This window comes from Bradyrhizobium sp. UFLA03-84 (assembly GCF_002289535.1).
Classification (GTDB): Bacteria; Pseudomonadota; Alphaproteobacteria; order Rhizobiales; family Xanthobacteraceae; genus Bradyrhizobium; species Bradyrhizobium viridifuturi.
This window is the reverse complement of record NZ_NSJY01000018.1, coordinates 110,450-167,062: the sequence shown is the minus strand read 5'-3', so window position 1 is coordinate 167,062 and position 56,613 is coordinate 110,450. Positions and strand designations below refer to the sequence as shown.

50 protein-coding genes (1 of these 50 running past the window's edge) are annotated in these 56,613 nt (G+C 65.6%); 27 read left to right on the top strand and 23 right to left on the bottom strand.

Going from position 1 to position 56,613, the window contains the following annotated elements; genetic code table 11:
* From ftsZ to ligA, 5 genes are all read left to right on the top strand, one after another.
* On the top strand, nucleotides 1-494 hold the final stretch of the coding sequence (ftsZ, locus tag CK489_RS37485; protein WP_095735854.1) for a cell division protein FtsZ. Its footprint begins 1,297 nt before the window's first position; only the last 494 of its 1,791 coding nucleotides appear in the window; the start codon falls outside the window, past its left edge; the stop codon is at nucleotides 492-494.
* 349 nt (nucleotides 495-843) lie between these two features.
* Nucleotides 844-1,806, top strand: coding sequence for a UDP-3-O-acyl-N-acetylglucosamine deacetylase (lpxC, locus tag CK489_RS37480; RefSeq protein ID WP_095735853.1), 963 nt, complete (start codon nucleotides 844-846; stop codon nucleotides 1,804-1,806).
* A 245-nt stretch (nucleotides 1,807-2,051) separates the two neighbouring features.
* Nucleotides 2,052-2,960 (top strand): outer membrane protein assembly factor BamD, encoded by a 909-nt coding sequence (locus CK489_RS37475; protein WP_050628362.1) that lies wholly within the window; start codon nucleotides 2,052-2,054, stop codon nucleotides 2,958-2,960.
* A 13-nt stretch (nucleotides 2,961-2,973) separates the two neighbouring features.
* The gene (gene recN / locus CK489_RS37470) at nucleotides 2,974-4,644 is read left to right on the top strand and encodes a DNA repair protein RecN (protein WP_095735852.1); all 1,671 of its coding nucleotides are present in this window, start codon (nucleotides 2,974-2,976) and stop codon (nucleotides 4,642-4,644) included.
* Between the two features lie 7 nt (nucleotides 4,645-4,651).
* Nucleotides 4,652-6,799 (top strand): NAD-dependent DNA ligase LigA, encoded by a 2,148-nt coding sequence (ligA, locus tag CK489_RS37465; RefSeq protein ID WP_095735851.1) that lies wholly within the window; start codon nucleotides 4,652-4,654, stop codon nucleotides 6,797-6,799.
* 16 nt (nucleotides 6,800-6,815) lie between these two features.
* Here ligA and CK489_RS37460 read toward each other — a convergent pair whose 3' ends face one another.
* Both CK489_RS37460 and CK489_RS37455 read right to left on the bottom strand, forming a co-directional pair.
* Entirely contained in the window at nucleotides 6,816-8,108 is a 1,293-nt protein-coding gene (locus tag CK489_RS37460) for a multidrug effflux MFS transporter (protein ID WP_050628365.1), read from the bottom strand.
* 277 nt (nucleotides 8,109-8,385) lie between these two features.
* On the bottom strand, nucleotides 8,386-10,215 hold the full coding sequence (locus CK489_RS37455; RefSeq protein ID WP_095735850.1) for an aminopeptidase P family protein: 1,830 nt from the start codon (nucleotides 10,213-10,215) through the stop codon (nucleotides 8,386-8,388).
* A 191-nt stretch (nucleotides 10,216-10,406) separates the two neighbouring features.
* Between CK489_RS37455 and CK489_RS37450 the strand changes: the two genes are divergently transcribed.
* Nucleotides 10,407-10,592 (top strand): hypothetical protein, encoded by a 186-nt coding sequence (locus tag CK489_RS37450; protein WP_050628366.1) that lies wholly within the window; start codon nucleotides 10,407-10,409, stop codon nucleotides 10,590-10,592.
* 18 nt (nucleotides 10,593-10,610) lie between these two features.
* On the opposite strand, the gene CK489_RS37445 is transcribed toward CK489_RS37450, so the two are convergent.
* Nucleotides 10,611-11,117 carry a hypothetical protein gene (locus CK489_RS37445; RefSeq protein ID WP_095735849.1) on the bottom strand — a complete coding sequence of 169 codons (507 nt, stop codon included), beginning with the start codon at nucleotides 11,115-11,117 and terminating at the stop codon, nucleotides 10,611-10,613.
* Complete coding sequence (locus tag CK489_RS37440) at nucleotides 11,114-11,998, bottom strand: 50S ribosomal protein L11 methyltransferase (protein ID WP_095735848.1); 885 nt, start codon at nucleotides 11,996-11,998, stop codon at nucleotides 11,114-11,116. Before CK489_RS37440 ends, CK489_RS37445 begins: the two co-directional genes overlap by 4 nt.
* 171 nt (nucleotides 11,999-12,169) lie before the next feature.
* Here CK489_RS37440 and CK489_RS37435 point away from each other — a divergent pair, with 171 nt between their 5' ends.
* On the top strand, nucleotides 12,170-12,334 hold the full coding sequence (locus tag CK489_RS37435; RefSeq protein ID WP_050628369.1) for a Flp family type IVb pilin: 165 nt from the start codon (nucleotides 12,170-12,172) through the stop codon (nucleotides 12,332-12,334).
* Nucleotides 12,335-12,611: 277 nt separating this feature from the next.
* Here CK489_RS37435 and CK489_RS37430 read toward each other — a convergent pair whose 3' ends face one another.
* Nucleotides 12,612-14,219, bottom strand: a complete 1,608-nt coding sequence (locus CK489_RS37430) for a phytoene desaturase family protein (RefSeq protein WP_095735847.1) — start codon at nucleotides 14,217-14,219, stop codon at nucleotides 12,612-12,614.
* Nucleotides 14,220-14,388: 169 nt separating this feature from the next.
* Between CK489_RS37430 and CK489_RS37425 the strand changes: the two genes are divergently transcribed.
* From CK489_RS37425 to CK489_RS37415, 3 genes are all read left to right on the top strand, one after another.
* Nucleotides 14,389-15,102 (top strand): hypothetical protein, encoded by a 714-nt coding sequence (locus CK489_RS37425; RefSeq protein ID WP_095735846.1) that lies wholly within the window; start codon nucleotides 14,389-14,391, stop codon nucleotides 15,100-15,102.
* A 7-nt stretch (nucleotides 15,103-15,109) separates the two neighbouring features.
* Nucleotides 15,110-15,505: a DUF6915 family protein gene (locus tag CK489_RS37420; RefSeq protein ID WP_245350699.1), complete on the top strand. Its 396-nt coding sequence runs from the start codon at nucleotides 15,110-15,112 to the stop codon at nucleotides 15,503-15,505.
* Between the two features lie 105 nt (nucleotides 15,506-15,610).
* The gene (locus CK489_RS37415; protein WP_095735845.1) at nucleotides 15,611-17,875 is read left to right on the top strand and encodes a spermidine synthase; all 2,265 of its coding nucleotides are present in this window, start codon (nucleotides 15,611-15,613) and stop codon (nucleotides 17,873-17,875) included.
* A 212-nt stretch (nucleotides 17,876-18,087) separates the two neighbouring features.
* Here CK489_RS37415 and CK489_RS37410 read toward each other — a convergent pair whose 3' ends face one another.
* Nucleotides 18,088-18,675, bottom strand: a complete 588-nt coding sequence (locus tag CK489_RS37410; RefSeq protein WP_095735844.1) for a TetR/AcrR family transcriptional regulator — start codon at nucleotides 18,673-18,675, stop codon at nucleotides 18,088-18,090.
* A 137-nt stretch (nucleotides 18,676-18,812) separates the two neighbouring features.
* On the opposite strand from CK489_RS37410, the gene CK489_RS37405 reads away from it, so the two are divergent.
* Complete coding sequence (locus tag CK489_RS37405) at nucleotides 18,813-19,370, top strand: DUF308 domain-containing protein (protein ID WP_095735843.1); 558 nt, start codon at nucleotides 18,813-18,815, stop codon at nucleotides 19,368-19,370.
* A 48-nt stretch (nucleotides 19,371-19,418) separates the two neighbouring features.
* Here CK489_RS37405 and CK489_RS37400 read toward each other — a convergent pair whose 3' ends face one another.
* Nucleotides 19,419-20,264, bottom strand: a complete 846-nt coding sequence (locus tag CK489_RS37400) for an alpha/beta hydrolase (RefSeq protein WP_244486127.1) — start codon at nucleotides 20,262-20,264, stop codon at nucleotides 19,419-19,421.
* 257 nt (nucleotides 20,265-20,521) lie between these two features.
* Complete coding sequence (locus tag CK489_RS37395; RefSeq protein ID WP_050628376.1) at nucleotides 20,522-21,313, bottom strand: L,D-transpeptidase; 792 nt, start codon at nucleotides 21,311-21,313, stop codon at nucleotides 20,522-20,524.
* Nucleotides 21,314-21,599: 286 nt separating this feature from the next.
* Here CK489_RS37395 and CK489_RS37390 point away from each other — a divergent pair, with 286 nt between their 5' ends.
* Nucleotides 21,600-21,929 (top strand): hypothetical protein, encoded by a 330-nt coding sequence (locus tag CK489_RS37390; protein WP_050628377.1) that lies wholly within the window; start codon nucleotides 21,600-21,602, stop codon nucleotides 21,927-21,929.
* A 60-nt stretch (nucleotides 21,930-21,989) separates the two neighbouring features.
* Here the strand turns inward: CK489_RS37390 and CK489_RS37385 are convergent, their stop codons facing one another.
* The 5 genes from CK489_RS37385 to CK489_RS37365 all read right to left on the bottom strand — a co-directional run bounded on the left by CK489_RS37385 (nucleotide 21,990) and on the right by CK489_RS37365 (nucleotide 27,505).
* Nucleotides 21,990-22,751, bottom strand: coding sequence for an ABC transporter permease (locus tag CK489_RS37385; RefSeq protein ID WP_050628378.1), 762 nt, complete (start codon nucleotides 22,749-22,751; stop codon nucleotides 21,990-21,992).
* A complete protein-coding gene (locus CK489_RS37380) occupies nucleotides 22,748-23,671 on the bottom strand; it encodes an ABC transporter ATP-binding protein (protein ID WP_050628379.1) in 924 nt (307 codons plus the stop codon). The genes CK489_RS37385 and CK489_RS37380 overlap by 4 nt, the downstream gene beginning before the upstream one ends.
* Before the next feature lie 155 nt (nucleotides 23,672-23,826).
* On the bottom strand, nucleotides 23,827-24,510 hold the full coding sequence (locus CK489_RS37375) for an OmpA family protein (protein ID WP_050628380.1): 684 nt from the start codon (nucleotides 24,508-24,510) through the stop codon (nucleotides 23,827-23,829).
* The gene (locus CK489_RS37370) at nucleotides 24,507-24,920 is read right to left on the bottom strand and encodes a hypothetical protein (RefSeq protein ID WP_050628381.1); all 414 of its coding nucleotides are present in this window, start codon (nucleotides 24,918-24,920) and stop codon (nucleotides 24,507-24,509) included. The genes CK489_RS37375 and CK489_RS37370 overlap by 4 nt, the downstream gene beginning before the upstream one ends.
* Nucleotides 24,921-24,985: 65 nt before the next feature.
* Nucleotides 24,986-27,505 carry an ATP-dependent helicase gene (locus tag CK489_RS37365; protein WP_095735842.1) on the bottom strand — a complete coding sequence of 840 codons (2,520 nt, stop codon included), beginning with the start codon at nucleotides 27,503-27,505 and terminating at the stop codon, nucleotides 24,986-24,988.
* Between the two features lie 281 nt (nucleotides 27,506-27,786).
* On the opposite strand from CK489_RS37365, the gene CK489_RS37360 reads away from it, so the two are divergent.
* Nucleotides 27,787-27,960: a DUF1328 domain-containing protein gene (locus CK489_RS37360; RefSeq protein WP_021077209.1), complete on the top strand. Its 174-nt coding sequence runs from the start codon at nucleotides 27,787-27,789 to the stop codon at nucleotides 27,958-27,960.
* An 11-nt stretch (nucleotides 27,961-27,971) separates the two neighbouring features.
* On the opposite strand, the gene CK489_RS37355 is transcribed toward CK489_RS37360, so the two are convergent.
* Nucleotides 27,972-28,460, bottom strand: a complete 489-nt coding sequence (locus CK489_RS37355) for a thioesterase family protein (RefSeq protein ID WP_095735841.1) — start codon at nucleotides 28,458-28,460, stop codon at nucleotides 27,972-27,974.
* A 160-nt stretch (nucleotides 28,461-28,620) separates the two neighbouring features.
* On the opposite strand from CK489_RS37355, the gene CK489_RS37350 reads away from it, so the two are divergent.
* Both CK489_RS37350 and CK489_RS37345 read left to right on the top strand, forming a co-directional pair.
* Nucleotides 28,621-30,045, top strand: coding sequence for an FAD-binding oxidoreductase (locus CK489_RS37350; protein WP_095735840.1), 1,425 nt, complete (start codon nucleotides 28,621-28,623; stop codon nucleotides 30,043-30,045).
* Between the two features lie 31 nt (nucleotides 30,046-30,076).
* The gene (locus tag CK489_RS37345) at nucleotides 30,077-30,469 is read left to right on the top strand and encodes a hypothetical protein (protein ID WP_095735839.1); all 393 of its coding nucleotides are present in this window, start codon (nucleotides 30,077-30,079) and stop codon (nucleotides 30,467-30,469) included.
* A 243-nt stretch (nucleotides 30,470-30,712) separates the two neighbouring features.
* Here the strand turns inward: CK489_RS37345 and CK489_RS37340 are convergent, their stop codons facing one another.
* Nucleotides 30,713-32,410: a SulP family inorganic anion transporter gene (locus CK489_RS37340; protein WP_095735838.1), complete on the bottom strand. Its 1,698-nt coding sequence runs from the start codon at nucleotides 32,408-32,410 to the stop codon at nucleotides 30,713-30,715.
* A 92-nt stretch (nucleotides 32,411-32,502) separates the two neighbouring features.
* The gene (locus CK489_RS37335; RefSeq protein ID WP_094193945.1) at nucleotides 32,503-33,234 is read right to left on the bottom strand and encodes a cytochrome c biogenesis CcdA family protein; all 732 of its coding nucleotides are present in this window, start codon (nucleotides 33,232-33,234) and stop codon (nucleotides 32,503-32,505) included.
* A 221-nt stretch (nucleotides 33,235-33,455) separates the two neighbouring features.
* Here CK489_RS37335 and CK489_RS37330 point away from each other — a divergent pair, with 221 nt between their 5' ends.
* A complete protein-coding gene (locus CK489_RS37330; RefSeq protein ID WP_128089533.1) occupies nucleotides 33,456-33,740 on the top strand; it encodes a hypothetical protein in 285 nt (94 codons plus the stop codon).
* Between the two features lie 192 nt (nucleotides 33,741-33,932).
* Here the strand turns inward: CK489_RS37330 and CK489_RS37325 are convergent, their stop codons facing one another.
* Nucleotides 33,933-34,679 carry a FadR/GntR family transcriptional regulator gene (locus CK489_RS37325; protein ID WP_244486128.1) on the bottom strand — a complete coding sequence of 249 codons (747 nt, stop codon included), beginning with the start codon at nucleotides 34,677-34,679 and terminating at the stop codon, nucleotides 33,933-33,935.
* A 152-nt stretch (nucleotides 34,680-34,831) separates the two neighbouring features.
* On the opposite strand from CK489_RS37325, the gene CK489_RS37320 reads away from it, so the two are divergent.
* The 8 genes from CK489_RS37320 to CK489_RS37285 all read left to right on the top strand — a co-directional run bounded on the left by CK489_RS37320 (nucleotide 34,832) and on the right by CK489_RS37285 (nucleotide 46,766).
* Entirely contained in the window at nucleotides 34,832-35,863 is a 1,032-nt protein-coding gene (locus CK489_RS37320; protein WP_050628390.1) for a TRAP transporter substrate-binding protein, read from the top strand.
* A 9-nt stretch (nucleotides 35,864-35,872) separates the two neighbouring features.
* A complete protein-coding gene (locus CK489_RS37315) occupies nucleotides 35,873-37,729 on the top strand; it encodes a TRAP transporter large permease (protein ID WP_095735837.1) in 1,857 nt (618 codons plus the stop codon).
* Between the two features lie 10 nt (nucleotides 37,730-37,739).
* A complete protein-coding gene (locus tag CK489_RS37310; protein ID WP_095735836.1) occupies nucleotides 37,740-38,723 on the top strand; it encodes an NAD(P)-dependent oxidoreductase in 984 nt (327 codons plus the stop codon).
* A gap of 163 nt (nucleotides 38,724-38,886) precedes the next feature.
* Nucleotides 38,887-40,083, top strand: coding sequence for an ABC transporter substrate-binding protein (locus tag CK489_RS37305; RefSeq protein WP_244486131.1), 1,197 nt, complete (start codon nucleotides 38,887-38,889; stop codon nucleotides 40,081-40,083).
* 19 nt (nucleotides 40,084-40,102) lie between these two features.
* Nucleotides 40,103-40,960 carry a branched-chain amino acid ABC transporter permease gene (locus CK489_RS37300; protein ID WP_050628393.1) on the top strand — a complete coding sequence of 286 codons (858 nt, stop codon included), beginning with the start codon at nucleotides 40,103-40,105 and terminating at the stop codon, nucleotides 40,958-40,960.
* Nucleotides 40,960-42,759, top strand: a complete 1,800-nt coding sequence (locus CK489_RS37295) for a branched-chain amino acid ABC transporter ATP-binding protein/permease (protein ID WP_095735835.1) — start codon at nucleotides 40,960-40,962, stop codon at nucleotides 42,757-42,759. The genes CK489_RS37300 and CK489_RS37295 overlap by 1 nt, the downstream gene beginning before the upstream one ends.
* Nucleotides 42,740-43,486, top strand: a complete 747-nt coding sequence (locus CK489_RS37290; RefSeq protein WP_245350694.1) for an ABC transporter ATP-binding protein — start codon at nucleotides 42,740-42,742, stop codon at nucleotides 43,484-43,486. The genes CK489_RS37295 and CK489_RS37290 overlap by 20 nt, the downstream gene beginning before the upstream one ends.
* Before the next feature lie 142 nt (nucleotides 43,487-43,628).
* Nucleotides 43,629-46,766, top strand: a complete 3,138-nt coding sequence (locus CK489_RS37285; protein WP_095735834.1) for an adenylate/guanylate cyclase domain-containing protein — start codon at nucleotides 43,629-43,631, stop codon at nucleotides 46,764-46,766.
* Here CK489_RS37285 and CK489_RS37280 read toward each other — a convergent pair.
* Nucleotides 46,681-47,358: a class I SAM-dependent methyltransferase gene (locus CK489_RS37280; protein WP_095735833.1), complete on the bottom strand. Its 678-nt coding sequence runs from the start codon at nucleotides 47,356-47,358 to the stop codon at nucleotides 46,681-46,683. The two genes, CK489_RS37285 and CK489_RS37280, sit on opposite strands and share 86 nt — an antisense overlap.
* A gap of 15 nt (nucleotides 47,359-47,373) precedes the next feature.
* Nucleotides 47,374-47,853 (bottom strand): hypothetical protein, encoded by a 480-nt coding sequence (locus CK489_RS37275; RefSeq protein ID WP_095735832.1) that lies wholly within the window; start codon nucleotides 47,851-47,853, stop codon nucleotides 47,374-47,376.
* 204 nt (nucleotides 47,854-48,057) lie between these two features.
* Here CK489_RS37275 and CK489_RS37270 point away from each other — a divergent pair, with 204 nt between their 5' ends.
* Complete coding sequence (locus CK489_RS37270) at nucleotides 48,058-49,350, top strand: MFS transporter (RefSeq protein ID WP_095735831.1); 1,293 nt, start codon at nucleotides 48,058-48,060, stop codon at nucleotides 49,348-49,350.
* 104 nt (nucleotides 49,351-49,454) lie between these two features.
* On the opposite strand, the gene CK489_RS37265 is transcribed toward CK489_RS37270, so the two are convergent.
* Nucleotides 49,455-50,066 carry a TetR/AcrR family transcriptional regulator gene (locus CK489_RS37265; RefSeq protein ID WP_050628401.1) on the bottom strand — a complete coding sequence of 204 codons (612 nt, stop codon included), beginning with the start codon at nucleotides 50,064-50,066 and terminating at the stop codon, nucleotides 49,455-49,457.
* A gap of 156 nt (nucleotides 50,067-50,222) precedes the next feature.
* Here CK489_RS37265 and CK489_RS37260 point away from each other — a divergent pair, with 156 nt between their 5' ends.
* Both CK489_RS37260 and CK489_RS37255 read left to right on the top strand, forming a co-directional pair.
* Complete coding sequence (locus CK489_RS37260; protein ID WP_050628402.1) at nucleotides 50,223-51,455, top strand: cytochrome P450; 1,233 nt, start codon at nucleotides 50,223-50,225, stop codon at nucleotides 51,453-51,455.
* Nucleotides 51,456-51,666: 211 nt separating this feature from the next.
* Nucleotides 51,667-55,425, top strand: a complete 3,759-nt coding sequence (locus tag CK489_RS37255; protein WP_095735830.1) for an AsmA family protein — start codon at nucleotides 51,667-51,669, stop codon at nucleotides 55,423-55,425.
* A gap of 65 nt (nucleotides 55,426-55,490) precedes the next feature.
* On the opposite strand, the gene CK489_RS37250 is transcribed toward CK489_RS37255, so the two are convergent.
* The 3 genes from CK489_RS37250 to CK489_RS37240 are packed head-to-tail and all read right to left on the bottom strand — an operon-like array spanning nucleotide 55,491 to nucleotide 56,376.
* Nucleotides 55,491-55,844, bottom strand: coding sequence for a VOC family protein (locus tag CK489_RS37250; RefSeq protein ID WP_050628403.1), 354 nt, complete (start codon nucleotides 55,842-55,844; stop codon nucleotides 55,491-55,493).
* 56 nt (nucleotides 55,845-55,900) lie between these two features.
* Entirely contained in the window at nucleotides 55,901-56,176 is a 276-nt protein-coding gene (locus CK489_RS37245) for a ribbon-helix-helix domain-containing protein (protein WP_021077181.1), read from the bottom strand.
* Nucleotides 56,173-56,376: a DUF4169 family protein gene (locus CK489_RS37240; RefSeq protein WP_050628404.1), complete on the bottom strand. Its 204-nt coding sequence runs from the start codon at nucleotides 56,374-56,376 to the stop codon at nucleotides 56,173-56,175. Before CK489_RS37240 ends, CK489_RS37245 begins: the two co-directional genes overlap by 4 nt.
* Between the last annotated feature and the right edge of the window lie 237 nt (nucleotides 56,377-56,613).

Below are 56,613 nucleotides of genomic sequence, written 5' to 3'. Positions count from 1 at the left end.
CGGACCACGAAGCGGCCCGGGCCGAGCAGCACGAGCCGATGCCGCCCGAGACCTTCATCCCGCAGGCCGCGGAGCGGTCGCCGGTCCGTGCCCCGCGGATGCCGAAGTTCGAGGATCTGCCGATGCCGGCGCAGGCCGAGATTCGCCAGGCCAGCGGCGACGGTGAGGCGGAACATCCGCAGAAGACCCGGCTGTCGCTGCTGCAGCGGCTCGCCAATGTCGGCCTCGGCCGCCGCGACGAAGAGACCGAGCCGCCGATCGCGGCCCGTGCCTCCGGTCCGGCGATGCCGACGATGCCTCCGCTGCCCGAGCGCAAGCCGGCCCGTAGCGTCGCCCAGCAGATCTCGGCGAATGAGCCGCCGGTATCGGAATATGCGAAGCGCCCGGCGCCGCAGGGCTTGGACGCCCATGGCCGTCAGGCGCCTGTTGCCCCGGCGCCACAGGGCGACGACCATCTTGATATCCCGGCCTTCCTGCGCCGGCAGGCAAACTGAAGTTTGTTACAACCTTGGCGATGAAGAAGGCCTCGGCGGGGAACCGCCGGGGCCTTCTGCCTTAGACGGGCATGGAATTCTGCTCGGTGAACAAGCAACTGATTTTAAATGATTAATTATTCTTTCGGTGGTCAGATGGCCACTCGCCGTTGGCCGTTTTCGCTGCCGCAATTTGGTTAACCTTGGGCGTGAATGCGGCAGAGATGGGGTAACAATCGGTAAAGAAGCGTGAGTTGGCGCGGATTAGGAAATCACTATGGTCTGCCGTGACTTGGGGAGCTCAAGCGAGTCGGCCTTGGGGAAGTTTGGCCACTTGAATTGAGCGAAGTCGGGTAGTGGGCATTATCGAATGAAGTTCAGCCGTCAAACAACGCTTCGGTCGCAAGCCACCGTGACTGGCGTAGGCGTTCATTCCGGTCTTCCTGTTAGTCTCACGCTGGGACCTGCACCTGTTGATGCGGGTTTTATTTTTGTCCGCACCGGTCTCGATGGTGCTGACCGCGAAGTCACCGCCACCGCTGATGCCGTGATCGCGACCGAATTCGCGACGGTGCTCGGTGACCGCGAAGGGCCGCTGGTTTCGACCGCGGAACATGTTCTCGCCGCGCTGCGCGGGATGGGCGTCGACAACGCCACGATCGAAATTGACGGATCGGAAGTGCCGATCATGGACGGCAGCGCTGCGGCGTTCGTCGCAGCCATCGACCAGGCCGGCATTGTGACCCAGCCCGCCGTCCGCCGTTTCATCCAGGTGCTGAAGCCGGTGCAGGTCAAGATCGGCGATGCGATGGGCGAGCTTCGTCCGTTCGCCGGCGGGTTCCGCGCCGAGGTCGAGATCGACTTCGCCAACCAGGTGATCGGCCACCAGACCTTCTCCTTCGACCTTTCGCCGGAAGGCTTCCGCCGCGACGTCGCGCGCGCACGGACCTTCGGCTGCATGAATGACGTGGCGCGGCTGTGGGGCGCTGGCTTCGCGCTCGGCGCCAGCTTCGACAACACCGTGGTGTTCGACGAAGCCCGCCTGCTCAACGTCGAAGGCCTGCGCTACGCCAACGAGTGCGCCCGCCACAAGGTGCTCGACGTGATCGGTGATCTCGCGCTGGCCGGCCTGCCGCTGCTCGGCAGCTACCGCTCGGTGCGCGGCGGCCACAAGCTCAACAACGCGGTGCTGAAGGCGCTGCTCGCCGACCGCAGCGCCTGGCGCGTGGTCGAATCGGAGGCGGCCCGGCGGCCGGTCCGCGGTCATGTCGAAGCCGGTGCGGGCACCGTGGGTGGCCTCGTCGCCCCGGCCTACGGTCCGGACGTGTCCTGATCGCCGCAGGCGGTCAGCCCCAATTTCCGTAATAACCACAGCAGGCTGTGCGCTTCGCCGGGTCGCCTTATTCCCGGCGGATTGGCTCCGTATTCGGTTGGTCCACGGTCATTTTTCGGTTAAACAGGCCCGCGGTTGCCTTGATCCGGCGCCAACGGCACGAGAGATATTGCATCCATGATCGCGGTTCATGGGTGGAGTGGGGTCTCCGTTAACCGCATCAAAGGCGTCAGGTTTTACAATTCATGTCGGCAATGCGTATGGCGCTCGAACCACGCTCCTCTTCTGACGTCTCCGGCCTGACCAAGGCCGCGCGCACGCTGCGTTTTGCGGCGGGCCTGATCGTGCTCGCACTGCCGCTCTCAGGCTGCGGCACCGGCGCGCTGTGGGACAAGTTCATGTCCAAGGACGATACGTTCGTCGATGAGCCCGCGGACAAGCTCTACAATGAGGGCTTGTACATGATGAACGAGAAGAAGGACCTGAAGGCCGCCTCGAAGAAGTTCGAGGAAGTCGACCGTCAGCACCCCTATTCGGACTGGGCGCGCAAGTCGCTGCTGATGTCGGCCTATTCGTATTATCAAGCCGGCGACTACGACAGCTGCATCGGCTCCGCCACCCGCTACGTCACGCTGCATCCCGGCAGCCCGGACGCTGCCTACGCCCAATACCTGATCGCGGCATCGCATTTCGACCAGATCCCGGACATCTCGCGCGACCAGGGTCGGACCGAGAAGGCGATCGCGGCGCTCGAAGAGGTGGTGCGGAAATATCCGACTTCGGAATACGCCACCCAGGCCAAGAACAAGATCCAGGCGGCGCGCGACCAACTCGCCGGCAAGGAAATGGCGGTCGGCCGCTACTACATCGAGAAGCGCGACTTCACCGCCGCGATCAATCGCTTCAAGACCGTGGTCACGCAGTACCAGACCACCCGCCACGTCGAAGAGGCGCTCTACCGGCTCACCGAGGCCTATATGGCGATCGGCATCGTCGGCGAGGCGCAGACCGCAGCCGCGGTGCTCGGCCACAATTTTCCGGACAGCCGCTGGTACAAGGACGCGTATAATCTAGTAAAGTCCGGCGGTCTCGAGCCGAGCGAGAATCAGGGATCCTGGATCAGCAGGACCTTCAAGAAGATAGGTCTCGGCTAGGAATTGTCCTCGCATGCTGGCCCGTCTGTCGATCCGTGACATCGTCCTGATCGAACGGCTTGATATCGAATTTTCCCGTGGCCTGGCGGTGCTGACCGGCGAAACCGGCGCCGGCAAATCGATCCTGCTCGATGCCTTTGCGCTGGCGCTCGGCGGCCGCGGCGATGCCGGCCTCGTGCGCCATGGCGCCGAGCAGGGGCAGGTCACCGCGATGTTCGATGTCCCGAAGGGGCATCCGGCGGCGAGGATCCTCGCCGAGAACGGCCTCGACGACACCGGAGAGATGATCCTGCGCCGGGTGCAACTCGCCGACGGGCGAACCCGCGCCTTCATCAACGATCAGGCGATCAGCGTGCAGACCCTGAAGGCGGTCGGCGCGGTCCTGGTCGAGATCCACGGCCAGCACGACGAGCGCGCGCTGGTCGATGCCTCCACCCATCGCCAGCTGCTCGACGCCTTCGCCGGCCACGAGAAGGACGTCGTGGCGCTGGAAGCGCTGTGGGAAATCAGGCGGACCGCTGGCACCGCGCTCGACGAGCACCGCGCCGGCATGGAGCGCGCCGCGCGCGAGGCCGATTATCTGCGTCACGCCTCCCAGGAATTGAAGGCCTTGGCGCCGAAGGAGGGCGAGGAGACCGAGCTCGCCAACCGCCGCACCACCATGATGCAGGGCGAGAAGGTCGCGACCGATCTGCGCGAGGCGCAGGAGGCGATCGGTGGTCCGCATTCGCCGGTGTCGGCGCTGTCGGCCGCGGTGCGCCGGCTGGAGCGGCGTGCCGCCAATGCGCCCGGACTGATCGAGCCGGCCGTGAAAGCAATCGACACCGCGATCAATGCGCTGGAGGAAGCCGATCAGCATCTGCATGCAGCACTGGCGGCGACCGATTTCGATCCGGCCGAGCTCGAGCGGATCGAGGAGCGGCTGTTCGCGCTGCGCGCCGCTTCGCGCAAATACTCGACGCCGGTGGATTTGCTGGCCGCGCTGGCGGCGCAATACGCCGGCGACGTTGCGCTGATCGATGCCGGCGCCGACCAGCTGAAGAAGCTGGAGGCGGCCGCCGCCGAAGCCGACAAGCGCTATGCTGCTGCGGCCGCAAAACTGTCGGCGGCGCGCAGCAAGGCCGCCGAGAAGCTCAACAAGGCGGTCAATGCCGAGCTCGCGCCGCTCAAGCTTGAGCGCGCGAAATTCATGACCCAGGTCGAGGCCAATGCCGCCGCGCCTGGGCCCGAGGGTATCGACCGCGTCGAGTTCTGGGTCCAGACCAATCCGGGCACCAAGCCGGGGCCGATGATGAAGGTCGCCTCCGGCGGCGAGTTGTCGCGCTTCCTGCTGGCGCTGAAGGTCGTGCTGGCCGATCGCGGCTCGGCCCCGACCCTGGTGTTCGACGAAATCGACACCGGCGTCGGCGGCGCGGTCGCGGACGCGATCGGCTCGCGGCTGGCGCGCCTTGCGGGCAAGGTGCAGGTGATGGCGGTGACCCATGCGCCGCAGGTCGCGGCCCGCGCCAGCCAGCATCTGTTGATCTCCAAGGACGCGCTCGACAAGGGCAAGCGGGTCGCGACCCGCGTCAACGCGCTCGCCGCCGACCATCGCCGCGAGGAGATCGCGCGCATGCTGGCCGGCGCCGAGATCACCGCCGAGGCAAGGGCCGCCGCGGAACGGCTGCTCCGGGCGGCGAGTTAGTTCGCCGATGGCCACCAAAGCGAAGAAAGCGCCGGTCAACGTCGACAAGCTCACCAAGGCCCAGGCCAAGGTCGAGTTGATGCGGCTTGCGCTCGAGCTCGAAGGCCACGACAAGCGCTATTACCAGGACGACGCGCCCAGCGTCACCGATGCCGAGTACGACGCGCTGCGGCAGCGTTACAACGCGATCGAGAAGCGCTTTCCTGAATTCGTCACCGCGGAATCGCCGTCGCAGAAGGTCGGCGCCGCGCCATCGGGGCGCTTCAAAAAGGTCCGCCATTCCGTTCCGATGCTGTCGCTCGACAACGCGTTTGCGGAAGCCGACGTGGTCGACTTCGTTGGACGCATTACGCGTTTCCTGAAGCTGCCGGACGACAAGATCGATTTCTCCGCCGAGCCGAAGATCGACGGCCTCTCGATGTCGCTGCGCTACGAGGGCGGCGAGCTCATCACCGCGGCCACCCGCGGCGACGGCGCCGAGGGCGAGGACGTTACCGCCAACATTCGTACGCTCGAGGACGTGCCGCAGAAGCTCAAGGGCCGCAATGTGCCCGAGATCTGCGAGGTGCGTGGCGAAGTCTACATGACCAAGAAGGCGTTCCTGGCGCTCAACGAGCGGCAGAAAGCCGCCGGCGACACTATCTTCGCCAATCCGCGCAATTCGGCGGCCGGCTCGTTGCGACAGAAGGATCCAACCATCACCGCCTCGCGTCCGCTCGGGTTCTTCGCCTATGCCTGGGGCGAGATGAGCGCGATGCCGGAGGATACTCAGACCGGCATGATCCAGTGGTTCGAGCGGTGTGGCTTCAAGACGAATCCGCTGACCAAACTGTGCCACTCGGTCGAGCAACTGATCGCATTCCATCGCAAGATCGAGGAGCAGCGCGCCGAGCTCGACTACGACATCGACGGCGTCGTCTACAAGGTCGATCGCATCGACTGGCAGGAGCGGCTCGGCTTCGTGTCACGCACGCCGCGCTGGGCGATCGCGCACAAATTCCCGGCCGAGCGCGCCATGACCGTCTTGCGCGATATCGAGATTCAGGTCGGGCGCACCGGCTCGTTCACGCCGGTCGGCAAGCTCGAGCCGGTCGGGGTCGGCGGCGTGATCGTGCAGAACGTAACGCTGCACAACGAGGATTACATCAAGGGCATCGGCAACAAGGGCGAGGTGCTGCGCGAGGGGCGCGACATCCGGATCGGCGATACCGTGGTGATCCAGCGGGCCGGCGACGTGATCCCGCAGGTCGTTGACGTCGTGATCGACAAGCGGCCGAAGAGCGCCAAGGAATTCCACTTCCCGAAGAAGTGCCCGTGCCCGCTGCACACCGACGTTGTGCGCGAGGAGACCGCGACCGGCGAGGAGGGCTCGCGGCTGCGCTGCAGCGGCGAGTTCGCCTGTCCGTTCCAGAAGGTCGAGCACCTCATTCTGTTCGTGTCGCGCCGCGCCTTCGACATCGACGGCCTGGGCGTGAAGCAGCTGCAATATTTCTTCGACGAAGGCTGGGTCAAGGAGCCCGCCGACATCTTCACGCTGCCGAAGCGCAACGCCAAGCTGAAGCTCGAGGACATCGAAGGCTATGGCGAGACCTCGGTGCGCAATCTGTTCGCCGCGATCGACAGCCGCCGCCGAATCGGGCTGGAGCGCTTCATCTATGCGCTCGGCATGCGTCATGTCGGCGAGACCACCGCGCTGGCGCTGGCGCGCGGCTACGGCTCGTGGGACGCATTCCACGAGGCCTGCCTGAAGGTCGCCAAGGGCGACGAGGAAGCGATCGCCGAGATGGACGCGCTCGACCAGATCGGCGACACCGTGATCAAGAGCATCGCGGATTATTTCGGTGAGAGCCACAATCGCGGCATCGTCGAACGGCTGACCGGGGAACTCGACGAGATCATCGACGCCGAGAAGCCGAAGAGCAATTCGGCGGTGGCGGGCAAGACCGTGGTGTTCACCGGCTCGCTGGAAAAGATGACGCGCGATGAGGCCAAGGCGACGGCCGAGCGGCTTGGCGCGAAGGCGGCCGGTTCGGTGTCGAAGAAGACCGACTATGTCGTCGCGGGACCGGGCGCCGGCTCGAAGCTTGCCGAAGCCCAGAAGCACGGCGTCACCGTGCTGACCGAAGACGAGTGGCTGAAGCTGATCGGAGAGTAAGGCGCGGCGCCGCGCCTCACATCATGCCCTGCTCATCCTCCTCTGCCTGCGCGATCAGCTGTTCGCTCACCACCACATTCCGCCTCGGCACGATGAAGATCATGGTGCAGGCGCAGGCGATCGAGATTGCGAAGATTGCCGAGGTCAGCGGCAGCGTGGTGGTGGAGTGGCCGCCGAGATAGGCGCCGAATTGCGAGATCAGTGAGCCGATACCCTGTTGCAGGAAGCCCATCGCGCCTGAAGCAGTGCCGGCGGCCTCGGGGCGAATGCTGATGGCGCCGGCGGCGGAGTTCGCCATGACAAAGGCATTGGCGACCATCACGATCATCTGGGTGCCGAACAGCCAGAGCGGGGCCTGGTTCAGCCCGGCGAAACTCCAGATCAGGTTGAGCAGGCTGCCGCCGAGCTGCAGCGCGAGGCCGAACCAGATCAGCTTTTCGAGGGAATGCCGCGGCGCGAAGCGCACGCACAGCAGATTGCCGATGAAGTAGCCGAACCCCGTCATCGCGAACCACGCGCCATACTCGGCGCTGCTGCGGCCCATCTGGGTCACCACGATATAGGGGCCGCCGCCGGCGAAGGCGAAGATGATCTGGGAGGCCAGCACCTGGCACAAGAGATAGCCGACGAAGGCGCGGCTTCGCATCAACTTGCCGAGGTCGCCGCGGAAGCTGGAGCTGTCGGTGCGGTCGCGGCGGGTTTCGGGCAGCGCCAGCGCGATGAAGATCGTGGTGATCAGCGACGCCGCGGTGATGAAATAGAGGATCGCGCGCCAGCCGAACGTGGTCTCCAGCAGGCCGCCGGTCAGCGGGCTCACCATCTGCGCGATCATCAGCGCGGCCACGACCAGGCTGATCATGGCGCCGACCCGCTCGCGCGGATAGAGGTCGCGGATGATGGCGCGGCTGATCACCATGCCGCTGGCGCCGCCGAGCGCCTGGAAGAAGCGCGCGGCGATCAGCTGCGGCAGGGTCTCGGCGAAGTCAGAGCCGATGCCTGCAACGACCATCAGGCCGAGGCCCGCGAGCAGCACCGGGCGGCGGCCGAACTTGTCGGACAGCGGTCCCATGATGAGCTGCGACAGCGCGATGCCGACCATGTAGAGCGACACGGTCATCTGCGCGATCGAGATGTCGCGGCCGAAATCGGTCGCCAGCACCGGCAGCGCCGGGACCAGCATGTAGAGCGAGATCGGCGCAACGCCCGTCATCACGACGAGCATCAGCAGCATGATCCTCGATGTCGCGATGTTGTTGTCTTTGGTGTTGTCTTGGGCCGCGCCGGGCGGCTTGCCCATCACGCCGTGCATTCAGGTCCGATCCAGCATTGTGCAAAGACTGTAGCGCGCTCCCTCGCGTGGAATACGGGAGTTTCGGCATACGCCCATGCGGTTCGGGAAGAGGCGGCGGTTATGTTTCGCCTCGCGCAATAACCTCACCGTCGTCCCGGCGAAAGCCGGGACCCATAACCACAGGCGCGCATCGTTGAAGCGCGCTGTGGCCCAGCGTCATGCAACAGCAGACCGTGGTGGCCATGGGTCCCGGCCTTCGCCGGGACGACGTCGAGTGTGTGGATACAGCGTGCCGCTACTTCAGCGCCGCCGTGGCCTCGTCGAGCCACAGCTTGGTGGCATTGTCGTCGAGGTGCGGGCGCACCGTGCGCGCGACGCGGGCATGGTAGTCGTTGAGCCAGGTCAGTTCGGCCTCGCTCAGCATGCTCACGTCGATCAGGCGGCGATCGATCGGCGCCAGGGTCAGCGTCTCGAACGCGTTGACCGGCTTCTCGGCGCCGGCAATGTCGGTGCCGATCACGAGCTCGAGGTTCTCGATCCGGATGCCGTAGGCGTCGGTCTTGTAGTAGCCGGGCTCGTTGGACAGGATCATGCCGCGCTTCAGTGGTGTAGTGCCGAGCTTGGAAATGCGCGCCGGCCCTTCATGGACGCTGAGATAGCTGCCGACGCCGTGGCCGGTGCCGTGCTCGAAATCGATCCCGGCCTGCCAGAGATATTGCCGCGCGAAGCTGTCGAGCTGCGCGCCGGTGGTGCCGTCGGGGAAGATCGCGCGGGCGATCGCGATATGGCCGCGCAGTACGCGGGTGAAGCGGTCGCGCATCTCGTCGGTCGGCTTGCCGATCGCGATGGTGCGGGTGACGTCGGTGGTGCCGTCTTCATATTGCGCGCCGGAATCGATCAACAGGAGGTCGCCGGGCGCGATCCGGCGGTTGCTCTTGCGTGTCACGCGGTAATGCACGATGGCGCCGTTCGGCCCGGTGCCGGCGATGGTCGGGAACGAAACGTCCTTCAGCGCGCCGGTCTGGCGGCGGAACGTCTCCAGCGCTTCGACGGTGTCGATCTCGGTGAGGTGGCCGGAGGGCGCCTCGCGGTCGATCCAGGCGAGGAAGCGCGTCAGCGCCACCGCGTCGCGCTGATGCGCGGTGCGGGTGCCCTCGATCTCGGTGAGGTTCTTGACCGCCTTGAGCAGGCTGACCGGATCGTTGCCGCGCACCGGCTTGCCGCCGGCGCCGGCGATCAGGCGGCTGAGGGCGTCCGCCGCGGTCGCGCTGTCCAGCGCAATCGAGGCGCCGCGCTTGGCGAGTTCGGTGAGCTTGCCGGTCAGCGCGGCCGGTTCCTCGACATCGGCGGATTGCTCGAGATGGTCGCGCGCAGAGTTGGACAGCTTGCGGTGATCGATGAACACCAGCGGCCGGCCTTCCTTCGGCACCAGCGCGTAGGACAGCGGCAGCGGCGTATGCGAGACGTCGGCGCCGCGGATGTTGAAGGTCCAGGCCACCGCGTGGCTGTCGGAGAGCACCAGCGCATCGACGCCGAGCTTGTTGATCTCGAGCCGGACGCGCTTCAGCTTCTCGGCCTCGATCTCGCCGGAGAATTGCGTGCCATGGATGGCGACCGGACCGAGCGGCGGTGTCGGCCGCTCGTGCCAGATCGTATCGATCGGGTTGCCGTCGACGGCGACCAGTTCGGCGCCGGCCTTGGTGCAGGCCGCGGCCAGCCGTTCGGCTGCCGCAAAAGTGTGCAGCCATGGGTCAAATCCTAGGCGGTCGCCGGCTGCCAGGTGCCGGGTCAGCCAGTGCTCCGGCGGCGGCTCGACCAGCGGCTCGACCTGCCAGGCCTTGGCGTCGACCTGCTTGCCGGCCTGCAACGTGTAGCGCCCGTCGACGAACAGGGCGGCTTCCTTGGCGAGCACGATCGCCAGCCCGGCCGATCCGGTGAAGCCGGTCAGCCAGGCAAGCCGCTCCTCGGACGCCGCAACATATTCATTCTGCTGCTGGTCGGCGCGCGGGACCACAAACCCGGTCAGCTTGCGCCGCGCCAGTTCCTCGCGCAGCGCACTCAGCCGTGCAGTCAGCGCCACGCCGCCTTCGGGTTCTTCGAACGTCTGGAAATGGGCTTCGAGCATCGCTGTCGCACTCTCTGTCGGATGCAGCATGAGCTTCGCGCAAGCGCAGTCAAGCTGACCATATTTTTGGCATAACTTATGCTTGAATCATGGCATAGTAGAACTGACCGGACGATGTCCACTGCACGTCGATGGTCAAGCGTACGGGGGGTGTCCAGGAGTGTCTCAACTCAACGGTGAGGAGATGCACGATGCCTGCATTCACGTTTGAGAAGATCTCGCCGCCGGTCCGCCGTGGCCCGATCGCGCCGATCGAGCAGAAGCAACGTGGCGTCATCGTCCAGATGCTCGACCGCTTTGTCGAGGCACGTGCGCGGCGCGCAGCCGGTCAGGACAAGGTCGAGACCGACGGCCGCGATTCCACAGCGCCGAAATAACCAACCCGCAGATCGCGTTTACTGTTCGAGATCGGACGCCTTGACCACGGTCGCGTTGACGACCCTCGTGCCGTCGAGTTCGCGCACGATCCGCTCGTCGGGCCCGACAATACCGAGATCGAATTCGCGCTCCGGCGTCAGCAGCGTCATGCGCTGGCCGACGATGACGACGACGGTCATGTCGAGGGTCTCGCCGGATATCGCCCATTTCCCGAGGCCGCTGCGAAACGGCTCCTTGCGCCAGGCGTCGGGGAAGCCCGGATCGCAGCGGACCTCGAGGCCGTCTTCGGATGTCGTGAGCACAAGCTTCGATCGCGAGGGCTTCCAGTGCTCCTCCAGCAGCTCATTGACCAGCCAGACGCAGCTGAACGCGCTGCATTCCGCCGGCCGGCCCGGATAGATCCGGCAGCCGCGCCGGGGCGCGCAGTGCGGACACCATGCGTTGGCGGGCTTTGCCAGTTCCTCGATCGCCATCACCTTGCAGCAGAGCGAGCAGTCGCCGCACTGTCTGCCGGTCGCGGTCACTTCACGGAGCGCAGCAGCAGGCTGCTCCAGCCCTCGATCTTCAGATGCCGCAGCGGCACCAGCCCGCGGGCGCGATAGGCGGCGATCACCGCTGGCGCCTGGTGGGTCAGCAGGCCCGAAAGAATGACCTGCGCGGATGATGCCAGGTGCCGTGCCATCGGGCCCGCCAGCTGGCGCAGCGGATTGGCGAGGATGTTGGCGAGCACCAGATCGAACGGCCCGTCCGCGGCAAAGCGCGGCGCGGCAAAGCCTGTGGCACGGATCACGTCCACCAGATGTCCTGCGCCGTTCAGCCAGGCGTCCTCCTCGGCGACCCGCACCGAGGGGAGGTCGATGTCGCTCGCCAGCACCTTGCCATGCAGTGCCTTGGCGGCGGCAATCCCGAGCACGCCGGTCCCGGTGCCGAGATCGAGCACCCGGCGGGGCTGATACGCCTTCAGGACGTGGTCGAGGAGCAAGAGGCAGCCGCGCGTGGTGCCGTGATGGCCGGTGCCGAAGGCGAGCGCCGCCTCGATCTCGATGCCGAGCTTGTTGGGCGGTATCTTGTGCCGGTCATGCTGGCCGTGGACGACAAAGCGGCCGGCCGCCACCGGGACCAGGTCCTCCAGGCTGGCCTTGACCCAGTCCTTGGCCTCGATGGTGTCAAATACCAAAGTCGATGCGACATCCTGCCGCACCACCTGTCCGACCAGCTCGCGCAGCAAGGCCTGGTCGGGTGGCTCGGCAAAATGGACGGTGACGTCCCAGCGGCCGTCCGGCCGCTCAAAGGCCGCAAAAGCCGCCTGATCCTCGAAGAACAGCTCGGAAAGCGCGTCGACCACGCGCTTTGCGGTCGTTTCGTCTGTGAGGGTGACGCTGGCGCGGTGCGTGGACGGGGTCATCGGAGGCCGTTAGCGCGGTTTTTGTTAAAATTCCAACCCAGATTCAATCGAATATCGCGAGAATTGAGAGGTTCCCGATTCAGACAACCTTAGATGTCGCCGTACTATTACGGTGGCGGAACTCGGGAACTCCCCTCGTTCCAAGGCATCACAACCAAGGGCAGGGCTGCAATGAAGGCTATTTTTGTTAGGTTCTTGCGCAATGAATCCGGCGCAACCGCCATCGAATACGGACTGATCGCGACCGGCATCGCCATCGCCATCATCGCTGCGGTGAACGGCGTCGGCACCAACCTGAGCGGGACGTTCAGCACGATCGCCGGCTCCCTCAAGTAATTTCGCCGACTGTGTTCTCAGGCAAGCACCGGGCAACGACGCCCGGTGTTTTTCTTTTTGACCGGATGTCCACAGAGTTCCGCGCCCTTGTCCACCAGCGATCAAGCGCGTTGTCCCCCCGGTTGTCGGCCTCGGTTCCACAGGCGATCCACCGGGATGTTCACCGGCTTTTCCCGTGATGGGACACCAGGTCTGACCACGTTCGACCCACAGTTTCTCAACAGATCTTTCCACAGCTTGCCGCGCCCTGGCCGTGGCGTCTGATGCGCGCTCCGCGTCAGGTGAACAACGCGCGATGGTCGGCGAGGATGGCCCGCGCGGCGTTGTGGCCGGGCGCGCCGGTGACGCCGCCGCCGGGATGGGCCCCGGAACCGCAATGGTAGAGACCGCGGAGCGGTCCGCGGTAGTCGGCATGGCCGAGCATGGGGCGCGCCGAGAACAACTGGTTCAGCGTCAGCGCGCCGTGGAAGATGTCGCCGCCGAGAAGGCCGAACTGCCGTTCGAGATCGAGCGGCGACAGGATCTGGCGGCCGATCACGGAGCCGGCAAAGCCGGGCGCGTACCGGTCGACGGTTGCGATCATCAGGTCGGCGACCTCGTCACGATGCTCATCCCACGATTTGCCGCCGGGCAGTTGCGGCGCGACGTGCTGGCAGAACAGGCTCGCGACATGCTGTCCTGGTGGGCTCAGGCTGTCGTCGAGTGTCGAGGGGATCAGCAGCTCGACGACCGGCGCGCGGCTCCAGCCGAACTCGCGCGCATCGTGCCAGGCGCGATCCATGTAGCCGAGGCTGGGCGCGATGATGATGCCCGCGGTGAGGTGATCGCCGGGGCCGGGGAGCGCGGTGAACGAGGGCAGGGCGCTCAGTGCCACGTTCATCCTGAAGGTGCCGGACCCGTTCTGCCATCGCGAGATGCGCGTGCGGAATTCGCCCGCCAATGCACCCTCCGGCACCAGGCGCGTGTAGAGCAGCTTCGGATTGACGTTGGAGACGACGTATTTGCCGCGGACCGTCTCGCCGTTGTCGAGGATGACACCCGTGGCGCGATCCTTCTCGACGATCACCTCGCGGACGGGCGCATCGGTTTCGATCTCGACGCCATGGCTGCGCGCGGCACGCGCCATCGCCTGGGTGATCGCGCCCATGCCGCCGATCGCGTGGCCCCAGACCCCCTTCTTGCCGTTCACCTCGCCGAACGCATGATGCAGCATCACATAGGCCGAGCCGGCCGCGTAGGGGCTCGCATAATTGCCGACGATGGCATCGAAGCCGAACAGCGCCTTGACGAGGTCGTTCTCGAAGCGCTCGTCGAGCATCTCGCCGGCCGAGCGCGTGAACAGATCGAGCAGATTGCGCTGTTGCTCGAGCGACAGCCGCCGCAGGATGTTGGCGGTGCCGAGCGCGTTGAACGCCTCGCTCATTGCGCCGATGCCAAAGCCATCGACGAGGTTCGGCGGCGCGCGCAGCACGAATTGCCGCAGCACGTCGGCGATCGCTTCGAGTTCCCCCGAGAACGCGCCGATGGTGGCCGCGTCCTGCGGGCTGAGCTTTTCGACCGACTGCCGGGTGCGGCCTTCGCCGGTCAACAGGTAGCTGCCGTCGGGCGCGGGAAGGAAGTTCTGCGCGCGGCGCTCGACGATCCTGAGGCCGTGATCGGCAAGCTTCAGGTCCGCGATGATCTGCGGGTTGAGCAGGCTCACCGTGTAGGCGGCGACCGAATTGCGGAAGCCCGGACAAAACTCCTCGGTGACGGCGGCACCGCCGACCACCTTGCGGCGCTCGACGACCCTGACCCTGAGCCCGGCCATCGCGAGATAGGCCGCGCAAGTGAGGCCGTTGTGCCCCGCACCGATGATGACGGCATCAACTTCATGATTGGACATGGCGCCTCTATAGGCCGAATGCTCGCATCTCACCACTGCCGGCCGCCGCGGGTCACAAAACCGTACCGATCCGGATACGATAGTCCGGCTGCGATTGTGCCGGCCATGGGCCGCCAGCAGGACGAGCACAGCGTCTCGTTCACTGAGAGCGCCGAGCAGTGGAGTGCCAATGCCGTTTGTCTTTGATCAAACTGAAATCGAGTGGCCCGACGACGAATCCGATCCGCCGCCGCCGCGCGCCGACCAGTTCGTCTACCTGCCGGCGCCGGAATATGGCGGACAACACGAGCCCGTTCGTTTTTCGCTGGACGTCCCGCCCGAACCGCCGGCTCCCGAGAGCGTGCCGTTTCCGCGGCCGAGCCTGTGGAATCGCCTGCGCGGCCGAAAGCCCTCGGCTGCGCAACGGGCACCGGCAGTCGCAGCCCTGCATGACGCGCGCGCCGCGCACGCCGCCTTTGTCCGGCAGCGTCTGCTCGCGGCGGCAGTGCCGGCACTCGGCGAGCTCGGCGTCCGCCAGATCTACTGCCGTTATGACGGTGGCAATGACGAGGGATTTGCCTGGCTCGACAGTGCCACGCTTCGCGACGGTACGCGCATCGATCGCGAGGTGCTGGTCGAGCAACTCGTCGCGCACAAGCTGCTCGATCGACTGATCGCCCGCGGCGTGACGCGCCGGTACGACGCCATGAGCGAGCACAAGCAGGTCGCCTCCTTCATGCACGACTGGCTGTGCACCGAGTTTGCGGTCATGCTGCTCGGTAGCGGCTACGGCACTGGCGAACATGTGCTCTACGGCGCGTTCACGGTCGATTTCGATGCTGGCACCGTGGTTGACGACCCCGGCGCCGATCCGGTGACCCGAAACAGAGAGATCGCGAGGTAGCCAGACGATGGCGCATCCCTATCATCATGCGGTCCGCTCCGCGCGCCTGTTCGGCGGAACGCCCGAGGACTATCTCGCGATCCACGACTGGTTCGACGAGAGCAAGGCGCATCTCGCCGACGTGCGTCACCGTGCGCTACGCCACCACAGCGAAGGTATCTTCCTGTGCGAAGCGATCTTCGGCGCGACGCTGACCAACAGCGCCGGCAAGCAGGTGCCGGTGCGCACGGTCGGCGAGCAGCACGTCAAGGACGATCTCGGCTGGATTCCGTCGGTCAAGGATTGGTTGCAGCACATCGAGCTGCAGCCATGGATGGGCCGGACGCCGTTCCGGCCACAAATGGAAACATCCGCACCGGCCGCGGTTGCGGAACACGAGGCCGGTGACATCAGGATGACGTGAACGGCCCAAGCAATCCGGGGCCCGTGTTGCCCGCTGCGTGGCGCTATGATTCAATGCAATGCATGTGCCCGGTGTTGATCTGCCGGATCGTGACCGGGAGTATCCATGACGTCTGAGCCGTCCGCTTCGCGAAACCGGCTGGTGCTGGTTGTCTACACCGCGGCGATCTTCGTCAGCGCCCTGTTGCTGTTCTCGGTGCAGCCGCTGTTCACCAAGATGGTGCTGCCGCGGCTCGGCGGCTCGCCGGCGGTGTGGTCGGTGGCGATGGTGTTCTTCCAGTCGCTGCTGCTCGGCGGCTATGCTTATGCGCATCTGTTGATGAAGCTGAAGCGCCGTGTCGTGCCAGTTGCGGTGCATCTCGTGCTGCTCGTCGTCGCGCTGCTGACTTTGCCGCTCGCGATCAGGAGCGGCTGGGGCGAGCCACCGACCTCCGGCTATGCGGTCTGGCTGCTCGGCCTGTTCGCGGTCTCGATCGGGCTGCCGTTCTTCGCGCTCGCCGCCAACAACCCGCTGCTGCAGGCCTGGTTCGTGCGCACCGGGCACCCGAACGGGCCCGATCCGTATTTTCTCTATGCGTCGTCGAACATCGGCAGCTTCCTGGCGCTGCTGTCCTATCCGGTGCTGCTCGAGCCGATGTTCACATTGCGCACCCAGAACCTGATCTGGACCGGCGGCTATGGCCTGCTGATCGCTCTGATCGCCGCCTGCGGCGTGCTGCTGTTGCGTTCACCGGCCTATGCCGCCGCACGCGACTCGCAAGCGGATGATGCCAAAGCGCTGGCGCCGTCCTGGCCGCGGCGGGCGCGCTGGATCTTCCTGGCCGCGGTGCCGTCCGGCCTCCTGATCGCGGTGACGGCGCATATCTCGACCGACGTCGCGGCGGCTCCCTTGCTGTGGGTGCTGCCGCTGTCGCTGTATCTGCTGACCTGGGTGCTGGTGTTCCAGTCGCGGCCGCTGTTGCCGCACAAATGGATGTTGCTGGCGCAGCCGCTGGCGATTGCCGGCGTCGTGATCCTGCTCGCGGTCGGCGGCGAGCAGAACCTGCTGCTGACGCTCGGCGGCCATCAACTCTGCTTCTTCATCATCGCGATGGCCTGCCACGGCGAGCTCGCGCGCACCCGCCCCGCGGCGAAATACCTCACCGGCTTCTACGTCGCGCTGTCGTTCGGCGGCATGGTCGGCGGCCTGTTCGCCGGGCTGATCGCGCCGTTCACCTTTTCATGGATCGCCGAATATCCGATCCTGCTGGCGCTGGCGGCACTGTGCCGTCCGACCGGCGGCGCGGAGCGGCTGCCGCGCTGGGGCGCCTGGTACTGGCCGTTCCTCGCTGTGCTGGCTGTGGCGCTGATCGCGCCGAGCTATTCGGACGGCGACATCTTCAACTGGTTCGACGACCACCGGGTCTGGGTGATCGGCGCGGTCGGCGTGCTCTCGGCGCTGCTCGCGCTCGCGCTGAACGCCAATCGCTGGAAGATCTTCGTAACCGTCGTCGTCGCTCTGGTCGTGCTGCGCACCTATCCGTCCGACGACGGCCGCGTCGAGACCGTGCGCAGCTTCTTCGGCGTGCACAAGATCGTGGTGACGCCGAACGGGCAGTATCATGTGCTGATGCACGGCACCACGATCCACGGCGCCGAGAAGTTCAAGAATGACGACGGCACGCCGGTCACCGGGCGGCCCGAGCCGATCAGCTACTATCACAAGGATGGCGGTATCGGGCGGGCGATCACGGCGATCCGCGAGCGCAAGGGGGCGCCGCTGAAAGTGGCGGTGATCGGTCTCGGCTCGGGCACGCTGACCTGCGCGTCGGAGCCGGGAGAAGACTGGAAGTTCTTCGAGATCGACCAGTCGATGGTCGACACCGCGCGCGATCCGAAATACTTCACCTACATCCAGAACTGCGAACCGAACCTGAAGCCTGTGATCGGCGACGCGCGGCTGACCTTCGCCAAGGAGCCGGACGGTGTCTACGATCTCATCATCGTCGATGCCTATTCGTCGGACGCGATCCCGATCCATCTCGCGACCGAAGAGGCGATGGCGATCTACAAGGAGAAGCTGGCGCCGCAGGGCGCGGTCGTGATGCACGTTTCCAACCGCCATCTCGAACTTGCCAGCGTCGTGGTCGGTATCGCGGACGCCAACGACATGAAGAGCTGGGTCTACAGCGAGGACTCCGGCCGCGACAACGAGTATATCTTCTCGACCTCGGTCGTAGTCTCCGCGCGCGAGGACGCCGATGTCGGCAAGCTCACATCATCAGATGTCTGGACCGAGACCGATGCCAACGAGAAGCAGCGGGTCTGGACCGATGATTATTCCAACGTGCTGGGGGCGGTCTACCGGCGCCTGCGCGACGGCGAGCAATGAGTCCGATCGGTCTCTAGAGCGTTTTCGAGCGAAGTGGACACCGGTTCGCGTGAAGAAAACGCGAATCCACGCCGGTAGGGAATTTCTCCTCGTGCGTCACCGGATGTATCCTCGTCACGTAACCGGAGTTCCGCTCGAACGGCCGGGTCGGCTTTGGAGGAGTGTAGGGAACAATGTCAAGGCTCCCCGGAGATTGCAGATTTGATTGGTCTCTAGCTTTCCGATACTAGCAGCTTGGCGACCTGCGGCGTGATGATTGCTGCGAACAGCCCCGGATCGTTGAACGCCCTCGCGGAGAGCATCGCTCCATGGACCGATGCCATCAGCATCTGGGCCTCCTCTTCCGGCCGCTTTTCCAGCCGGAGCAGCCGCTGCTCCGCGCCGGCGCGCAGCACCGAGGTGAGCCATGCCGCGAGATGATGGAAATGCGCGCGCACGCGTGATGCGACCTGTTCCGGCAAGATCGGCATCTCGCCGGCAAGCATCGCGCAAACGCAGAACGGCAGCGTCGCATCTCGAATGCACGCCTGCCAGAAGTTCACGTAAGCCTGCAGTTGATCGGCTGGGCTTGCGGACGGCTCCCGAAGCGCCGTCAGGCCCAGTTGGGTCTGCTGCCTGTAGCGATCGACCAGCGCCGAAACCAGCTCGGCCTTGGTCGGAAAGTGATGGTGGATGCTCGCCTTCCTGATGCCGATCGCAGCCGAGATATCGGCATAGCTGAAGCCGTTGTAGCCCCCCGCAACGATGAGAGACTGCGCGACATCGAGAATTTTTTCGGACGTCGAAATCATCGCATTCATGTCAGACCTACCTTCCAGTAGGTAAATTACCAAGACATATCAAGGCTTTCCTCGTCTCACACAGAGACGTGTCCAGGCGCCAGATTGACTTGAATTGGCCGGCTACCTACTAGTAGGAAGATGGAGGGAGTCTGTCAATGCAAAGCCACCTTTCGACCCAGTCCGCCTGGCTGCGATCCTACTATCTTGGGCGCGCTATCTTCTCGATCGCCTGGGTTGCCGCTGCCGTTCTGTTCAGCAGGCAAGCCGGCGCGGCTGCGTTTCTACTCGTGATCTACCCGGCATGGGACGCCGTCGCCAATCTGGCTGACGCTCGGGTCAATGGCGGGCTGATCGCCAATCCATCCCAGACCTTGAATGTCGCGGTTAGCGCGATCACCACGGTCGCCGTCATCGTGGCGATCGGCCACAGCAGCTACGCCGTTCTCGCCGTGTTCGGGGTTTGGGCGATCCTTGCGGGCGTGCTGCAGTTGGTCACCGGCGCCAGGCGCTGGCGCGATTATGGCGCGCAATGGGCGATGATCCTGAGCGGCGCGCAGTCGGCGCTCGCCGGCGGCTACATGATCAGCCGATCGATCGGCACCGCAGCGCCGACGATTCTCGACGTCGCTCCCTATGCGGGCTTCGGCGCGTTCTATTTCATGCTGTCCGCAATCTGGCTCGTTGCCAGGGCGCAACGCAGCGCGCGTGCGTAGGCGCGGCCTGGCGGCACCGGCGAGCGCGCGTCGACGTCAGCGCGATCGCTATTTCTTCTCCGGTGCCGTCGCCGCTGCTGCGGGCGTCGAAGCGGCGAGCAGCGGCATCGTCGGTGTGGTCTCGCCGGCATCCTCGTCGAGGAATTGCTCGACGCCTGCCTGGATCGACGACTTCGCGCTCTCAGGGCCGCGGTCGCTGAGGTCGTTGTGATGGAATTCGGTCCGGACCACCTTGATGCCGAGCCTGGCGCAGGTCTCCTCGTCAGGCACGACACCCGGATCGGCCTTGAACACCGGGTCCCTGGAACGGAACGACAGGATCTTGATCTTGCTGTCGGTGATGAAGGGGACGCGCAGATTGTCCAGCGTCACGACCTTCTTGACGAGGTCGGGATGCTGCTTGGCGAAGAACATCGAGATGTCGCCGCCGTTGGAGTGACCGATCAGCGTCAGCGCGCGATAGTTTGCGTTCGGATAAAGCTTCTTGAGCTCGTCGATCGCATACATGATGTTGAAGACACCGCGATTATATTGCATGCGGCGGCCGACATATTCCTCGCCGACCTTGGTGACCATCGGCGCATCAGTGTCGAGATCGTGCTGGATGCTGACCACGAGGTAGCCGCGCGATGCGAACACGTTGGTGAGGAACGAGTACTCGGTGTTCCTGACCGTGTTGCCGTGGCTCAGGATCGCGACCGGCAGCTCGATCATCTCGGCCATGGCCTGCATTTGCCGGTCGCGGCGGACCGCCACCTCGACGGTGACGTTGCGGTCGTCGCGCATCACGTCGTGGAACGTCATGGTCGTGTGGCTGATGGCCCATCTGTCCGTGGTGAAGTAGCCGGCCATCGTGACGACGCACAGGCAAAGGACGATGATGCCCCGTTTCATTTCGACCTCTGATCTTGCCTAACTGACCCGCGCTCTGGCCCTGTTCTCATGGGGCATTCCGCGTGAATCGGCCTCCGGAGGCCAGGCGGGCGCTTTTGCCGCCGAATATCGGGCTAATTTTACAATCAGATGACGACGCGACGACGGGCCCTGGCGCACGACGTCGCGTGCCGTTCAAGACGGTCACAAGCGGGTGAGGAGGCTTCGGGACCGGTGGCGCGCGATCACGGCGCCGCCGGCGGGCTCAGGCGCCCGTCTCAGTCCTGATAGTTGTTGCCGTAGAAGTCGCGCTGCCGCGGGTAGTACGGCCGCGGCTGATAATAGCCTTGCGGCGCCGCCGCGTAGCCCTGGTTGCCGTAATACTGCTGCTGGCCATAGGCCTGTGCGTCGTAGACGCGGCGGCTTGACGGCGGCGCCGGGTAGCGCTGCGCGGTCGAGCTGCCGTCGGCCGGATAGATGTAGCCGTCGTCGACGCGGGCCTGCGCCGGATATTCACGCGGCTGCGGGGTCAGGACGACGGGGTCGCCGGCGGCGGCGGTGCCATACTGCTCGTCTTGCTGCGGCGCGCGGCGGGCGACCGCGGTGCCGTTGCGCCCGCGGGGATTACGCGCCAGCGCGACTTGCGCCGAGCCGGTCAGCGTCACGGTGGTGTTGAGCACACCTTCCTTCTGGACCAGTGCGTAGAGCGTCGAGGCGTTGTCGCGCGACAGCCGCACGCAACCATGCGAGGCCGGGGTGCCGAGGCGGCTCACCGAGTCGGTGCCGTGAATCGCGTGGCCGATCTTGGTGAAGAAGATCGAATGCGGCATCGGCGCGTCGTCGAATTCCTTGGAGTAGTGATCCTCTTCCATGCGGAAGGCGCGGAAGGTGCCGTTCGGCGTCTCGCGCGAGGGAATGCCACTCGATACCGGCCAGTGGTAACGGGCGACGCCGTCGACCGCGACGGTCATCTGCTGGTTGTCCTTGTCGATGGTGATATCGACCTTGGCCTGCGCGGCGCCGGCGGTGAAAAGCATTACGGACGTGAACGCAATGAGGAACGAACGCATTTTATTACCCTTGGCCTCCAGGCCTGTCGCAGCAGCGGCTCTCCGTCCCCGCAACCAATATGCACGGAATCCGAATTTGGTTCCAGTCGCGGACCCGGTGCATCGTTAATCCCGCGCGCGGCGCAAACAAGGCCGAAGCCGGGCGGGCCCGTCACGACGTGCTGACTTTTTCGCGAGCAGGGCGCGACAACAGCCCCGATGAACCGCCAACGCAACCATTTGGCCGCATGGGCGTTTCACAATCCCGCCCCGACGACGCATTCGCGTCGCACTTTAAGGAACTCAGATGAACAACAGCAAGGTTAAGACCGCGGCCGTCCACCCAGCCGGCCTCTCCGCGCGGCTCCTGCTTGCGGCCGCTGGCCTCGCTTTGACACTGGCCGCTGTCCCCCATGCCGGCCATGCCCAGGGCATCGTCCGCGGAGCCCACGAGGGTGCCTATGAGGGCAACCGGATCGGCGGGCCCGTAGGTGGCGTGGTCGGCGGAGCTGTCGGTGCCGGCGTGGGCGGCGCGATGGGCGCGGTCAAGGGCGTGTTCGGTATCCCGGATCGCGGCTACCGTCGCGGCCACCGCTGCCGCGGCTATTACCGCCACGGCCATTTCCATTGCTACTGATCGGGATCGTCATTCCGGGTTCGCGGCAAAGCGCGGGCCGGAATGACTTGGTTTCGCGAGTCAGTTCTTCAGCCGGTATCCGGTCCTGAAGATCCACGCCACGATCACCATGCAGGCGATCAGGAACGCCGCGGTCATGCCGAGGCTGAGCCCGACGCTGACGTCGGCGATCTCGTAGAAGCTCCAGCGGAAACCCGAGATCAGGTAGACCACCGGGTTGAACAGGGTGATGGTGCGCCAGCCCGACGGCAGCATGTTCACCGAGTAGAAGCTGCCGCCGAGGAAGGTCAGCGGCGTCACCACCAGCATCGGGATCATCTGCAGCTTCTCGAAGCCGTCGGCCCAGATGCCGATGATGAAGCCGAACAGGCTGAAGGTGACGGCGGTCAGCACCAGGAAGGTCAGCATCCAGACCGGATGCTGGATATGCAGGGGTACGAACAGTCCGGCGGTCGCCAAGATGATCAGGCCGAGGATGATCGACTTGGTCGCAGCCGCGCCGACATAGCCGATCACGATCTCCAAATAGGAGATCGGCGCCGACAGGATCTCGTAGATCGTGCCGGCGAATTTCGGGAAGTAGATGCCGAACGAGGCGTTGGAGATGCTCTGCGTCAGCACCGACAGCATCACGAGGCCCGGCACGATGAAGGTGCCGTAACTGACGCCCTCGACCTCGGTGATGCGCGAGCCGATCGCCGCACCGAACACCACGAAATACAGCGAGGTCGACACCACGGGCGAGACGATGCTCTGCAGCAACGTGCGCCAGGTGCGCGCCATTTCGAACAGATAGATCGCCCGGATTGCGCGATAGTTCATGGCGCCCTCACGATGCTGACGAAGATGTCTTCGAGGGAGCTCTGCCTGGTGTCGAGGTCGGAGATGCGGATGCCGGCATTGCGCAGATCGTTGAGCAGGCTGGTGATCCCGGTGCGATCGCCCTTGGTGTCGTAGTCATAAGTCACTGCGTGGCCGTCGTCGGACAGTTCGAGATTGTAGGCGGCGAGTGCAGGCGGGATGGCGTCGAGCTTGTTCTGCAATTGCAGCGTCAGCTCCTTCTTGCCGAGCTTCTGCATCAAGGTCGCCTTGTCCTCGATCAGGATGATCTCGCCCTTGTTGATGACGCCGATGCGGTCGGCCATCTCCTCGGCTTCTTCGATGTAATGCGTGGTCAGGATGATGGTGACGCCGGACGCCTGCAGCGTGCGGACCACCTCCCACATGCCCTTGCGCAACTCGACGTCGACGCCGGCGGTGGGCTCGTCGAGGAACAGGATCTGCGGCTCGTGCGACAGCGCTTTCGCGATCATGACGCGGCGCTTCATGCCGCCGGACAGGGTGATGATCTTGTTGTCCTTCTTGTCCCACAGCGACAGGTCGCGCAGCACCTTCTCGATATGAGCCGGGTTCTTCGGCTTGCCGAACAGGCCGCGGCTGAAGCTGACGGTCGCCCACACCGACTCGAAGGCGTCGGTGTGCAGTTCCTGCGGAACCAGCCCGATCATCGACCGCGCCGCGCGATAATCCCTGATGATGTCGTGGCCGCCGATCTTGATCGTGCCCTGGCTCGGATTGGCGATGCCGCAGATGATGCTGATCAGCGTGGTCTTGCCGGCACCGTTCGGTCCGAGCAACGCGAAAATCTCGCCTTTGGCGATATCGAGATTGATGCCCTTCAGCGCCTTGAAGCCGGAGCCATAGGTCTTCGAAAGATTGGATACGGAAATGATCGGCGACATGGAGGATCGGAAGCGTGAGAAAGGGAGCACGCGCGCGGATTGCGGTCCGGGCGGCGGCGAGATGCGGGGTCAACCGCAGATAGGGACGCATAATCCGTTCTGCAATCACCCGGCAGGGCGGAAAATTCGTTCTGCGGTGTGGCTGAGAGCCGCCCTCAGCGCTTCTTCATTGATTTCGGCGGCTTCTTGGCCGCAGCCGGGGCAGGGTGCGCGGGCGGCGCGGTGTCGGCGAGCTTGCCGACCAGCATGATCTGCACCTGGTTGTTGACAGGCGCGTTGGGACGGGCGGGGTCGAGCAATTGTTCCTCGCCGAGCCCGACCGACTGCAAGCGCTTCGGCGTGATCTTGAAGGTGTTGACCAGGATGTCGCGGATCGCGTCGGCGCGCCGCTGGCTCAGGATCACGTTGTTCTCGCGCCGGCCGGTCGATTCGATGTGACCGACGATCAGGAAGGTGTACGGCAGCAGCGAGGAGTGGGTCAGCGCATCGGCGATGCGCCCGACGGTCTGGTAGGAATCCGGCAGCACGATCGGCGTGTCGACGTCGAACTGGATATCGGCATTGAACGCCGGCAGGTTGTTCAGGTCGGGCGCGATCGGCGGCCGCTTCTGCGGCGGGGGCTCGTTCTTCGATCGCGACTTCGATCGTTCGGCCGCCTGCTGGCGCAGCGCGGCGACGTCGATCTCGGCGTCCGTCTGGTAGTGATTCAGCTTGCCGATGATGTCGTCGCGCGTGACGGCGGTTTGCGCGTGTGCGGGCGGCGTCGCCAGCAAAGCGAGCGTGCCGAGCAGGCCCAACAGGCTAACATCACGCAGGCCTCGCCTCGACGCGCGCATCATTGATACCCCGCGTCATTGATCGCCTGTGCGCAATTGCGGCTGAGGCCCTTGGCGGCGACCAGGCAGGGCACCGATTTGCTGGTCTCCTTGGTCGAGCCGCCGCACACCTTGACGATCTCGCGGGTGCAGGCATTGGCAACCGTCACGCGCGCCGCGATCCGCTTCTGGATCGCATCGAGGGTGGAGAAGTAGCTTTCCTTGCACGTCGGCGAGATCACGTCGCGGTTGCGCGACAGGCACTCCTTGAGACGGTTGGAGTCCAGATTGACGCCGCGGCAGTTGGCGGTGATGTCGGCGCCGCAGGCCTTGGCGAGCTGCGCTGCGGAATCACCAAAGCTGATCGTCTCCGCGACCGCCAGCGACGGCGCAGTGAGCGCGACGACAAAAAGGAAAAACCCACCCCGGACCATGCGGCCATCTCAACCCATGAATTCAACTGGGGTCAAGAGCTACGAACAGAGAAGGCGCCGTTCTGTCACGCCCGCTCCACAAAGCTGTCGACCACCTTCTTCTCGCCGGCCTTCTCGAAGGCGATGGTCAGCTTGTTGCCGTCGATCTTCACCACATGGCCGTAGCCGAATTTCTGGTGAAACACCCGATCGTCCAGCGAAAATTCCGACGTCGTGCCGGTGGACTTCGCCACCAGCTCGCCCTCGATCACCATGGGACCGCGCTTGGTGCGACTGAAGCCTTCCGAGGAAAACGAGGATTGCCGCTCATCGAATCCGCCGCCGCCGCTGCGGCCCCCGCCACCGCGGCCGCGGTTGGCCTGGGCGCGCTGCCAGCCCGGGGTCGAATAGCTCGAGCCGAATGATTCGAGGTTGTCGAAGCGCGAGGCGCCGTAGCCGCCGCTGCCGCCCCAGCCCGACCCGCCCTTCGATTCGGTGATCTCGACATTGTGCGCCGGCAGCTCGTCGAGGAAGCGCGAGGGAATCGTGGTCGACCAGGTGCCATGGATGCGGCGGTTGGTGGCGAAGTAGATCTTGGCGCGGCGGCGGGCGCGGGTCAGCCCGACATGGGCGAGGCGGCGCTCTTCCTCGAGCCCGGCGCGGCCCTGCTCGTCCAGCGTGCGCTGGCTCGGAAACAGGCCTTCCTCCCAGCCCGGCAGGAACACGTTGTCGAATTCGAGGCCCTTCGCCGAATGCAGTGTCATCAGCGACACCGCTTCGTCGCCGGCCTCGCCGTCGCGGTCCATCACCAGCGAGATATGTTCGAGAAACCCTTGCAGGTTCTCGAATTCCTCCATCGACCGGATCAGTTCCTTGAGGTTGTCGAGCCGGCCGGCGGCGTCGGCCGAGCGGTCCTTCTGCCACATCTCGGTGTAGCCGCTCTCGTCCAGCACGATCTCGGCAAGCTCGGTATGCGAGGTCACTTCGCGCTGGGCGCGCCAGCGGTCGAACTGCATGACGAGGTCGCGCAACGAGCCGCGCGCCTTCGGCTTCAGCTCGTCGGTCTCGACCACCGCGCGCGCCGCCTCGAACAGCGGAATCCGGCGCTTGCGGGCGTGGTCGTGCAGCAGCTGCACGGTGGCGTCGCCGAGTCCCCGTTTGGGCACGTTGACGATACGTTCGAAGGCGAGATCGTCGGCCGGTGAATTGATGGTGCGCAAATAGGCCAGCGCGTCGCGGATTTCGGCGCGCTCGTAGAACCGGGGACCACCGATCACGCGGTAGGGCAGGCCGAGCGTGACGAAGCGATCCTCGAACTCGCGCATCTGGAACGAGGCGCGGACCAGGATGGCGACGTCATTGAGGTTCTCGCCGGCGCGCTGCAGCTCCTCGAGTTCCTCGCCGATCGCGCGCGCTTCCTCTTCCGAATCCCAGGAGCCGGTGACGGTGACCTTCTCGCCGTCGACATCCTCGGTGCGCAGCGTCTTGCCGAGCCGGCCTTCATTGTGCGCGATCAGATGCGAGGCCGCGGCCAGGATGTGGCCGGTGGAGCGGTAGTTGCGCTCGAGCCGGATCACCTTGGCGCCGGGGAAATCGTGCTCGAAGCGCAGGATGTTGTCGACCTCGGCGCCGCGCCAGCCATAGATCGACTGATCGTCGTCGCCGACGCAGCAGATGTTTCGCGGCGGTGCGGACGGCGGCGCCAGCGCCGGTTGCGCGGTGGCGTCTTCCTTCGCCGGATCGGCGTCGGTCGCTCCGGGAATGATCGCCGAGATCGGAAGACCCTGCCGCGCCGGCGCCTGCGACAGCAGGCGCAGCCACAGATATTGCGCGACGTTGGTGTCCTGATATTCGTCGACCAGGATGAACTTGAAGCGGCTCTGGTACTGCCGCAGCACGTCAGGATTTTCGCGGAACAGCCTGATGTTCTCGAGCAGCAGGTCGCCGAAATCGGCGGCGTTGAGGATCTTCAGCCGTTCCTGATAGGTCGCGTAGATCTTGCCGCCCTTGCCGTTGCCGAATGAGGCGGCTTCGCCCGCCGGCACCTGCGACGGCGACAGCCCGCGGTTCTTCCAGCTGTCGATCAGCCCGGCCAGCATCCGCGCCGGCCAGCGCTTGTCGTCGATGTTCTCGGCCTGCAACAGCTGCTTCAAGAGCCGCACCTGGTCGTCGACGTCGAGCACCGTGAAGTTGGATTTGAGCTGCACCAGCTCGGCGTGGATGCGCAGGATGCGGCCGCCGATCGAGTGGAAGGTGCCGAGCCACGGCATGCCCTCGACCGCCTGGCCGAGCATCTGGCCGAGCCGCAGCTTCATCTCGCGCGCCGCCTTGTTGGTGAAGGTCACCGACAGGATTTCCTGCGGGCGTGCACGGCCCTGGCTCAGGATGTGCGCGATGCGCGTGGTCAACACCCGCGTCTTGCCGGTGCCGGCGCCGGCGAGCACCAATACGGGACCGTCGAGCGTCTCGACCGCTTCGCGTTGTTCGGGGTTGAGGCCGTTGAGATATTGCGGACCGGCGGCCGCCCGCGCACGCGCGGCGATGCCGCCAGCCGCCGGCTGGTGCTCGGGAACGCCGTGATGGGGCAATTTGCTCGGCTCGGTCATTGGCGAATCGTCTCAGCCCCACGATGGCACCGTGGGACGGTGAAGGGGAGCCTTCTTAACAGGGATTGAAGGCCATATAGGACCTGATCGGCCGTTTTGACAGGTTTTATCGTGCGCGGCGGGAACGGTTTTGGCAGCAGTCTGCCGTGATCTTGGTTCCTGAAATCGGCGAAAATATCGCGGTTTCGGGCTCAGGAACCAGCGTTCCGCTGCCGGTTTGTTTCCTCAAGCTATGGCGCCGGGCGAGAGGCGGCGCGAGGAAACCGAGCAGAGGTTCGATCATGCTGAGCTGGGTCGTCACATTCCTGGTCATCGCCCTGATCGCGGGCATTTTGGGTTTCGGCGGCATCGCCGGCGCCTCGATCGAAATCGCCAAGGCGATCTTCTTCATCGCCATCATCCTGTTCCTGGTGTCGGCGGTGGTCGGATTGGCGCGCGGCCGCACGAGGGTTTAGCCAACGGCTGGCTATTTTTTCGACGGCATCGCCACGTTGCGGCCGATGCCCTCGGGACGCGGCACGCCCGCATAGCTGTCCACAATGGCTTGAGTGCGGGCGCGGATGTCAGGCGGAAATGCCGCCACCTTGCGCGCCTCCATGTCGATGTGCAGCGTGAGGTTTTCCGAGGTCGCGGACAGCCAGCCCTCGGTGGCATGGCGCAGCTCCTCGAACGTGTGCAGCCGCTTTTCGTCGGCGCCGAGCAGGAAGACCGAAACCTGCACGGGATCGCCGAGATGGATTTCCCGCAAGTAGCGCACGTGGCATTCGGCCGTGAAGGTCGAGCAGTGCCGCGCCTTCATGTAGGCCGGCCCGATGCCGAGCTGCAGCCACATCTCGTCGATGGCGCGGTCGAACATCACATTGTAGTAGGCCATGTTGAGATGGCCGTTATAGTCGATCCATTGCGGGTCGATCTGCATCACGGACGATTTGAACGGGGCTGACGGAAGCGGCATCTCGCTCGTGGCAGTCTCTGACGTCATCTTCCATCCCCGGTTCGTTGGCGTGCGAGCATGAACTTTTCTGTGACTCCCGCGACCACTTTTTCAAGTCAGGCTCTCTTGACCCCTTATACAAGCTTTGCCACGGTCGGCTAAAGCCGGGAGGAAAATTGACGTGGCGACAACGATTTCGAGCAATGTGACGCGACCTGAACCGCAGGCCCTGAAGCGCGCGATCGACGCGCTGGCGGCGCGGTTCGGCAACCGGCTCGTCACGTCGCAGGCGGTGCGCGAACAGCACGCCCATACCACCACATGGCTGCCGAACCAGCCGCCGGACGCGGTCGTGATGGCGCAGGAAACCGCCGACATCCAGGACGTGGTCCGGATCTGTGCCGCAAACCGCGTACCCGTCATCGCCTTCGGCACCGGAACCTCGCTGGAGGGCCAGGTCAACGCGCCGGCGGGCGGCGTCTGCATCGATCTGCGCGACATGAACAAGGTGCTGGAGGTGCATGCCGAGGACCTCGACTGCGTGATCCAGCCCGGCGTGACGCGGAAGGCGCTGAACGAGCACCTGCGCGACCAAGGCCTGTTCTTCCCGATCGATCCCGGCGCCGATGCCTCGCTCGGCGGCATGACCTCGACCCGCGCCTCCGGCACCAACGCGGTGCGTTACGGCACCATGCGCGAGAACGTGCTGGCGCTGAAGGTGGTGCGCGGCGACGGTGAGATCATCACGACAGGCACGCGCGCCAAGAAGTCGTCGGCCGGCTACGATTTGACGCATCTGTTCGTCGGCGCCGAGGGCACGCTCGGCATCATCTCGGAACTGACCATCCGCCTGCGCGGCATTCCCGACACGATCGCCGCCGCCGCCTGTTCGTTCGAGACCGTGCGCGGCGCCTGCCAGGCGACGATCCTCGCGATCCAGACCGGCATCCCGGTCGCCCGGATCGAGTTGCTCAACGCCGCGCAGGTGAAGGCCTGCAACAGTTATTCCAAGCTGTCGCTGCCCGAGACGCCGCTGCTGCTGCTCGAATTCCACGGCAGCGAGGTCGAGGTCGCCGAGCAGTCGAAGAATTTCCGCGACATCGCCGCTGAATGCGGCGGCGGCGACTTCACCTGGACCACCAAGCCGGAGGACCGCACCAAGCTGTGGCAGGCCCGGCATGACGCCTACTGGTCGGTCAAGGCGCTGCGCCCCGGCGACAGCATCGGCGTCGTCGCCACCGACGTCTGCGTGCCGATCTCGCGGCTGGCCGACTGTGTCACCGAGACCGAAGAGGATCTGAAACGGCTCAATCTGCTGTCGCCGATCGTCGGCCATGTCGGCGACGGCAATTTCCACTGCTCGCTGCTCTGCGACGTCAACGACAAGGACGAGATGGCGCGCGGCGAGGAGTTCATGCACCGGCTGGTCGAGCGTGCGCAATCAATGGACGGCACTTGCACCGGCGAGCATGGCATCGGCCAGGGCAAGCAGAAATATTTGATGGCCGAGCTCGGCCCCGAGGCGCTCGATGCGATGCGGGCGCTGAAGCAGGCGCTCGATCCGCAGAACATTTTCAATCCCGGAAAGATCGTTCCTGCCGTCTAACCAGTCGGATATTCCTGCCACGGACATTGCGATGTGGTTGTTCAACAAGACCAGGCGAAAGGATATCTGGGACGATCCGCTCGAGCAGCCGCTCGGCGACATCGAAGCTGCGCACAGGATCCGTGAGATCTGCCGCGACGCCGCCGGCTGCGCCGAGGCGGTCGGTTCGCCCGCCAAGCGTTCGCCGAAGAACCAGCAGGTCGAACGCGATCGCTACGAGCGCGCCGCCAAGGCCGCGATGGAGACCGCGATGAAGATCTCCGACGAGCTGGTGCGCGATTCCGCGGTGCGCGAGATCATTGGTCTGTGCATGAAGGCCAACAACATCAAGACGGGGCGGGCGCTGTTTCGTGCCATCCACGCCGGCTCGATCAAGGCCGAGGTCTTGATCGAGCATCCGTCGCTGGATGGCGAGCAGGCTTGAGCCGCTTGACCCGAGCTGCTTGAAATCAGGCTCGATCGGTTTCGCAACGCGCTGCCAAAATATCGAAAACAACCCCATGCAAAGCAGCCGGCCGTGGGCCGGCGTTCGACCAGGCCGCTCGACGCGTCGGGCAACTCACGGATATTCTTCCAGTATTCCGAAATCACCCGGGTGCACGCCCGCCCCGCGGTGCATATGGCAGTTGCGTGGTTCCCGCGTCGTCATGGCCGCTCTCAGCGGCAATCAAGCCGATCCCTGGTCTCCGCCCAGCGCGCGCACCGCCTCATCGACGCTATGAAAGACGTGGTCCCGGCTGAGGACATCGTAAAGGTTGAAGCGCTCGAATGCGTCCTGCGCGCGGGTGGATTCCAGCCGCGCCACGGCCACCGTCAGGCCGTCATCGCGGCATTCGCGGAACAGGTCGCGTAGCGCCTGAGCCGCGGTGAAATCGATCTCGATCATGCCGCTGGCCTCGATCACCAGCAGCCGCGGCTTGGGCGTCGCGGCGCCGACGGTCTTGAGCACGCTGCCGTGGAAGCCTTCTGCGTTGAGGAACGACAGCGGTGCCTGCAGGCCGACGACGGCAATGCCCGGCTTGCGCTCGCCGGTCACGTGCGGGCCCGTCGGCCACCAGATCGTGGTGCCGGGGACGTGGACGAATTCGACCAGCTGGCCGCGCGTCGTGGTCCAGATGCCGTGCAGTAGCGACAGCGCGATGCCGACGGCAACACCTTGCTCGATCGGCAACACGATGATCGCGGCTGCCGTCGCCACCACCAGCAGGAATTCATAGAACGACTGGCGGAAGATCGTGACGATCTGCTTGACGCGGATGATGCGCAGCGCCACGAACAACAGGACGCCGCCGAGCGCAGCGTCAGGCACGTGCTGCAGCAAAGTCGCGCCGAACGCCAGCAGCGCGAGCACGATGGCGGCGGCAAACAGCCCCGCGACCTGTGTGCGTCCGCCGGTCTCCGAGACGATGCCTGTGCGCGGCGGACTGGCGTTGACGGGGAAGGCGCCGAACAGCCCCGACAGAACACTGCCGGCGCCGGCGCCGAGGAAGTCGCGATCGACGTCGGCCGGCTTGTCCGGATCTGACAGGAACGAGCGCGTCGTCGCGGCGGTCTGCACCATCACGACGACGGCGATCAGGATCGCGAGCGACATCAGCTTGATCCATCGCTCCGGCGCGATGTCCGGGAATGCCGGCTTGGGCAGCGTGGCCGGCACGGTGCCGACCACCTTGACGCCCTTGCTCTCGAGATGGCCGGCGATCACGGCGATGGTGGCGACGACGAGTCCGATCAGCGCGCCCGGAATCCGCGCGCTGATCTTCTCCGATCCGGCGACGAGGGCCAGCACGCCGAGGCCGATCACCAGCGTATAGACGTTGGTCTGGTCGATCTTGTCGACGAGAACGCCGAGCTTGTAGAGCGTCGGCCCGTCCGGTGTGGTCAGGCCGAGCACACCCGGCAGCTGCGAGACAAGGATGTGCACGGAGATGCCGGCGAGGAAGCCGACCGTGACCGGCGTCGAGAGCAGATTGGCGATCCAGCCGAGCTTGAACAGGCCACCGGCGATCATGATCGCGCCGACCATCAGCGCCAGCGCCATCGCGAACGCCTGATAGTCCGGCGAGCCTGCCGTCGCCATCAGCGCCAGCCCGCCGGCGAAGATCGGCGTGATCGTGGAATCGGCGCCGCAGGACAGGAAGCGGTTGGCGCCGAACACCGCAAAGCCGAGCGAGCCGGCCATGAAGGCGAAGAAGCCGATCTGCGGCGAGAAGCCGCCGAGCCGCGCGGTCGCCATCTGTTCCGGGATTGCGATCGCGGCGAGCGTCAGCCCGGCGATCAGATCACCCGGCAGGTCGCTCGGCCGGAACGCCCTGAGTGAACGGAAGATCGGCCAGTTGGCTGACGTCGCAGGGGTTGGGGCCATCGGTCTCCGACTCAGCTGGCGGCGAAGGAGCGGCAATAGTCCGCCATCGCGTGGCCAAAAGCCAGCGAACGCGCGCGTGCAGGCGCGAAGGGCTAGCCGATATTCTGCAGCGCCGGGAAGGTCTCCAGCAGCCAGACGCTGACGCTGGAGACCGCGCCGGTCAGGAAGCCGATGCCGGTGACCACCATCAGCACGCCCATCACGCGCTCGACGGTGTCGAGATGACGCTTCATCCGTGCGAACAGCGAAGAGAACTGCTCGACCAGGAAGGCTGCGAGCAGGAACGGGATGCCGAGCCCGGCGGAATAGACTGCGAGTAAGCCGGCGCCTTTGGTCACCGTGGCCTGGGAAGCTGCGATCGAGAGGATCGCCGCGAGGATCGGTCCGATGCACGGCGTCCAGCCGAAAGCGAACGCAAGGCCCATGACATAGGCGCCCCACAACCCGACCGGCTTGGGCGCGGTCAGCCGCCCCTCGCGCATCAGCAGGCCGATCCGCGTGACGCCGAGGAAATGCAGGCCCATGATGATGATGACGATGCCGGCCAGGATCGAGAGCTCGGCCGACCACGCGCGCACCAACCCGCCGACGATGGACGCGCTGGCGCCGAGTGCGACGAACACGGTGGAGAAGCCGAGCACGAACATCAGCGCCGCCATCATGACCGCGCGCTTGGAGGCGGCGGTGTCGCCGTCCTGGTTGACCTGCTCGATGGTCGCGCCGGTCAAATAGATCAGATAGGGCGGCACCAGCGGCAGCACGCAGGGCGACAGGAAGCTGACTAGGCCGGCGATCAGGGCTGCCGGGATCGAGACGTCGTGCATCAAAGGACCTTCGCGGAATAACCGTTCTGTCTTGGCGTCTACGCAGCCAACAATCCAGAAGTTTCGTCGCTAAGGCCTTCAACTATGGTCACAGGCCCGTGTCCGGCGCGCTGCCAGGAACGGCACGACGGCGCCGCGCGCGAAATGCGGCCAGGTTTGCCAGCTCGCGGAAAATGGCGCTATCGTTCGCCGATTGCGCGGCCGATCCACGGGAGAGCGGCATGAACGAGCACGATTTCGAAAGGCAATTGAAGGCCGACGGTTTCCAGGAAATCGAGTTTCAGAAGCTCGATCCTCGCCCCGGCAAGGGACGGCACCGGCATCATTTCGAGATCCGCGGCCTGGTGATCTCCGGAACTTTTGTCGTCAGGCAAACCGGTGAACCCGTCGTCTATCGTTCCGGGCAGATATTTTCGGTCGCCGAAGGCGAATTGCACGACGAGTGGATCGAGGCCGAGGGCGCGTACGTCCTGGTCGGCAGGAAGTTCTCCGAGGGCGGGTCGTAACGCGAGAATGCGGACGTCTTAGTCATAGCTCGTGCAACACACTCGGTGTCGTCCCTGCGAAAGCAGGGACCCATAGCCACCGATGGTCATTGTGTTTTGCGCGGCGCGCCTCAACAACGCAACCCTGTGGTTATGGGTCCCTGCTTTCGCAGGGACGACGTGGGTGAGAGCGGTGTCCCCAGTCTCATACCACTACCGCTTGCGCGGACCCCGCGCCGACGGCGTCTCGAACTCCCGGCCGCGAATTCGCACCAGATCGTCGGCGGAATGCGCGAGCAGCACCACAGTGGCCGCGCGCGCCGCCTCCGCGTCGCCGGCCACGATCGCGTCGAGCACCGCGCGATGCTCGATCAGCGCGCGTGGACGGTGCGAGCCGGTTGCCGCAATCGTGAAGCTCTGGCGCAGCGTGATTTCGAACATCTGGGCGATCGGCCAGAAAAACTCGTTGCGGGTCGCGAAATAGATTGCCTGGTGGAACTTGATGTCGGCAGCGACGAACGCCTCGTTGGTTTGCGCCGCGTCCATCCCGTCGCATCCGGCGCGGATCCGCGCGAAGTCGTCTTCGTGGGCATGGCTGGCTGCAAGCGCCGCGGCGGCCGGTTCAACCGCGGAGCGTAGCTGGAACAGTTTTGCCAGATAGCGATCGATCTCCGCGGTCTCGAGGTGCCAGCGCAGCACGTCGGGATCGAGCTGATTCCATTGCTCGGGCGGCCGCACTCGTGTGCCGCTCTTGGGCCGCGACTCGATCAGGCCCTTGCCGGTGAGGGTGCGGATCGCCTCGCGCACCACCGTGCGGCTGACGTCCATCATCTCGCAGATCCGCATCTCCGGGGGGAGCGCCTCGCCGACGCCGATCTCACCGCGCACGATGCTGCTGCCGACCCGGTCGGTGACCTGACTGTGCACGCTCCGACGCAACGCGTTGGATGTCTGGAACATCGAAAGCCTCGCTGCGGTTGAACCTTGCGCCGCCGCGCCGCGCTCTTGCGCAACCGTACTGCTTTTGTCATACATTATGACAAAAGTGCTGCCAAGCTCGGGCCAACCGGCGGGCAGCCGATAACGATCCGTTCCTGGGGAGGAGCACCATCATGACGTCGATGCGCGTGAGCCGCCGTATTTTGTTGCGGTCATCGGCCGCTGCCGCAGCGTGGCTCGCCGCCGCGCCCGCCATCATCGGCCGCGCCGAGGCCGCGACGATGAAGATGCGGTGCTCGTCGTCGCTTCCGAACGACCCCAAATACGCCAACGGCCGCGTCTATTACGACAACCTCGTCAAGAGCCTGAAGGCGAACGGGCTCGGCGAGCAGATCGAGGTCACCTTCTTCCCCGACAACCAGCTCGGCCAGGAGATCGACGTCATCAACTCGGTGAAGCTCGGGGTGATCGACCTGATGGTCTCGGGCTCGTCGATCTCGGCGAACCTGGTGCCGCTGGTCGGCACGTTCGACCTCGGTTACCTCTTCACCAGCTATCAGCAGCAGACCAAGGCGTTCGATGCCGGTGCGGCGAAGCCGATCGAGGATGCGTTGCTCAAGGGCGCCGGCATCCACATCATCGCCTGGGCCTACAATTTCGGCGCACGCAGCGTGCTGGCGAAGAAGCCGGTGAAGACGCCGGAGGATCTCGCCGGCCTGAAGATCCGCACGCTGCCAAACCCGATCATCACCGAATGCCTGCGGTTGATGGGGGCCGCCGCGACGCCGCTGGCGTTCGGCGAGATCTACACCGCACTGCAGGCCGGCGTGCTCGATGGCCTGGAGCACGATCCGCCGACCATCCTGGCCAGCAAATTCTACGAAACCGCGAAACATTACGCGCTGACCCAGCACATCTTCTCGCCGCTCGCGGTCTATTTCAGCGACACCACCTTCAACCGCATGGCCCCCAAGCTGCGCGAAGGTTTCCTTGATGCCGCAAAGTCGGCCGCGGCCGACACCCGCGTGCACGGGCTCGCGGTGGAGAAGGAGGCGTTGGCGAGCCTGGTGGAGAAGGGCGTCACGGTGGTCGAATGCGACAAGGAGGCGTTCCGCAAGCGCGTGCTGCCGCAGACCGACAATTTCATCAAGGCGCGGCCCGAGGCGAAGGCCGTCGTCGATCTGATCCGCGCCACCCAGGCCTGAGGTCGACGCATGTCGATCGCCGCGATTGCGACGAGAAGCAGCATGGATCGGATCACGGCGCCGCTGCTCGCCATCAGCGACGCGATCGCCGCGATCCTGCTCGCCGCCGATCTCCTGGTGGTCTGCGTCTCGGTGCTGGCCCGCTTCCTGTTCAACGCACCGGTCGAATGGTCCGACGACGTCGCCCGCGGCCTGATGGTCGGGTCGAGTTTCTTCGGCGCGGCCAGTGCGCTGGCGCGCAGCGAGAATCTCGGCGTCGCCTTCTTCGTCAACATGCTGCCTCCAGGCGTGCGGCGGGTCGTCGACGCGGTCGGTGCGCTGCTCGTCACCGTCATTGCCGCCTATGTCGCATTCAACGCCATCAAGATGGGCTGGCTGACCACCGGGCAAACGTCGGGCTCCGGACTGCCGCTGGAGTGGACGTTCTATCCGATGGGCGTCGGTGCCGCGTTCATGACGATCTTCGCCGTCGAGACGTTCTGCGGCCGGCCGTTGCGCGACATGCTGGCCGGGATCGTCGCCACCGCCGTGATCGTCGGGCTCTATCTGGCCTGGGATGCGTTTGCGCCGTCATCGGTGCCGTCGTCACAGACGCTGATGCTGATCGGCTTCTTCCTCACCCTGTTCGGCGGACTGCCGATCGGCTTTGCGCTGGCGCTCGCGGCGCTGATCTTCATCTGGGTCGAAGGCACGCTGCCCGGTGTGATCTTCGCCCAGCAGATGGCGCGCGGCATCGACAATTTCGTGCTGCTGGCGATCCCGTTCTTCATCCTGGTCGGCTATCTGATGGAAGCCAACGGCATGTCGGTGCGGCTGATCGAACTGCTGCAGCGCGCGGTCGGACGGATGCGCGGCGGGCTTAACGTCGTGATGGTGATGTCGATGGTGCTGTTCTCCGGCATCTCCGGCTCCAAGATGGCCGATGTCGCCGCGGTCGGCTCGGTGCTTATTCCGGCGGCGCGCCGCTCGCGGCAGAATCCGGGCGGCGCCGTGGCGCTGCTCGCGGCCTCCGCGGTGATGGCTGAAACCATTCCGCCCTGCATCAACCTGATCATTCTCGGCTTCGTCGCCAATCTGTCGATCGGCGGCCTGTTCGTCGCCGGCATGCTGCCGGCCGCGCTGATGGCGCTGGCGCTGATCGCGGTGTCGATCATCTTCGGCAAGCGCCCGGAGGCAGGCGCCGAAGCCGAGCCGCGCGCCGCGGTCTCCGGCTTATGGACCGGCGCGATCGCCTCGTTCGGGCTGATCTTCATGATCTTCTTCGGCTTCAAGAGCGGCTTCGCCACGGCGACCGAGATCTCGGCCTTTGCCGCGGTGTACGCGATTGCGGTCGGCAGCCTCCTGTTCCGCGAACTCGGCGCGAGGAGCCTCGCGCACTGCTTCGTGCAATCGGCTGTCCGCTCGGGGCTGGTCCTGTTCATCGTTGCGGCCGCGCAGTCGCTCGCGTTCATCCTGACGCTGCAGCAGGTGCCGCACGCGGTCGGCGATCTCATGCTGGCGATCTCGGGCAGCCATGGCGTGTGGCTGTTCATGCTGCTGTCGATCCTTGTGCTGGTGGTGATGGGCTCGGTGCTCGAGGGCGCCGCGGCGCTGATCATCTTCGGGCCGCTGCTGCTGCCGGTCGCGGTCAAGCTCGGCATCGATCCCTTGCATTTCGGCGTCGTGCTGGTCATTGCGATGGGGCTCGGGCTGTTTGCGCCGCCGCTTGGTCTTGGGCTCTACGGCGCCTGCCTGATCGGCAACGTACCGATCGAGCAAACCATCAAGCCGATCGCGGGCTATCTCGGCCTGCTGTTGCTGTGCCTGCTGGTGATCGCGTTCGTGCCTGTCATCAGCACGGCGCTGCCGCATGCGTTGGGCTATTAGGGAGACGATCGTGAAGGTGCTTCTCGCCCATACCCCGCAGATGCGCCGCGACTATTACGGCGAGCGCAGCCTGAGTGCCTTGCGCGCGATTGCCAACGTCAGGCTGCACGACGGGGACGAGGCGCTCGACGCGGCGGCATTGGTCGAGGCTGCGGCCGATGTCGACATCATCGTCACCGATCGCATGACCCAGGGACCCGGCGAGATCTTCTCGCAGCTGCCAAAGCTGCGCGCCTTCGTGCGCTGTGCGGTCGATATCCGCAACATCGACGTGGCCGCGGCGTCCGCGGCCGGCGTGCTGGTGACACAGGCGAGCGCCGGCTTCATTCAGTCGGTCGCCGAGCTCGCGCTTGGCTTCATGGTCGATCTGTCGCGCGGCGTCTCGCGGGCCACTGCGGACTATCACGCGGGCAGGGCGCCTGAGGTCATGATGGGCCGCCAGCTTGCGGGCAGCACGGTCGGCATCATCGGCTATGGCAGCATCGGGCGTTATCTCGCCGGGATCGCCAAGCTGCTCGGCATGAACGTGCTGGTCGCCGATCCCTTCGCGACGTCAGATGACCCCGCGATCGCGCATCTGCCGCTCGACGAACTGCTGGCGCGTGCCGACTATGTCGTCTGCCTCGCGATCGCCAACGCGCAGACCGAGAACCTGATCGGGCAGGCCGCGTTGGCACGGATGCAGAAACACGCATTCTTCATCAACCTCTCGCGCGGCAATCTCGTCGACGAGGCGGCGCTGGCGGCTGCGCTGCGCGCCGGCGGCATCGCCGGCGCCGCATTGGATGTCGGCCGCGCGTCCGACCAGATGCCGACGCCGGAACTCGCGAGGCTGCGCAATGTGATCGCAACGCCGCATGTCGGCGGCCTGACGCCACAGGCGATCGAGCATCAGTCGTCGGAGACCGTGCGCCAGGTGGCGAAGATCGTCGCGGGCGAGGTGCCCGTCGGCGCCGTCAATGCCGAGCACTGGACGCGGCGGCCGCGGCTATGAAAGTTCAACAAGGCGCAATGCCGTCCGCGGGGCTGGACAAGAGCTTCGCATCCAGCCCAAACTTGGGCTTGCGATAACCGCGGCCATGAGCGCGCGGACAATCAATCAACGGACGTCCCGCAACAAACGACGGGCGCCGAGAGGGAAACAGGGAGTGCATCACATGGCCATGTCACGCCGTGACGTCTTGTTGGGCAGCGCCGGCGCATTGGGCGCCGCATCATTTTCCTTCCCGGCTCCGGCCATCGCACAATCGGAACCGATCAAGATCGGCTGCCTTGCGGCGATCACCGGCCCGAGCTCGGCGCCGACCGTCGGCTTCAACCGCGGCGTCAACTTCGCGGTCGATGCCATCAACGGCGCCGGCGGCGTGAAGGGCCGCAAGATCGAGCTCGTGATGCGCGACACCCAGGGCGACCCGACCAAGGCGGTGAACGCCACCCAGGAGCTGATCAGCCAGGCCAAGGTTCACGCGATCTGGGGGCCGCTGAACTCCGGCGAGGCGCTGGCGACGACGCCGATCATGGCGCGTGCCAAGATGCCGGACCTGCACCCCTGCGTGGTCGAGACCCTGATCGATCCGGTCAAGTACCCCAACGCGTTCCGCATCGCACCGTCGAACAATCAGTGGGACGATGCCGTGCGCAATTATTGCCTCAAGATCCTCAAGGTGAAGAAGGTCGCGGTGATCGGCGACACCACCGGGTACGGCGTCACGGCGGTCGGCGCGTCGGTCGCGGCGTTCAAGAAGGACGGCGCCGAGGTGGTCTATCAGGCCAATATCGACGCCACCCAGCCCGACATGACGCCGGACATGCTGCGCGCCAAGAATGCCGGCGCCGAGGCGATCGTGGTGTGGAGCGTCTCGACCGGCATGGAGGCGCGCATGTTCAACACCCGCGCCGCGATGAACTGGGACGTTCCTTTCGTCGGCCACCCATCGATGGCGTCGGGTGAGCTTGCGAGCCTGGTCGCCAAGCCGGAGAACTGGAAGAAGGTCTATGCGATCGGCTACAAGAGCTGCAGCTACGACAGCGCCGGCAAGCTGCCGCCGAAGAGCGAGGACCTGGTCGCGCGGCTGACCAAGGCCAATGTCGCGCTGAACGATACGCTGCTATGGTGGGTCGCGGGCGGCATCGACTGCATCGAGCTGATCGCGAAGGCCGTCGCGGAAAGCGGCTCGACCGACAGCGCCGGGATCATCAAGTACTGGAACTCGCTGTCGACCTATCCCGGCTATTTCGGCAATTATCGCTTCTCGCCCACCGAGCATAATGGCTATCTGACCGAAGAGATCGTGATGTCGGAATCGAGCACCGCGAAGAACGGCACCTTCGCGCTGGCGCCGGGGTACACATAGACGGGCGAGGGCGTAGCCGATGCTTGCCTCGATCCTCGCATCCGGTCTCGCGGCGGGCGCGATCTACGCGCTGGTCGGCGTCACCTACAACACGATGTTCTCGACCTCGCGGGTGATGAGCTTCACCGCCGGCCAGCTCGCGATGCTGGGCGGCGTGTTCGGCTCGATGTTCACGCTGAAGCTCGGCCTGCCGATCGCCGCAGGCTTCGTGCTGACGCTGCTCTGCTGCGCGATCATCGGGATCGTCACCGAATTCGTCGCGGTGCGGCCGGTGCTCAAGAGCCTCGACCAGCATCTCTACGTGCTCTCGACCTTGGCCGTTGCGCTGATGATCCAGCAGGTCACGGCGATCAAATGGGGCACCGAGCCGCAGCCGTTCCCGCGCATCGCGGGATTCGGCGAGGGCGTGCTGGATGAAAAATTCTGGCTGCCGGTGGTGGCCTGCGCGATCACCATCATCGGCCTCGAATATCTCTACCGCCGCACCCTGGTCGGCCGCGCCTTCCTCGCGATCGCTGAGGACAATTTCGCGGCGCGGGCGCTCGGCCTGCCGGAGCGCAATCTGCGTGTCGCAAGCTACGCGCTCGCCGGTGTGGTCGGCGGCATCGCCGGATTTTCCGGCGGGCAGTTGCTGCTCGCCTTCTTCGCCAATGGCGCGCTGCTCAACTTCTACGGCTTCGTGCCGGTGGCGCTCGGCGGGCTCGGCAACAACCGGGGCGCGATCATCGGCGGGCTGGCGCTCGGCCTGTTCCAGCAGGCGGCGAACTTCCTGGTCGGCGGCATCTTCTCCTCGGTCGCGGTGTTCACGCTGTTCATCGTGGTGCTGCTCGCCGCGCCGCAAGGGTTGTTCGGCGCCTCGACCGCGCGGAGGGTGTGATGACGGCGGTCGCCACCACTCAGCCGCAGACGGGAAGCGGCGCATGGCGCACGACGCTGCCGCACGTTCTGCCCTTCGTCGGCATTTTGCTGGCCGCCGTGCTGCTGCCCTTCGTCAGCAATGATTACTGGGTGCTGATCGGCACCCGGATGGCGATCTACTGGGTGCTGGTGTCCGGCCTCAATCTGGTGGTCGGCTTTGCCGGCCACCTCGCGATCGGCTATGTCGCATTGCTGACGCTCGGGGCCTACACCACCAGCGTGCTGGTCGCCGGCAATGTGATGCCCGCGCTTCCGGTGTTTGCGGCGCTGCCGATCGCCGGCCTGATCGGCGCGGTGTTCGGCGTGATCGTCGGCCTGCCGGCCTTGCGCCTGCGCACCTTCTACTTCGCGATGTCGACCTTGGGCTTCGCGACCATCGTGACCCAGATCGCGCTGGCCTGGCAGAGCGTGACCGGCGGCGGCATCGGTATATCAGGCCCGGAATTCCCGGCGCCGTTCAACACGCCGTGGGGATTCTACGCGCTGTGCATCGGCTTTGCGGTCGTCACCACCTGGATGAGCGCCAATGTCGCGCGCAGCCGGTTCGGCCGCGCGCTGATCGCGGTGCGCGACGCCGAGGTCGCTGCCGAGGCCAGCGGCATCTCCAAGCCGAACATGCTGATCGCGATCTTCCTGTTCGCGGGTGCGCTAGCGGCGATCGCCGGCGGCCTGTTCGCGACCCTGCAGACCTACATCACGCCCGACGCGTTCACCTTCGATCTGTCGGTGCTGTTCTTCATCGCGATCCTGATCGGCGGCCGCGGCTCGATCCTCGGGCCGATGCTCGGCACCATCATCCTGACCATCCTGCCCGAGATCGCCGCGCCGCTGGCGGCCTGGTCGACCTTCCTCTACGCGGTGCTGCTGCTCCTGATCGTGCTGGTGATGCCCGGCGGCATCGCGGCGTTGCTCGACTTCCGCAACCGCCGTCCGCTCGCCAGCAACCGCGCCATCGTGCCGCGCCCGGCCGCGCTCGCCGACATCGTGCGGCGGCGCGACGGCGGCAAGACGCTGCAGCTGCGCGGCATCGCGCTGAGCTTCGGCAATGTGAAGGCGATCGACGGCCTCGACCTCGACGTCGCGCCGGGCCAGATCCACGGCCTGATCGGCCCCAACGGCAGCGGCAAGACCACCACGCTGAACGTGATCTCGGGCTATTACGCCGCGAAGGCCGGCACCATGACGCTCGGCGACGAGATGTTGCCCCCGGGCGAGCCGGTCAGGCGCGCGGCCCGCGGCATCGCGCGCACCTTCCAGACGCCGCGCGTGATCGGCGAAGCCTCGGTGCTGGAGAACGTCATGATCGGCGGCTCGATCGAGGGCAGGGCCAGTTTCGTCGAGGCGACGCTGGCGCTGCCGCGCAACGGCGCCGACGAGCGAATGCTGGCCGCCAAGGCGCGCGCGCTGCTCGGCGTCGTCGGGCTCGAGGCGCTCAGCGATGTGCGCGCCGACCGCCTGCAGCACAGCGAGCTGCGCTTCATCGAGATCGCTCGCGCGCTGATGCTCGATCCGGACTTCCTGCTGCTCGACGAGCCCGCGGCCGGCCTCTCCAACGACGAGATCGAGCGGCTCGCCAGTCTGATCAAGGCGGTCTGCGGCCGCGGCACCGGCGTGCTGCTGGTCGAGCATCATGCCGATCTGATCTTCGATATCTGCCACCAGGTCACCGTGCTCAACCTCGGCCGCACGCTGGCGGCGGGAACGCCGGCGGAGATCCGCGTCCACAAGGAGGTCGTCAGTGCTTACCTCGGCGGCTGAACCTCTGCTCGCGGTGCGCGCGCTGGAATCCGGCTACGGCAAGATCCGCGTGCTGCACGGCATCGACATGACGATCGCCGCCGGCGAGGTCGTCGCGCTGCTCGGTCCCAACGGCGCCGGCAAGACCACGCTGCTGCGCGCGATGTCGGGTCTGTTGCCCGTCACCGCCGGGCAGGTCCGGTTCGGCGGTCGCGACATGACCAACGCCACGCCGCGCGATGCCGCGCGTGCCGGGCTCGTGCATGTGATCGAGGGGCATCGCGTGTTCACGCAGATCTCCGTCACCGACAATCTGCTGCTCGCCGGCTACGACCTGCCGCGCGCCGAGCGCGCCGCACGCGTCGAGGAAGCCCTGTCGTTCTTCCCCGAGATCGCCGAGAAACGGCATGAGCGCGGCGGGGCGCTCTCGGGCGGGCAACAGCAGATGTTGACGGTGGCGCAGGGGCTGGTCCGGCGGCCGCGACTGCTGATGCTCGACGAGCCCTCCGCGGGGCTGTCGCCGGTGCTGGTCGATCGTGTCCTCAACGTCATCGGCCGGCTGCGCGCGCAGGGCACCTCCGTGCTGCTGGTCGAACAATTGCTCGAGAAGGCGCTGGCCTGTGCCGACCGGGTCTACGCGCTGGTGCAGGGGACGATCGCACTGGAGGCGCCGACCGGGGAAGGCGACCTCGCGCGCCGGCTCGAGCGTGCCTATTTCGGCCATGAAAGCCATGCGCTGGGGGCCTGAGGCCGGCTTCCCCGCCCGCTCAAAACTCGGGCTTGGCGCGCGGCGCCGTTTCTGGCTTGATTGCCCGGTGGGTCTGGCCTCATGGTCGTGTTAGAGTGCACCGGAATCCGCAAGCGGACAGTGTATCGGGAGGGTAGTGTTCATGCTGTGCCCGGCCTGTCGATCCGAGACCCTGGCAGAGGACGGTGTCTGCCGGTCGTGCGGGCTGAGCTTCTCCGCCGTCTGTCCGAACTGCCAGCATCCAAATCTCGAGACCGCGCGGTTCTGCGGCGCCTGCGGCGAACGTCTGGACCAGGTCCAGCCGCTCGGGGAGCGCAAGGTCGTCACCGTGATGTTCGCCGATATCGTCGGCTCAACGGAGCTCATCGGCGACAATGATCCCGAACTTGCGCTCGACCGCCTTCCGCCCGCGCTGGCGCGGATGGGCAGTGCGGTCCAGCAGTATCACGGCACGATCATGCGCAACATGGGCGACGGGCTGATGGTGATCTTCGGCGTCCCCCACGCCCAGGAGGATCACGCGCTGCGTGCCTGTCAGGCCGCACTCGCCATGGTCCAGTCCTCGCGCGACAACGGCATCGGGTTGCGGGTCGGCATCCACTCCGGAGAGATCGTCGCCGGCGTGCCGGACAAGTTCACGAAAGAGCAGGGCGTCTACGGCGCTGCCGTTCACCTTGCGAGCCGGCTCGAGCACATGGCGCAGCCGGGCGACATCTGCGTCACGGAATCGACGTTCAAGCTCGTGCAGGGATCCTGCGATGGGCGCGCGCTCGGCCATCAGGACGTCAAGGGATTTCCGCGGCCGGTCGCGGTCTACCGCCTGATCGGAATGAAGCCGGCGCGCGCGCCATTCCGCGATGCCGTCATCGGCGCCTATCGCGGCCGCGATGCCGAGCTGGCCGTCCTGCACGACGCCTTTGCGGGCGCCGAGCGTGGGGAGGGCAAGGCGATCGGCATCTCGGCGGCACCCGGCCTCGGCAAGAGCCGGTTGTGCTTCGAATTTGCGCGGGTCGCCAGGGAGCGCCTGGTGCCGGTGCAGGAGGCTCGGGCTTCGCCCTACGATCACTCCGGTCCGTTGCAGCCGCTGCTGGAATTCTTCCGCAACTTCTTCCGGATCGCGTCCACCGACGATGCGGAAACCGCGCGCGCCAAGATCGCGACGCGGATCGAATCCTCGGTCCCGCATCTGATGGACGACGTTGCGTTGCTCTCCGATTTCCTCGGCATCCGCGACGCGCAGGCGGCGGCGCCCGCGATGGATCCGAAGGTGCGGCACGCACGGCTCGTCAATCTGGTCGCGAGTCTGGTCCGTGACGGCACTCGCACGCCGTCGGTGATCATCATCGAGGACATTCACTGGCTGGACGAAGCGAGCATCGAGTTCGTTTCGGCGCTGGTGAATGTCGTGCATATCAGCCGCGCCCTGATCATCCTGACCTATCGCCCGACCTACCAGGCCCCCTGGACCGACGGCCCCGGATTCCGCGAGCTGCGGCTCGACGAACTCCGGGACGAGGACGTGTCCGCCCTGACGCGCGATCTGGTCGGCGACCACCCGTCGACCGCCCCGGTACGCGACCGCATCGTCGAGCGGAGCGGGGGCAATCCGTTCTTTGCCGAGGAGCTCATCCGCTCGCTGGTCGATAGCGGCGAGCTCGACGGCCGGCCGGGTCATTATGAGGCATTCGGCCAATCGCCGACCGAGACCCTGCCGGCGACGGTTCAAACCGTGATCGGCGCGCGCATCGATCGGCTCGCGCCGGCGGACAAGGAGGTCCTGCAGGTTGGCGCCACGATCGGCCGGGAGTTTCCGCTGCCGGTGCTTGCCGAGGTCACGCGGGCCCATGCGCCCAACCTCTCCGACATCCTCGGCCGTCTGCTGGAAGTCGAACTGATTGAGAATGTGCCCGGCGAGACCGGGCAGGAACGCTTCGCCTTCCGCCATCCGCTGATCCAGGAGGTCGCCTACGCCATGCAGCTGCGCAGCCGCCGGGTCGAGCTGCATGCCGCGGTGGCCAGAGCGCTCGAACGCTTCCACCACAACCAGCTCAGCGAATATGCCGACCCGATCGCCCATCATTTCGAGGCTGCCAAGGATTATGGGCCGGCGGCCGCCTACACCGCCCGCGCAGCGGCCTGGATCGGGACCACCAATTCGCGCCTGGCGATGAAGGCATGGGTGAAGGTCCGACTATTGCTGCAATCGCTGCCTCATGCGCCCGAGACCGACCGGCTGCGCATGCACGCGTCGGGGCAGATCGTGAGCCTCGGCTGGCGCGAGGGAATGAGCGCGGAGGAAGCTGTGCCATTCCACACCGAGGCCCTGGATATGGCGCGGCAATTGAAGGACTCGGTTTCGGAAATGCTGATCCTGGCCGGCTATGGCCGGCTCGTGGCCTGTACCGGCTCGGCGGACGAATACGTGGGGCAAGTGCTGCACGCGATCGAGGTCTGCGAAGACCCGAGCATCAGGACCATCTTGCATGTGTTCCTGTGTCAGGCCTACGGCTATGCCGGCAAGCTTCGGGAAGCGCTCGCAGCCGGCGAGACCGCGCTCAAGCAAGTCTCGAGCATCGAGGAATCCCACGAAGCGCAGCTCGGCTTCAAAGTTGAACGATGGGTTGAGAGCCTGTATGCGCGGTTGCTGGTGCGCACGGGCAGTTTCGATCTTGCGCGGGAGAATATCGCCAAACTGGTTGCCAGCGAAAGTGGACATCCCGATCCGGCTGTCCTGTTCATTCCGCATCATGCCGGAGTCGAAATGGCCTGGCTGACGCGGGACGAAAAGCTCGCCGATCTTCACAGCCAGCGTATCGAGGAGATCGCCAGCAGAAACAACACGCCCTATGTTGCAGTGTATGCGAGCGTTTGCCGCGGACTGGCGTCGTCGCTCGCGGGGGACCACGTTGCGGCGATCCAGAAGCTTGAATCGGCGATCCGGCTCGCGCGGGAGGCTTTCGCCGGCCTCGAATATGAAAGCGACATGCTGGCATTCCGCGCCGAAATTCATCTGAGGAGCAACAGTCTGACCGCCGCTTTCGGCGCTGCTGAGCAGGGAATCGCGGTCGCGCGAGAGCGGCAGGCGCGGCTCGCCGAATGTCGCTCGACGCTGGTGCTGGCGCAGATAGTCAGCGCGGATCGCTTGCGTTATCCGCAGTATCAGCTGAGTGAGCTGCTTGCGCGCGCCCGGTATCTCATCGAGGAGACCGGCGCGCAGCCTTACGAGAGCCTGTTCCCGGTCGTGCAGTCGGCGGCGGCGTCTTGCGGACAAGAAGCGTGAATTCCCGCAACCCGTAGCCGGTGATCAATTCGACGCGGCCGAACCGTTCGCAGAACGGCGTCCAGCGCTCGGGCACGGTGCGATACAGTCCCGCCCCGGCAGTGGCGTCATCGCGGGGCAGCATGAAATTGACGGCAAAGCCGATCCGGCTGCTGGCCTCGAGGTCGGTGAGGATCGCCGCGACATAGGCTTCCCATTCCGGGACGGGATGGCCGAGCCGGACATTCAAGGTCCCGCTCACGAGCGAGTAGTCGGCCAGCGCGCCGCATTGCGAACCCACGGCGAACACGGCCCGGCGGTTGTTGGCCCAGCGGACGCGCGCGGCATCGACCATCGCCGGCGAGATGTCGATGCCGCGATAAGTCACGACGGCATCGCCATGCCGCATCGCCAGGAACTCGAGCAGCGCGCCGTAACCGCAGCCGAAATCGTTCAGGCTGAACGGTTGCCCGAAATGACAGAGCTTCAGCAGCTGCACGAAGCGCAGATATTGCGACACCACGTTCGGCCAATCGACCCCGAGCGGGGTCGGGCCGTGACGTTGCAACGTTCCCGAATAATAGTTGCGAACCTTGGTCTGCAGTTCGCGCATCGTGCCGGTGTCGCGCTATTTCTTCTTGCGCTTGCCGGCCTTGGGACGGTGGGCGCTGATCGTCGGGACCGAGATCGTCAGAAAGCCCTTGCTGGAAAAGCTCAGGACGCGATCGCCGTTCGTGATCTGTACGATTCCCTTCGGGTGCTCCCCGGGATGCCAGGTGAAGAACACCGGCATCGCCCTGCCGCTTTCGAGATTGCCCTGCAGTGACGCAACGATCTGGTCGTGTCCGTTCTTCCGCGAGGCCTTGCCGTCGATCGATGCGCCGGTCTTCTTCAGCAGCTTCAAGTACCGGAAAAATCCGTGGCGATCGGCTTCGCCGACCGGCGCGATGTTGAGAAGCCCAAAGGACATCTGCAGCGTGTGCTGCGACGAGAATACCTTGAACTCCTTCTGAAACTGGATCATCTCGTCCAGTGCTTCGCCAATGAATCGGGAATTCAACTGCTCCTGAACGTGCGGGACGTACCCGTCGGCAACCAATCCGCCCATGGAAATTCCTCCTGAAAAGGACATGATAACCCGCTTCGCGGTCTCCGGCCAGTCGCGAAGTCACAAACTGCCAAACCTACAATCATCGGTTGGTACAATTGTCTATGAATTGCTTCACAAATTTGGCCGTGCATTATGCACGACCACGTGTTTCCCCTTTGCTCGGTCGCACCCGTCCCGGTGCGCCACTTCGATAGTCATGCCATGCGGCTTCCATTCTTCTACGGCTGGGTCATCGTCGCGGTGACATTCGTCACCATGGCGATCGGCGTCAACGCGCGGACGGCATTCTCGCTGTTCTATCCGCCGATCATCTCCGAGTTCGGCTGGGAGCGCGGCGTCACGGCCGGCGCATTCTCGTTCGGCTTTGTCGCATCCGCGATCGCAAGCCCGCTGATCGGCCGCCTGATGGACCGCCGCGGGCCACGCGCAGTGATGGAGCTTGGTGTCCTGTTGATGGGTTCAGGCCTGCTGCTGGCGCCGCTGACCACGCAACCCTGGCACCTCTATCTCACCATCGGCGTGCTGGTCGGGTCCGGCAGCGTCTGCCTCGGATATTCCGGCCAATCGCTGTTCGTGCCGAACTGGTTCACCCGCCGCCGCGGGCTCGCGATCGGGCTCGCCTTCGCCGGCGTCGGCATCGGATCGGTGACGCTGCTGCCATGGGTGCAGCACATGATCGAGCACACCGGCTGGCGCACCGCCTGCACCGCGATGGGGATCATGGTGCTGGTCGTGCTGGCGCCGATCAACCTGCTGCTGCACAAGCGGCCCGAGGACATCGGGCTGCAGCCGGACGGCGATGCGGCGCCGACCGCCACGTCAGCGAAACCGGCATCGAACATCGTCGATCCGGTATGGGCTGGCACCGACTGGACGCTGCCGCGCGCGCTGCGCACCGCGCGGTTCTGGTGGATCGCAACCGGCTATTTCTGCGGCCTGTACATCTGGTACGCGGTGCAGGTGCACCAGACCAAATTCCTGCTCGACATCGGCTTCAGCTCCAATGTCGGCGTCTGGGCGCTCGGCGTCGTCAGCCTGCTCGGGATTCCCGGCCAGATCTGGCTCGGGCATCTGTCCGATCGGATCGGCCGCGAATGGGTGTGGGCGATCTCGTGCTTCGGCTTCGTGATCTGCTTCGCCGCGCTCGCGGCGCTGAAGTATTGGCCGAGCATGACATTGATATATCTCATGGTCTTCAGCCAGGGCGCGCTCGGCTATGGCCTGACTTCCGTGATGGGACCGGTGGTGCTCGAGATATTCCAGGGCAAGCATTACGGCAGCATCTTCGGCACGGTGATGCTGGCAGCGCTCGCCGGCGGGGCCGCAGGCCCGTGGATCACGGGACAGCTCTATGATCTCTCCGGCAGCTACACCAGCGCGTTCCTGCTCGGCATTGCCGTCAGCCTGCTGTCGGCGCTCGCGATCTGGCAGGCTTCGCCGCGCAAGGTCCGCGCTGTCGCCGGACAGATGCACAAGGTCGCAAGCGCGGCCTAAAGCATGATCCGGAAAAGTGCGAAGCGGTTTTCCGAAAAGATCATGCTTAGACAACGAGCCAAAGCGCGATGATGATCAATCCAATCTCATCGCGCTTTAAGAGATCAGGCGGATGACACGCCGATCGCGCGTTGCAGGTCGGTGATCGCGCGCAGGCAACTGTCGGCGGGCGTGGTCTCCGGATCGATCAGCCGGTGCAGGCGGAAACCGTCTTCCAGCGCCAGCACGATTGCGCCGGTCCAATCCGGGTCGAGCCTGGCGTTCCGGCCGCTGTTCCTTTGCGCGGTCTCGACGATGTCGGCGATCAGCTTGCGCCGCGCGCGCAGGCGCTTGGCGAGTTCGGGACGGCGCTTCTCGGCGCGCGCCACGAACAGGATCATCTCCATGTGCAGGAGAGGCGAGCGGCCGAGCGGATCCTGTTGGCTGCGATCAACCGTCCGCAGCGCCTCAAGGAAGTCGGCGAGGTTGCTGTGCTTTGCAAGCAGATCGAGATTGCGCCGGATCGATTGCTCGACGTGATCCTCGAGCATCGCGAAGATCAGCTCGTCCTTGCTCTTGAAGTTCGAATAAAAGGCGCCGCGCGTGAAGCCCGCCGCGGCGGCGATCGCCTCGATGCTGGCGCCGCCGATGCCCTGTTCCTCGAACACCCGCGCCGCCGCCTCGAACAGCTTCTCGCAGGTGTCGTCCCGTGTCGGTCTGGTTCGAACCCTTGACATCGGCACAGTTTAGGGCACAATGCAACTCGATACAATAGTGTATCCAGTTGCATTCGACGAAACCAGAATGACCGTACCCGTGATGGTGCGGTCTTGAGGATGACACCAAGGCGCGCCAGGGTGCAGGCACCGGGGCCGCGAGCGAACGAGGTCACAATGAACGAGCAAGTTCAGCCGGCGAGCGGCGAGCCGCTTTTCAATCCGCTGGCGCCCGAATTCATTCGCAATCCCTATCCGTATTACGAGCGGCTGCGCCGGCTCGATCCGATGCATGTCAACGCGCACGGCGCCTTCGTCGCCAGCCGCCACGCCGAGGCGAGCCTCGTGCTGCGCGACAAGCGGTTCGGCAAGGATTACGTCGATCGTACGATCCGCCGCTACGGTCCCAAGATCATGGAGGAGCCGGTCTTCCGCAGCATGAGTCACTGGATGCTGCAGCAGGATCCGCCCGACCACACCCGCCTGCGCGGCCTCGTCGTCAAGGCGTTCACTGCACGCCGGGTCGAGGACATGCGCCCGCGCATCCAGCACATCGTCGACGAGACGCTCGACCGCATCATTCCGCAAGGGCGGATGGACCTGATCGAGGACTTCGCGTTCCGCCTGCCGGTGACCATCATCTGCGACATGCTCGGCATCCCCGAGGAGCACCGCGAGGCCTTCTACAACGGCTCACGCGACGGCGGCCGCCTGCTCGAGCCGGTGCCGATGACGGCGGAGGAGATCAAGCAGGGCAACGCCGGCAACGCGATGGCCGCGATGTACTTCCATCAGCTGTTCGAGCTGCGCCGCAAGCAGCCCGGCGACGACCTCACCACGCAACTGGTGCAGGCCGAGGAGGACGGCCAGAAGCTCACCAACGAGGAATTGACCGCCAACATCATCCTGCTGTTCGGCGCCGGTCATGAGACGACCGTCAACCTGATCGGCAACGGCCTGCTCGCGCTGTTCCGCAACCCGGACCAGCTCGCGTTGCTGAAGGCCAATCCCGGCCTGATCACCAACGCGATCGAGGAGTTCCTGCGCTACGATTCCTCGGTGCAGCTGACCGGCCGCGTCGCGCTGGAAGACATCGAGGATCTCGGCGGCAAGCGCATCCCGAAGGGGGAGAGCGTGCTGTGCCTGCTGGGCTCGGCCAACCACGACGAGGCGGTCTATCCGGACCATCCGGAAAAGCTAGACATCCAGCGGCCGAACGTGAAGCCGTTGTCGTTCGGCGGCGGCATCCACTTCTGCCTCGGCGCCCAGCTGGCGCGAATCGAGGCCGAGATCGCGATCTCGACGCTGCTGCGCCGGATCCCCGATCTGCGGCTCGATGACGCGGAAAATCCGGAGTGGCGCCCGACCTTCGTGCTGCGCGGGCTGAAGCGGCTCCCGGCGAGCTGGTGACCGCCTTAATTCGTGGCAGGGCAGCCGCTCCTGCCGCGGCGGCCGGCGTGCACGCACGCTTGAACGGGAATCCGTAGTCCACCCGACGTCGCAGCGGTAAAGCCGCTGTGACTTCGCCATACTTGCCCCTATATTTGGGTTGCTCCGGCCAAGGTTGGCAAAGCGTTCAGCATGAGGAGGCTGCCGCGGAGCGGGCTCAAAGGGAGACACCGTGCAGACGACGCTGCTCGGCCTGGCAATCGCCTTCATTCTGGCACTGGTAGCTGCGCTGGTCGGTCCGTATTTCGTTGACTGGAACCAGTTCAGGCCGCAGTTCGAGGCGGAGGCGTCCAAGATCATCGGCGCGCCGGTTCGGGTCGCCGGCAATCTCGACGCGCGTCTGCTGCCCGCCCCCTCGCTGCGGTTGAAGACCGTCACCGTCGGCGGCGCCAACGACATGGGCAAGGTTCGCGCCGCCAATCTCGACGTCGAGTTCAGCCTCAGCTCGTTGATGCGCGGCGAGGTGCGCGCCAACGAACTCACCATCAATGGCCTGTCGCTCGATCTCGGGCTCGATCCGAAGGGACGGATCGACTGGTCGCCGTCGAGCGGGAGCTTCAACCTGGCTTCGCTGGCGATCGACCGCCTCAACCTGACCGGCCGCGTCGCGCTGCACGATGCCACGAGCCGCAGCACGCTCGAGCTGAACGACATTGCCTTCAGCGGTGATGTCCGCTCGCTGGCCGGCGCGATCCGCGGCGACGGCAATTTCATGTTCGACGGCAACCGCTACCCGTTTCGGATCTCCTCGGGGCAAAGCGTTGACGGCAGCGGCACCCGCCTGCACTTCAACATCGATCCCGGGCAGCGGCCGGTGTCGGCCGATCTCGACGGCATCCTGACCTTCGAGGCCCGCGCGCCGCGGTTCGACGGCACCGTGACGCTGGCAGGTGCGGCGGGCCAGCGCGGCGGCAGCGAGATGCCGTCCTGGCGGATCGCGGCCAAGGTCAAGTCGGATTATTCGGCGGCGCGCCTCGACCAGGTCGAGGTGAGCTATGGCGCCGAGGACCGTGCGCTGAAGCTCGCGGGCAATGGCGACCTCCGGTTCGGTACGTCGCCGCTGCTGCGCGCCTCGCTCACGGCGCGGCAGCTCGATGGCGACAGGTTCGCCGCCAAAGATGGCGCCAAGGACGGCGCGAAGGATGGTGCCAAGGACGGTGCCAAGGACGGCGGCAACGGCAATGTCGAGCCGGTGCGCGTGCTGCCGGCGATGCGTGCGGTGCTGTCGGGTCTTCCGCAAAGCCCGATACCGGCGCAGGTCGAGCTCACATCCGAGCAGGTCATGCTCGGTGGCCGCCCGTTGCAGGACATCTCGGCCGAGCTGCAATCGGATGCGAAATCATGGACTGTGCGCCGGCTGGAGTTTCGCGCGCCGGGATCCACGCGGGTCTCGATGAGCGGCGCCAGCGCGCAAGCCGGGGCCGCGAACAGCTTCAAGACCGCGCTCAACGTCGAATCCTCCGATCCCGATACGCTGATGACCTGGCTACAGGGGCGGAGCGACATCGCCTATCGCAGCCAGAAGCCGCTGCGCCTGCGCGGCGACGTCACGGTGTCGCCATCAGGCTTTTCGATCGACGCGATGAAGGCGGAGATCGAGGGCGGCGCGCTCGAGGGCCGCATCGCGGTCGCGCATCGCGAGGCCGCGAGCGGATCGAAGGTCGAGGCACAGTTGAAGGCAGAGCGGCTCGATCTCGATGCGACCGCAGCCGTCATCCGCTCGCTGGCTGGTCCGCAAGCCGAATGGCCCGATGAGGCGCAGCTGTCGCTCGACGTCGCGCGCGCCATCTCGTCGGGGCAGGAACTGCGCCCGCTGCTGGCGAAGATTGTCTACAACCCGAAGACCATCGTGCTCGAGCGCGTGAAGATCGGTCAGCCCGACAACGTCACGCTGGACGGCAGCGGCAATTTCGACCGTGCCAACTCGACCGGCAAGCTCACGCTCGACGCGACCGCCGCGTCGCTCGCCCGGCTGACTGCCGTCGTTCAGCCGTTCGCGCCGGCGCTTGCCGCGCGGCTCGGCGTGCTCCGCGCGGATGCCGGCCCGGTTCGCGCCAAGCTCGCGCTCGATCTCGCGAAGGGCAAGGCCGCCGATCGCGTCGGCGCGCGCGCGACGCTCGATCTCGACACGCCGCAGCTCAAGGGCAATACGGTGATCTCGGCGACGCCGACCGTCACCGCGATCCGTGCGCTGGATTTCGATGCGCTTCGCGCCAGCGAGGTCACAGCCGAGGCGAAAGTCTCCGCCAGCGAGGGCCACGCGCTGCTGGCGCTGCTTGGGCTCGACCATGCGGTCGCAGCGGGCGCGGGCTCGACCCAGTTCGAGGGCACCGTGAGCGGCGCGTGGCGCGCGCCACTCAGGCTGAAGGCGAGGCTCTGGGGCGCCGGGCTCGACGCCGATGCGGAGGGAACTGCCGAGCCGTGGAGCAGGGACGGCGCCAGCGATAGCAAATCGAACGTCAGCCTCCGTGTCCGCAGCGCCGACATCAGTCCACTGCTCAATCTGAAATCATCCGATCCCGCCGCGAACATCCGCCTGTCGTCGAAGCTCACGCTCGGGGGCGACAAACTGACCTTCGACGATCTCGACAGCATCGTTGCCGGTTCGCGGCTGCGCGGCCGTCTGGCGCTGACGCTCGGCGATCAGAAGAGCGTCGACGGCGAAGTCGGCCTCGATCAGATCTCGCTGGCGCCGGTTTTCGCGGCTGCGATCGGCGCCGCCGGGCATGATGCGGCGGAGCCGCTCGGCCAGGGGCTGACCAGCGCCTGGCGCGGCAAGGTCACGTTCGAAGCGCTGCACGGTCTGCTGCCCGGCGGCGCCGAGCTGCAGCCGGTCAGCGGCACCATCAGGTCGGACGGGCAGGCGCTAACCTTCGACGGCATCAAGGGCAAGATCGGCGGCGGCGAGGCGACCGCCTCCATCGACGCGCGACAGGGCGTCAACGGGCTCGCGCTGAACGCCAATGTGCAGCTGTCGGGCGTCGACGCCTCGGCCTTGCGCTATCGCAGTCTGGCGATGCCCAAGGGGCGCGCCTCGATGCAGATGACGTTGTTGACGCAGGGCCGCAGCGCCTCGGCGCTGATCGGCGCGTTGTCCGGCAGCGGCGCCGTGACGCTCGAGGGGCTGAACCTTCCAGGCCTCGATCCGCGCGCGTTCGACGTCGCGATCCGCGCCAGCGATTCCGGGCAGGCGACCGATGATACGCGGTTGAAACAGATCGTCGAACCGGCGCTCGCGGCAGGTCCGCTGCCGGTCGCTTCGGCGCAGATTCCCTTCAACATCCGCGACGGCCGCATCCGGGTCGGTGCCACCACGCTGGCGGCGAGCGGCGCCAACGTCATCCTGTCCGGCGGCTACGACATTCCGGCCGACCAGGCCGACATCCGTGCCGCACTGGCATCGACGCAGGTCGGCACCACCAACAGCCGCCCGGAAATCCAGCTGCTCGCCGTGGGCACGCCCGACGGATTGTCGCGCAGCATCGACATTGCGGCGTTGTCGTCGTGGCTCGCGGTGCGCGCGATCGACCGGGAGACCAAGCGCCTCGATGCGATCGAACGCGGCGAACCGGCGCCGCCGCCGACCCCGGCGGTGCTTCCGCCGGCCGCCGCGCCGGCGCCCGATGCGTCCAACCCGAATTCGGCGGGAGTGCCTTCCGCCAACTTGCCGGCGCCCGGTCCCGATCCGCGCCGCGTGCCGCCGAAGCCGAAGATCGTTGCGCCGCGGCCGCCGGCTGTCCCGCCGGTCGCCACCGTGCCCGCGATCGTACCGCCTGCGCCGCTTGCGAGCCAGCCCCAGCTGGCGCCGCTGCCGCCGCCGATCGAGGTCAAGCCGGTGCCCGGAGCGGCGAGGTCGAGGCCGCTGCGGCCGCCATTGTCGCTGACGCCGCAGGTCGCCAATCCGCCGCCGCGGCCACCGATACAGAACTAGAACACGTTCTCGAGCGACGTGGGCACCGGTTCGCGCGAGGAAAACGCGTCAAACGACGCGCTCGATCAAGGCTGGTGCTGCAGAATATTGATCAGCCGGCCGAAGGGATCGCGGACGAAGAAGCGTCGCACGCCCCACGGCTCATCCGCCGGTCCGTATTCGATCGGGATCCGGGCTGCCTTCATCCGGCGCAGGGCCTCGTCGAGGTCGTCGACCTCGATCGAGAGATCAGGCACCGGCGTGCCGGAGCCACCTTCGGAAGCGAAGCTGATTTGAACCTGCATCGTTTCGGATGAGCCGTAAGTCGCAACCCAACCGAAATCCATCAGCGGCGCGAGGCCGAGGATGTCGCGATAGAATGACCTCGCCGCCGCGATGTCGGATGCGGCAACGTTCGCGACGATGCGATTGACCTTCATGCTGAAGTCCGCGCGGCGGAACGACCGTCTGTTGATGCGACGGCCGGTGAGGGCCGTCAGGCCTGCTGGCGCGTGTCGACCTGCTGCGGCCTGACATCCGTCGGCACCGCCGGGGTGGCGCGCGAGCGGAAATAGTCGAGCACGAAAAGCCGGATCGCGGAGGACAGATTGCCTTGCTGACGGTTGCTGTCGATCTCGCCGACCAGCTCAGACAGCGTCATGTTCCGCAGACCGGAAATTTCCTTCATGCCGTTCCAGAAGGCTTCTTCGAGGCTGACGCTGGTCTTGTGACCGGCGACGACGATCGAGCGCTTGACGACGGGAGACTTCATGATGCGTCTCCACTTTCGATACGCTTCGGGTCCAGGAGGTGCTGATCGAGTTGCCGCGCATTGCGCTCGCCGAGAAATTCGTCACGCGCGCGTTCGGACTTGGTGCGACCGAATAGCGCACGATTGGCTTCGGCATGCTTCGCCGCTTGTTCGCGCTCACCGCGCTTCTTGAATCGTTTCAGGTTGACCACGTCGCCCATGCTCGTCGTCCTTATCGTCCCCAAAGCGGAATTGGTGATGCATCGTGACGAAAGCAAGAGCGATCGCGCTGCGCGCCCGGCTCGATACCCATCCCGAATCCCCGTTTGATGCTTCTGATAGCATCAAAGAATCCGTTTCGCTCTGCGAAAACTAGACGTCTGTACCATGCGCCAACGCAGAGCTGATAGGCAAACAGCCTTAGTCTTTAGGCGTTATGATCGATAATTATATCACGC

Coding starts and splice junctions, on each gene's coding strand:
- CK489_RS37335 (WP_094193945.1), bottom strand. CDS start 33,234: ATGCACGACGTCTCGATCCCGGCAGCCCTGATCGCCGGCCTAGTCAGC.
- CK489_RS37435 (WP_050628369.1), top strand. CDS start 12,170: ATGAAGGCTATTTTTGTTAGGTTCTTGCGCAATGAATCCGGCGCAACC.
- CK489_RS37440 (WP_095735848.1), bottom strand. CDS start 11,998: ATGACCCCGTCCACGCACCGCGCCAGCGTCACCCTCACAGACGAAACG.
- CK489_RS37375 (WP_050628380.1), bottom strand. CDS start 24,510: ATGATGCGCGCGTCGAGGCGAGGCCTGCGTGATGTTAGCCTGTTGGGC.
- CK489_RS37395 (WP_050628376.1), bottom strand. CDS start 21,313: ATGCGTTCGTTCCTCATTGCGTTCACGTCCGTAATGCTTTTCACCGCC.
- CK489_RS37365 (WP_095735842.1), bottom strand. CDS start 27,505: ATGACCGAGCCGAGCAAATTGCCCCATCACGGCGTTCCCGAGCACCAG.
- CK489_RS37430 (WP_095735847.1), bottom strand. CDS start 14,219: ATGTCCAATCATGAAGTTGATGCCGTCATCATCGGTGCGGGGCACAAC.
- CK489_RS37330 (WP_128089533.1), top strand. CDS start 33,456: ATGAACGAGCACGATTTCGAAAGGCAATTGAAGGCCGACGGTTTCCAG.
- CK489_RS37260 (WP_050628402.1), top strand. CDS start 50,223: ATGAACGAGCAAGTTCAGCCGGCGAGCGGCGAGCCGCTTTTCAATCCG.
- CK489_RS37275 (WP_095735832.1), bottom strand. CDS start 47,853: ATGGGCGGATTGGTTGCCGACGGGTACGTCCCGCACGTTCAGGAGCAG.
- CK489_RS37270 (WP_095735831.1), top strand. CDS start 48,058: ATGCGGCTTCCATTCTTCTACGGCTGGGTCATCGTCGCGGTGACATTC.
- lpxC (WP_095735853.1), top strand. CDS start 844: ATGAAGTTCAGCCGTCAAACAACGCTTCGGTCGCAAGCCACCGTGACT.
- CK489_RS37355 (WP_095735841.1), bottom strand. CDS start 28,460: ATGCCGCTTCCGTCAGCCCCGTTCAAATCGTCCGTGATGCAGATCGAC.
- CK489_RS37460 (WP_050628365.1), bottom strand. CDS start 8,108: ATGCACGGCGTGATGGGCAAGCCGCCCGGCGCGGCCCAAGACAACACC.
- CK489_RS37370 (WP_050628381.1), bottom strand. CDS start 24,920: ATGGTCCGGGGTGGGTTTTTCCTTTTTGTCGTCGCGCTCACTGCGCCG.
- CK489_RS37410 (WP_095735844.1), bottom strand. CDS start 18,675: ATGAATGCGATGATTTCGACGTCCGAAAAAATTCTCGATGTCGCGCAG.
- CK489_RS37360 (WP_021077209.1), top strand. CDS start 27,787: ATGCTGAGCTGGGTCGTCACATTCCTGGTCATCGCCCTGATCGCGGGC.
- CK489_RS37380 (WP_050628379.1), bottom strand. CDS start 23,671: ATGTCGCCGATCATTTCCGTATCCAATCTTTCGAAGACCTATGGCTCC.
- CK489_RS37405 (WP_095735843.1), top strand. CDS start 18,813: ATGCAAAGCCACCTTTCGACCCAGTCCGCCTGGCTGCGATCCTACTAT.
- CK489_RS37245 (WP_021077181.1), bottom strand. CDS start 56,176: ATGAAGTCTCCCGTCGTCAAGCGCTCGATCGTCGTCGCCGGTCACAAG.
- CK489_RS37450 (WP_050628366.1), top strand. CDS start 10,407: ATGCCTGCATTCACGTTTGAGAAGATCTCGCCGCCGGTCCGCCGTGGC.
- CK489_RS37390 (WP_050628377.1), top strand. CDS start 21,600: ATGAACAACAGCAAGGTTAAGACCGCGGCCGTCCACCCAGCCGGCCTC.
- CK489_RS37300 (WP_050628393.1), top strand. CDS start 40,103: ATGCTTGCCTCGATCCTCGCATCCGGTCTCGCGGCGGGCGCGATCTAC.
- CK489_RS37250 (WP_050628403.1), bottom strand. CDS start 55,844: ATGAAGGTCAATCGCATCGTCGCGAACGTTGCCGCATCCGACATCGCG.
- CK489_RS37325 (WP_244486128.1), bottom strand. CDS start 34,679: ATGTTCCAGACATCCAACGCGTTGCGTCGGAGCGTGCACAGTCAGGTC.
- CK489_RS37475 (WP_050628362.1), top strand. CDS start 2,052: ATGTCGGCAATGCGTATGGCGCTCGAACCACGCTCCTCTTCTGACGTC.
- CK489_RS37425 (WP_095735846.1), top strand. CDS start 14,389: ATGCCGTTTGTCTTTGATCAAACTGAAATCGAGTGGCCCGACGACGAA.
- CK489_RS37455 (WP_095735850.1), bottom strand. CDS start 10,215: ATGCTCGAAGCCCATTTCCAGACGTTCGAAGAACCCGAAGGCGGCGTG.
- CK489_RS37420 (WP_245350699.1), top strand. CDS start 15,110: ATGGCGCATCCCTATCATCATGCGGTCCGCTCCGCGCGCCTGTTCGGC.
- CK489_RS37415 (WP_095735845.1), top strand. CDS start 15,611: ATGACGTCTGAGCCGTCCGCTTCGCGAAACCGGCTGGTGCTGGTTGTC.
- CK489_RS37240 (WP_050628404.1), bottom strand. CDS start 56,376: ATGGGCGACGTGGTCAACCTGAAACGATTCAAGAAGCGCGGTGAGCGC.
- CK489_RS37345 (WP_095735839.1), top strand. CDS start 30,077: ATGTGGTTGTTCAACAAGACCAGGCGAAAGGATATCTGGGACGATCCG.
- ligA (WP_095735851.1), top strand. CDS start 4,652: ATGGCCACCAAAGCGAAGAAAGCGCCGGTCAACGTCGACAAGCTCACC.
- CK489_RS37295 (WP_095735835.1), top strand. CDS start 40,960: ATGACGGCGGTCGCCACCACTCAGCCGCAGACGGGAAGCGGCGCATGG.
- CK489_RS37285 (WP_095735834.1), top strand. CDS start 43,629: ATGCTGTGCCCGGCCTGTCGATCCGAGACCCTGGCAGAGGACGGTGTC.
- CK489_RS37385 (WP_050628378.1), bottom strand. CDS start 22,751: ATGAACTATCGCGCAATCCGGGCGATCTATCTGTTCGAAATGGCGCGC.
- CK489_RS37340 (WP_095735838.1), bottom strand. CDS start 32,410: ATGGCCCCAACCCCTGCGACGTCAGCCAACTGGCCGATCTTCCGTTCA.
- CK489_RS37315 (WP_095735837.1), top strand. CDS start 35,873: ATGTCGATCGCCGCGATTGCGACGAGAAGCAGCATGGATCGGATCACG.
- CK489_RS37400 (WP_244486127.1), bottom strand. CDS start 20,264: ATGAAACGGGGCATCATCGTCCTTTGCCTGTGCGTCGTCACGATGGCC.
- recN (WP_095735852.1), top strand. CDS start 2,974: ATGCTGGCCCGTCTGTCGATCCGTGACATCGTCCTGATCGAACGGCTT.
- CK489_RS37305 (WP_244486131.1), top strand. CDS start 38,887: ATGGCCATGTCACGCCGTGACGTCTTGTTGGGCAGCGCCGGCGCATTG.
- CK489_RS37320 (WP_050628390.1), top strand. CDS start 34,832: ATGACGTCGATGCGCGTGAGCCGCCGTATTTTGTTGCGGTCATCGGCC.
- CK489_RS37265 (WP_050628401.1), bottom strand. CDS start 50,066: ATGTCAAGGGTTCGAACCAGACCGACACGGGACGACACCTGCGAGAAG.
- CK489_RS37280 (WP_095735833.1), bottom strand. CDS start 47,358: ATGCGCGAACTGCAGACCAAGGTTCGCAACTATTATTCGGGAACGTTG.